The 55,973-nt window shown below is 64.6% G+C and carries 51 protein-coding genes and 1 pseudogene; 34 read left to right on the top strand and 18 right to left on the bottom strand.

Translation table 11 applies throughout. From position 1 onward, the window contains the following. Window positions 1-30: 30 nt before the first annotated feature. Entirely contained in the window at window positions 31-519 is a 489-nt protein-coding gene (locus GGD62_RS25585) for a VOC family protein (RefSeq protein ID WP_018323241.1), read from the top strand. 115 nt (window positions 520-634) lie between these two features. Here GGD62_RS25585 and GGD62_RS25580 read toward each other — a convergent pair whose 3' ends face one another. Then, on the bottom strand, window positions 635-1,789 hold the full coding sequence (locus GGD62_RS25580) for a hypothetical protein (RefSeq protein WP_183710850.1): 1,155 nt from the start codon (window positions 1,787-1,789) through the stop codon (window positions 635-637). A gap of 2 nt (window positions 1,790-1,791) precedes the next feature. Then, window positions 1,792-2,493 carry a FecR domain-containing protein gene (locus GGD62_RS25575; protein WP_183237612.1) on the bottom strand — a complete coding sequence of 234 codons (702 nt, stop codon included), beginning with the start codon at window positions 2,491-2,493 and terminating at the stop codon, window positions 1,792-1,794. Between the two features lie 51 nt (window positions 2,494-2,544). On the opposite strand from GGD62_RS25575, the gene GGD62_RS25570 reads away from it, so the two are divergent. Beyond that, the gene (locus tag GGD62_RS25570; RefSeq protein WP_183710848.1) at window positions 2,545-3,975 is read left to right on the top strand and encodes a phospholipid carrier-dependent glycosyltransferase; all 1,431 of its coding nucleotides are present in this window, start codon (window positions 2,545-2,547) and stop codon (window positions 3,973-3,975) included. Window positions 3,976-4,022: 47 nt separating this feature from the next. Here GGD62_RS25570 and GGD62_RS25565 read toward each other — a convergent pair whose 3' ends face one another. Continuing rightward, complete coding sequence (locus GGD62_RS25565) at window positions 4,023-4,664, bottom strand: OmpA family protein (protein ID WP_092261581.1); 642 nt, start codon at window positions 4,662-4,664, stop codon at window positions 4,023-4,025. A 552-nt stretch (window positions 4,665-5,216) separates the two neighbouring features. Here GGD62_RS25565 and GGD62_RS25560 point away from each other — a divergent pair. The 3 genes from GGD62_RS25560 to GGD62_RS25550 all read left to right on the top strand — a co-directional run bounded on the left by GGD62_RS25560 (window position 5,217) and on the right by GGD62_RS25550 (window position 7,131). Beyond that, window positions 5,217-5,462 (top strand): hypothetical protein, encoded by a 246-nt coding sequence (locus GGD62_RS25560; RefSeq protein ID WP_183710845.1) that lies wholly within the window; start codon window positions 5,217-5,219, stop codon window positions 5,460-5,462. 120 nt (window positions 5,463-5,582) lie between these two features. Next, window positions 5,583-5,837 (top strand): hypothetical protein, encoded by a 255-nt coding sequence (locus GGD62_RS25555; RefSeq protein WP_026202897.1) that lies wholly within the window; start codon window positions 5,583-5,585, stop codon window positions 5,835-5,837. A 127-nt stretch (window positions 5,838-5,964) separates the two neighbouring features. Then, window positions 5,965-7,131: a winged helix-turn-helix domain-containing protein gene (locus GGD62_RS25550; protein ID WP_183710843.1), complete on the top strand. Its 1,167-nt coding sequence runs from the start codon at window positions 5,965-5,967 to the stop codon at window positions 7,129-7,131. 90 nt (window positions 7,132-7,221) lie between these two features. Here GGD62_RS25550 and GGD62_RS25545 read toward each other — a convergent pair whose 3' ends face one another. Continuing rightward, complete coding sequence (locus tag GGD62_RS25545; protein WP_183710841.1) at window positions 7,222-7,668, bottom strand: DUF2809 domain-containing protein; 447 nt, start codon at window positions 7,666-7,668, stop codon at window positions 7,222-7,224. A 78-nt stretch (window positions 7,669-7,746) separates the two neighbouring features. Between GGD62_RS25545 and GGD62_RS25540 the strand changes: the two genes are divergently transcribed. From GGD62_RS25540 to GGD62_RS25490, 11 genes and pseudogenes are all read left to right on the top strand, one after another. Continuing rightward, window positions 7,747-9,090, top strand: a complete 1,344-nt coding sequence (locus GGD62_RS25540) for an MFS transporter (protein ID WP_179737125.1) — start codon at window positions 7,747-7,749, stop codon at window positions 9,088-9,090. A 312-nt stretch (window positions 9,091-9,402) separates the two neighbouring features. Continuing rightward, window positions 9,403-10,509, top strand: coding sequence for an efflux RND transporter periplasmic adaptor subunit (locus tag GGD62_RS25535; protein WP_183710839.1), 1,107 nt, complete (start codon window positions 9,403-9,405; stop codon window positions 10,507-10,509). A 224-nt stretch (window positions 10,510-10,733) separates the two neighbouring features. Next, window positions 10,734-13,871, top strand: coding sequence for an efflux RND transporter permease subunit (locus tag GGD62_RS25530; RefSeq protein WP_092261575.1), 3,138 nt, complete (start codon window positions 10,734-10,736; stop codon window positions 13,869-13,871). A 33-nt stretch (window positions 13,872-13,904) separates the two neighbouring features. Then, window positions 13,905-14,504, top strand: coding sequence for a TetR/AcrR family transcriptional regulator (locus GGD62_RS25525; protein WP_183710837.1), 600 nt, complete (start codon window positions 13,905-13,907; stop codon window positions 14,502-14,504). 181 nt (window positions 14,505-14,685) lie between these two features. After that, window positions 14,686-15,309, top strand: coding sequence for a flavin reductase family protein (locus GGD62_RS25520; protein WP_183710835.1), 624 nt, complete (start codon window positions 14,686-14,688; stop codon window positions 15,307-15,309). A 256-nt stretch (window positions 15,310-15,565) separates the two neighbouring features. After that, on the top strand, window positions 15,566-17,833 hold the full coding sequence (locus GGD62_RS25515; protein WP_183710833.1) for an acyl-CoA dehydrogenase: 2,268 nt from the start codon (window positions 15,566-15,568) through the stop codon (window positions 17,831-17,833). Continuing rightward, window positions 17,833-19,116 carry an acetyl-CoA C-acetyltransferase gene (locus GGD62_RS25510; protein WP_018323255.1) on the top strand — a complete coding sequence of 428 codons (1,284 nt, stop codon included), beginning with the start codon at window positions 17,833-17,835 and terminating at the stop codon, window positions 19,114-19,116. Before GGD62_RS25515 ends, GGD62_RS25510 begins: the two co-directional genes overlap by 1 nt. Before the next feature lie 2 nt (window positions 19,117-19,118). Next, entirely contained in the window at window positions 19,119-21,215 is a 2,097-nt protein-coding gene (locus GGD62_RS25505) for a 3-hydroxyacyl-CoA dehydrogenase NAD-binding domain-containing protein (protein WP_183710831.1), read from the top strand. Between the two features lie 58 nt (window positions 21,216-21,273). Beyond that, window positions 21,274-21,897 (top strand): annotated as a pseudogene (locus GGD62_RS25500) (fatty acid desaturase CarF family protein); the annotation flags it as partial. Between the two features lie 208 nt (window positions 21,898-22,105). After that, window positions 22,106-22,537: an acyl-CoA thioesterase gene (locus GGD62_RS25495; protein WP_179737137.1), complete on the top strand. Its 432-nt coding sequence runs from the start codon at window positions 22,106-22,108 to the stop codon at window positions 22,535-22,537. A gap of 225 nt (window positions 22,538-22,762) precedes the next feature. Next, window positions 22,763-22,954, top strand: a complete 192-nt coding sequence (locus GGD62_RS25490; RefSeq protein WP_018323258.1) for a hypothetical protein — start codon at window positions 22,763-22,765, stop codon at window positions 22,952-22,954. Between the two features lie 234 nt (window positions 22,955-23,188). On the opposite strand, the gene GGD62_RS25485 is transcribed toward GGD62_RS25490, so the two are convergent. Beyond that, a complete protein-coding gene (locus GGD62_RS25485; RefSeq protein WP_026202902.1) occupies window positions 23,189-23,641 on the bottom strand; it encodes a nuclear transport factor 2 family protein in 453 nt (150 codons plus the stop codon). A gap of 154 nt (window positions 23,642-23,795) precedes the next feature. On the opposite strand from GGD62_RS25485, the gene GGD62_RS25480 reads away from it, so the two are divergent. Both GGD62_RS25480 and GGD62_RS25475 read left to right on the top strand, forming a co-directional pair. Continuing rightward, the gene (locus tag GGD62_RS25480; RefSeq protein ID WP_092261570.1) at window positions 23,796-24,482 is read left to right on the top strand and encodes an HAD family phosphatase; all 687 of its coding nucleotides are present in this window, start codon (window positions 23,796-23,798) and stop codon (window positions 24,480-24,482) included. Window positions 24,483-24,574: 92 nt separating this feature from the next. Next, on the top strand, window positions 24,575-25,420 hold the full coding sequence (locus tag GGD62_RS25475) for a DeoR/GlpR family DNA-binding transcription regulator (RefSeq protein ID WP_183710827.1): 846 nt from the start codon (window positions 24,575-24,577) through the stop codon (window positions 25,418-25,420). 4 nt (window positions 25,421-25,424) lie between these two features. On the opposite strand, the gene GGD62_RS25470 is transcribed toward GGD62_RS25475, so the two are convergent. Next, window positions 25,425-25,841 carry a type II toxin-antitoxin system VapC family toxin gene (locus GGD62_RS25470; RefSeq protein WP_183710825.1) on the bottom strand — a complete coding sequence of 139 codons (417 nt, stop codon included), beginning with the start codon at window positions 25,839-25,841 and terminating at the stop codon, window positions 25,425-25,427. Then, on the bottom strand, window positions 25,841-26,092 hold the full coding sequence (locus GGD62_RS25465) for a type II toxin-antitoxin system Phd/YefM family antitoxin (protein WP_183710823.1): 252 nt from the start codon (window positions 26,090-26,092) through the stop codon (window positions 25,841-25,843). Before GGD62_RS25465 ends, GGD62_RS25470 begins: the two co-directional genes overlap by 1 nt. A gap of 276 nt (window positions 26,093-26,368) precedes the next feature. On the opposite strand from GGD62_RS25465, the gene glpD reads away from it, so the two are divergent. From glpD to GGD62_RS25430, 7 genes are all read left to right on the top strand, one after another. Further along, on the top strand, window positions 26,369-27,919 hold the full coding sequence (gene glpD / locus GGD62_RS25460) for a glycerol-3-phosphate dehydrogenase (RefSeq protein WP_183710821.1): 1,551 nt from the start codon (window positions 26,369-26,371) through the stop codon (window positions 27,917-27,919). Beyond that, window positions 27,916-28,992, top strand: a complete 1,077-nt coding sequence (locus tag GGD62_RS25455) for an ABC transporter ATP-binding protein (RefSeq protein ID WP_183710819.1) — start codon at window positions 27,916-27,918, stop codon at window positions 28,990-28,992. Before glpD ends, GGD62_RS25455 begins: the two co-directional genes overlap by 4 nt. A gap of 13 nt (window positions 28,993-29,005) precedes the next feature. Then, window positions 29,006-30,091: an ABC transporter ATP-binding protein gene (locus GGD62_RS25450; protein WP_179737149.1), complete on the top strand. Its 1,086-nt coding sequence runs from the start codon at window positions 29,006-29,008 to the stop codon at window positions 30,089-30,091. After that, entirely contained in the window at window positions 30,091-31,065 is a 975-nt protein-coding gene (locus GGD62_RS25445) for a carbohydrate ABC transporter permease (protein WP_183710817.1), read from the top strand. Before GGD62_RS25450 ends, GGD62_RS25445 begins: the two co-directional genes overlap by 1 nt. Continuing rightward, window positions 31,065-31,871: a carbohydrate ABC transporter permease gene (locus tag GGD62_RS25440; protein WP_018323268.1), complete on the top strand. Its 807-nt coding sequence runs from the start codon at window positions 31,065-31,067 to the stop codon at window positions 31,869-31,871. The genes GGD62_RS25445 and GGD62_RS25440 overlap by 1 nt, the downstream gene beginning before the upstream one ends. 69 nt (window positions 31,872-31,940) lie before the next feature. Then, window positions 31,941-32,270: a DUF2160 domain-containing protein gene (locus GGD62_RS25435; protein WP_018323269.1), complete on the top strand. Its 330-nt coding sequence runs from the start codon at window positions 31,941-31,943 to the stop codon at window positions 32,268-32,270. 130 nt (window positions 32,271-32,400) lie between these two features. After that, window positions 32,401-34,143: an ABC transporter substrate-binding protein gene (locus GGD62_RS25430; protein ID WP_026202903.1), complete on the top strand. Its 1,743-nt coding sequence runs from the start codon at window positions 32,401-32,403 to the stop codon at window positions 34,141-34,143. A 208-nt stretch (window positions 34,144-34,351) separates the two neighbouring features. Here the strand turns inward: GGD62_RS25430 and GGD62_RS25425 are convergent, their stop codons facing one another. The 5 genes from GGD62_RS25425 to GGD62_RS25405 form a co-directional block, all read right to left on the bottom strand. Next, entirely contained in the window at window positions 34,352-35,452 is a 1,101-nt protein-coding gene (locus GGD62_RS25425; protein WP_183710815.1) for an alkene reductase, read from the bottom strand. Window positions 35,453-35,631: 179 nt separating this feature from the next. Beyond that, window positions 35,632-36,135, bottom strand: coding sequence for a DUF1993 family protein (locus GGD62_RS25420; protein WP_018323272.1), 504 nt, complete (start codon window positions 36,133-36,135; stop codon window positions 35,632-35,634). Window positions 36,136-36,421: 286 nt separating this feature from the next. Further along, complete coding sequence (locus tag GGD62_RS25415; protein ID WP_183710813.1) at window positions 36,422-37,723, bottom strand: lytic murein transglycosylase; 1,302 nt, start codon at window positions 37,721-37,723, stop codon at window positions 36,422-36,424. Between the two features lie 116 nt (window positions 37,724-37,839). Next, window positions 37,840-39,780, bottom strand: a complete 1,941-nt coding sequence (locus GGD62_RS25410) for a glycosyltransferase (protein ID WP_183710811.1) — start codon at window positions 39,778-39,780, stop codon at window positions 37,840-37,842. Next, entirely contained in the window at window positions 39,777-41,147 is a 1,371-nt protein-coding gene (locus GGD62_RS25405) for an HlyD family secretion protein (protein ID WP_183710809.1), read from the bottom strand. The genes GGD62_RS25410 and GGD62_RS25405 overlap by 4 nt, the downstream gene beginning before the upstream one ends. Window positions 41,148-41,430: 283 nt before the next feature. Between GGD62_RS25405 and htpX the strand changes: the two genes are divergently transcribed. Then, window positions 41,431-42,366 carry a zinc metalloprotease HtpX gene (htpX, locus tag GGD62_RS25400; RefSeq protein ID WP_183710807.1) on the top strand — a complete coding sequence of 312 codons (936 nt, stop codon included), beginning with the start codon at window positions 41,431-41,433 and terminating at the stop codon, window positions 42,364-42,366. A gap of 137 nt (window positions 42,367-42,503) precedes the next feature. Further along, on the top strand, window positions 42,504-43,145 hold the full coding sequence (locus tag GGD62_RS25395) for a tetratricopeptide repeat protein (protein WP_028141730.1): 642 nt from the start codon (window positions 42,504-42,506) through the stop codon (window positions 43,143-43,145). Window positions 43,146-43,290: 145 nt separating this feature from the next. On the opposite strand, the gene GGD62_RS25390 is transcribed toward GGD62_RS25395, so the two are convergent. Both GGD62_RS25390 and GGD62_RS25385 read right to left on the bottom strand, forming a co-directional pair. Next, window positions 43,291-43,647 carry a hypothetical protein gene (locus GGD62_RS25390; protein ID WP_183710805.1) on the bottom strand — a complete coding sequence of 119 codons (357 nt, stop codon included), beginning with the start codon at window positions 43,645-43,647 and terminating at the stop codon, window positions 43,291-43,293. 175 nt (window positions 43,648-43,822) lie between these two features. Continuing rightward, a complete protein-coding gene (locus tag GGD62_RS25385) occupies window positions 43,823-44,623 on the bottom strand; it encodes a hypothetical protein (RefSeq protein WP_026202904.1) in 801 nt (266 codons plus the stop codon). A 231-nt stretch (window positions 44,624-44,854) separates the two neighbouring features. Here GGD62_RS25385 and GGD62_RS25380 point away from each other — a divergent pair, with 231 nt between their 5' ends. Then, window positions 44,855-45,148, top strand: coding sequence for an antibiotic biosynthesis monooxygenase (locus GGD62_RS25380; protein WP_014497428.1), 294 nt, complete (start codon window positions 44,855-44,857; stop codon window positions 45,146-45,148). A gap of 145 nt (window positions 45,149-45,293) precedes the next feature. Here the strand turns inward: GGD62_RS25380 and GGD62_RS25375 are convergent, their stop codons facing one another. Further along, on the bottom strand, window positions 45,294-46,739 hold the full coding sequence (locus tag GGD62_RS25375) for a short-chain fatty acyl-CoA regulator family protein (RefSeq protein WP_018323280.1): 1,446 nt from the start codon (window positions 46,737-46,739) through the stop codon (window positions 45,294-45,296). A gap of 220 nt (window positions 46,740-46,959) precedes the next feature. Between GGD62_RS25375 and GGD62_RS25370 the strand changes: the two genes are divergently transcribed. The 3 genes from GGD62_RS25370 (at window position 46,960) to GGD62_RS25360 (ending at window position 49,585) form a co-directional block, all read left to right on the top strand. Then, window positions 46,960-48,594, top strand: coding sequence for an isocitrate lyase (locus tag GGD62_RS25370; protein ID WP_026202905.1), 1,635 nt, complete (start codon window positions 46,960-46,962; stop codon window positions 48,592-48,594). Between the two features lie 30 nt (window positions 48,595-48,624). Continuing rightward, complete coding sequence (locus tag GGD62_RS25365) at window positions 48,625-48,834, top strand: hypothetical protein (RefSeq protein ID WP_018323282.1); 210 nt, start codon at window positions 48,625-48,627, stop codon at window positions 48,832-48,834. Between the two features lie 196 nt (window positions 48,835-49,030). Continuing rightward, window positions 49,031-49,585 (top strand): hypothetical protein, encoded by a 555-nt coding sequence (locus tag GGD62_RS25360; protein WP_018323283.1) that lies wholly within the window; start codon window positions 49,031-49,033, stop codon window positions 49,583-49,585. Window positions 49,586-49,707: 122 nt separating this feature from the next. Here the strand turns inward: GGD62_RS25360 and GGD62_RS25355 are convergent, their stop codons facing one another. After that, entirely contained in the window at window positions 49,708-50,589 is an 882-nt protein-coding gene (locus tag GGD62_RS25355; RefSeq protein WP_092261623.1) for a metallophosphoesterase, read from the bottom strand. Window positions 50,590-50,696: 107 nt separating this feature from the next. Between GGD62_RS25355 and GGD62_RS25350 the strand changes: the two genes are divergently transcribed. The 3 genes from GGD62_RS25350 (at window position 50,697) to GGD62_RS25340 (ending at window position 52,466) form a co-directional block, all read left to right on the top strand. Beyond that, window positions 50,697-51,188 carry an NUDIX domain-containing protein gene (locus GGD62_RS25350; RefSeq protein ID WP_092261555.1) on the top strand — a complete coding sequence of 164 codons (492 nt, stop codon included), beginning with the start codon at window positions 50,697-50,699 and terminating at the stop codon, window positions 51,186-51,188. A 149-nt stretch (window positions 51,189-51,337) separates the two neighbouring features. Further along, window positions 51,338-51,856 carry a GNAT family N-acetyltransferase gene (locus tag GGD62_RS25345; RefSeq protein ID WP_183710803.1) on the top strand — a complete coding sequence of 173 codons (519 nt, stop codon included), beginning with the start codon at window positions 51,338-51,340 and terminating at the stop codon, window positions 51,854-51,856. Window positions 51,857-51,983: 127 nt separating this feature from the next. Then, window positions 51,984-52,466: a GNAT family N-acetyltransferase gene (locus GGD62_RS25340; protein ID WP_179735116.1), complete on the top strand. Its 483-nt coding sequence runs from the start codon at window positions 51,984-51,986 to the stop codon at window positions 52,464-52,466. A gap of 160 nt (window positions 52,467-52,626) precedes the next feature. Here GGD62_RS25340 and GGD62_RS25335 read toward each other — a convergent pair whose 3' ends face one another. Together GGD62_RS25335 and GGD62_RS25330 are read right to left on the bottom strand one after the other, a co-directional pair. After that, window positions 52,627-54,996, bottom strand: a complete 2,370-nt coding sequence (locus GGD62_RS25335; RefSeq protein ID WP_092261553.1) for a TonB-dependent receptor — start codon at window positions 54,994-54,996, stop codon at window positions 52,627-52,629. A 149-nt stretch (window positions 54,997-55,145) separates the two neighbouring features. Further along, a complete protein-coding gene (locus GGD62_RS25330; RefSeq protein ID WP_183710801.1) occupies window positions 55,146-55,547 on the bottom strand; it encodes a DUF2946 family protein in 402 nt (133 codons plus the stop codon). Between the last annotated feature and the right edge of the window lie 426 nt (window positions 55,548-55,973).

The raw sequence follows: 55,973 nt of genomic DNA, 5'->3' as shown, positions 1-55,973 counted from the left end.
CGAACGCTAAACCAACGAGGAGCATTCACGATGTCCAAGGTCGTACCCTGCATGTGGTTCAACGGCGATGCAGAGGAAGCCGCAAAGTTCTACGTTTCGCTCGTGCCGAATTCGGCGATCACGCACGTTCAGCGCAATGTTTCGGACGGCCCCTCCGGCAAGGAAGGCTCCGTGCTTGTCGTCGAGTTCACGGTCGCCGGTCAGCCGCTGGTCGCGCTCAATGGCGGGATGAAGATGGAATATACCCACGCCATCTCGCTGATGATCCATTGCGACGACCAGGCCCAGGTCGACAGCGTCTGGAATGCGTTCCTCGCCGATGGCGGCAAGGAAGAGCAATGCGGCTGGCTCCGGGATCGTTGGGGCGTGGCCTGGCAGGTCGTGCCGAAGGTGATATTCGAATTCCTGTCGAGCCCGGACAGGGCAGCGGCCGCGCGCGCGATGCAGGCGATGATGAAGATGGTGAAGCTGGATGTCGACGCGCTGCGCCGCGCGTTCGAGGGCAAGTCGGCGGCGTGACGACGACACAGGTGCCGTAGGGTGGGCAAAGGCGCTCTTGCGCCGTGCCCACGATCCGTCTCCAGTTGAGAGAGGTGGTGGGCACGCTTCGCTTTGCCCACCCTACGAAGCTGCCTCAGTAATTGATCCGCAGCCCCACGCCGCCGTGGATGGTGTTGCCGACCGGCTGCGGACCCAGAGTGCCGTTGGCGAAGAGGTCTACGACCCAGCCCTTCTGCACGCGGAAGCCGAGCCGGCCGCCATATTCGAACCAGCCCTGGTTGCCCATGGTCGGCACCACCACGCCGTCGCCCGTCACGGTGGCGACGATTCCGCTGTGGCTCGCAAACGACTGCACCCAGCCGCCATTGATGTTGGTCTCGACGTTGCTGCCGAACAGATGCGTCCACTGGCCGCCGATCTTGACCAGGCTGGTGCGGTCGGTGCCGGTCGCGATGGTGGCGTCGAACGGGTTGAAGGCCACGGCATTGTCGCTATAGCCGGACACGCGCTGCCAGAGCTGCCAGACCTCGATCGAAGCTGCGACCTCGTCGCGCGGCGACACGCGGCTCATCCAGCCGGCGCGGCCGTAGACCGCATAGTTCGAAGCGTTGGTCGAGCTCGTCACGCTCACCGGACCGAGGCTGGTATTGTAGCTGCGGGTGTAGCGCGCCTTCTCCCACGGCGTCAGGATCGTTCCGACGTCGAAGAACGGACGCGACGAGCCCCAATCGGTGAAGTCGTAGCGGAGCGCAAAGGCGCCGATCGGCGCGCTCGTGATCTTGTAGCCGCCCTCGTTGTAGTGCGTGTAGGCGATGCCGGCGAGCAGCGACAGATTGTTGGTGAGCTCCTTGCGGCCGTGGATGCCGGCCGAGAACGAGCCGGCCGAGCCGAACGCGCTGATGCAGTCGCTGCAATTGATCTGCTCGTTGACGCCGAGCAGGACCGTGCCGAGCACCCGGTTGGTGATCATCTGGTTGAAGCGCTGGCCCGCGAGGCCGCCGATCGAATTGCCGCTGGAATCGGCGCCGGTCGGTGTCGGGCTCGGCGACGGATATGGACTCGGCGACGGCGAAGGATAGGGGCTCGGCGAAGGGGAGGGTGAGGGTGAGGGCGAATATGTCGGCGTCGGAGACGGTGAATAGGTCGGGTAGGGCGTCGGCTCGCCGCATCCGATTTCGCAGGTCGCTTGAGCTACGGCGGGACGAATGTCGAGCGCGACAAATGCCAGTGCAGCGGCCGCGGTCAGCAGGCCGGCGAGGGCGAAGAGCCGAAAGTTGAATTCCGCCATCGTCAGCGCCCGCACAGCATGCCGTCGTCCTGGACGGAGGGCGTGATGGTCGGCGAGGCGCCGGCATACTGGTTCACCGCGCATAGCCCGGCACTTGCGGCGCAGTTGGCGGCGAAGGTCCAGGGCGGCGTGTTGGTCCTGGTGATGCTGACCTTGCCGCCGGTCGATGTGATGATTGCGGTGTCGCCCGGCTGGGTGAGCTGCACGCATTGTGAGCTCGTCGTGCAGACGCTGGCCGCGCCGTCCTGAAGCACGACGACAGAGCGTCCCCGCTGCGAGAGGATGTCGAGCGTGGTGCCCCGCACGCCGATGGTCGCAAGCGGCGTCGTGATCTTGTAGGCGGTCTTCTCGGAATGTCCGGTGACGAAACGGAATGCGCCTGTTGTCATGCGGATCGCGACGTCGCGATAGCTGTGCTCGTCGTTGAAGACGGTGCGGTCGAGCTTGAGCGTGGCGCTGGGGCCGAGCGACAAATTGGTGCTGTCGGCCATCACGAAGCGCGCGGCACTGTCGGCCCCGGTGCGCACGGTCTCGTCGCGCAGCATGCTGTCGCCGACAGAGATCGGCGTGGTGGCCGCGGCCACGCGGACCACTTCGTTCTGGATCACGACGGCTTCGCCGACGCGCGTCTGCGCCAGCGCAGCGGGCGCCGCGCACAATGCGGCCGACAACAGGGCGGGAAAAAGCCAGAAACGCAAATTCATTTCACAACCGATCGATGTGCCCCTGATCGTACCGGATCGCGCGCGCTTCTGATGTGGCGAAATTATCACAAGCGGCGCGGGACGTGCGTTATGCTTAGTGACAGCCGCGGCGGAATGCGTTCAATGAAAACCGCGATCCTTATTTTTGTCCGCGGTGACGCAAATTTGCCACGCAAAGCATCCCCACAGCAGCTGCTTGAACGGTCTGCAGTTCCGAGATTGTCGCGAAGCGCAGTGATTGCTGTCGCTATTTTCCTAGCTGCCCATCTCGCGCTGCTGATCGGACTGACGACGCCGGAGAAGTTCGTCTTCGATGAGGTGCACTACGTGCCGGCGGCGCGGCAGATGCTGGCACCGGCGATGTCGCAGCCGATGCTCAATCCGATGCATCCGCCGCTGGCCAAGGAGCTGATCGCGGCCTCGATCGCGGCCTTCGGCGACAACGCGCTCGGCTGGCGCTATCCTGCGACATTGTTCGGCGCACTCGCCATCGTCGCGATTTATCTGTGCGGCCTCGCGCTGTTCTCCGCGCAAGGGCCGGCGATCGCCGCAGCGCTGATCGCGGCCTTCAACCAGATGCTCTACGTGCAGGCGCGCATCGCGATGCTCGACATCTTTGCGCTCGGCTTCGGTCTGCTCGCGACCGTCGCCTTCATGCATGGCTTTCGCAGGGAGCGACCGCATGCACTGTTTGCATTCGCGGGCGCTCTATTCGGTCTTGCCGCAGCCTGCAAATGGAGCGGCCTGTTTCCGCTCGGCGTCTGCATCCTCATCGTCGCGGTGATCCGCCTGATGCAGGGCTGGCGTACGCTGTTCGCCGACGCGAAGCCGGACGACTGGTATCGGCCGGACCTCTGGCCCGGCTTGAGGCTGCACCACGTCGCGCTCTGCTTCGCCGTCTTGCCAGGCGTGGCCTATCTGGCGGCTTTCGTTCCGCTCTACGGCGTATCGTTGCCGGATCTGATCGAGGCGCAGCGCCGGATTTTCGCCGACAACACCACGACCGCGATCGCCGGGCACACCTATATGAGCGCATGGCCATCCTGGCCGCTGCTCGCGCGCCCGGTGTGGTTCCTGTTCGACAAGACGGGGGAGGACAACGTCTCCGCAATCGTCTTGCTCGGCAATCCGCTGGTGTTGTGGCCGGCTCTGCTCGCACTCGCGCTCGTGCTGCGCGATTTCATCGTGCTGCGCCGGTGGGATGCGTTCCTGATCGCGGCGTTCTATTTCGGTCCCTGGCTTGCATGGGCATTGCTGCCGCGTACGCTCGGGTTCATCTACTACTATATGCCGGCCGCCACCGCGGCGTCGCTGGCGCTGGTCTATGTGCTGCGCCGGGACGGCCTGCCGCGCTGGCTGCTGTGGGCCTATGTCGGTGTCGCCGCGATCGGCTTTGCGGTCATGCTGCCGATCTCTGCGGCCTTCATCGGCACGTCGATGCTGAGCTTCGGCCGGCTGATGCTGTTCCAGAGCTGGATATGACATCGCCGCCTGCCGGGGCGGCAGGCGGCGTATGGATCAGTTAGAGATCACTTCGATGCGGTCTTGGTGTCCATGTTCACGACCTGGACGCGGCGGTTGACCGGGTCGGCACCGTTGGCAGTGTCCTTCAGCTTGGTCTCGCCGTAGCCGACGGTGACCAGATCGGTGGCGTTGAGGCCGTAGTTCTGCACCAGGTACTTCTTGATGGTGTCGGCGCGCCGTTCGGAGAGGCCCTGATTGTACTCTTCGCCGCCGGTCGCATCGGTGTGGCCGGCGACCACGAAGGTCGAGCCCTTGAGCGCCGGATCGGACAGGGCTTTGCCGAGCGCCTGCACCGAGGTCATCGAGGTCTTGGCGATATCGGCCGAGTTGTAGTCGAACTGAATCTCCAGGTCGATCTTCGGCTTGGTCGCGGCGAGTTCGGCGATCTGCTCGCGCTCGCCCGTCGAGAGCGACCGGGTCGAGCGGTTGCGTACCGTATTCAGGAATGTCGATTCCTTGGCCTGCACCGCCGGATCGGTCTGCGGACCGGCGGACAGGCCGCGGGTCGCCGGCTTCGGCTTCAGTGCATCCAGGATCTGGCCTGTGGAGACATTGTTGTCACCGGCCAAAGCCAGGCCCGCCGTCATCGACAGCGCGGCGGAGAGAGTTATCGCCTTCAGTCCAAAGAACTTATCAAAACGGGTCATTGTCGTATCCTCGTTGTTACGCCTGATAGCGATTTGATGCTGCGAGCATAGGGCGGGTTCAAAAGCCCTGATGTGATCTTGGTCACTGTGGCGACAGCGCTCTCAGGCTCATTTTCGGGTGTTTCTCCGCGTCCCGGGCGGTGAACCGGCGCGTTTCGCGGCTGCTCCGCGGGTGGGGCCGATGGTCCCAATAGCAGTGGTCGCATCCTCCGCCGCGTGGGTTCAAACGGCGGCAATCCCCCGTGTGATTGAAATCACGCTGCGAGCAGGCTCATTCCTTCCGTGCCGGTGGGGAGGTGCTGGCTAAAGGTTCCGGCGCTGGCGAGGGCCGGCAGGCGTGCGGGAAACCTTTGCACACCGATCGTCGCAAAGCCGTCGCCGCACGGCCCGGCCGCGAACAAGAAATCGGCCAGATGCGCGCCTAGCAGGATTTGCCCCCGACAATTGCCGAATGAAGGAGCCGAGTTCCGTCCAGTGCCGAGGCCAAGTGACTATCAGCGTGACTACTTCAATCGCAGCGGCCCGCCGGATCGAACAGTGTCCCTGAGCTCAATGCCCATCTATATCGGTGCGGCCATGATCGCGGTGGCGATCCTGCTGTCGACCCTGATCACGGGGCTGACCTCCCGCTATGTCGGGCTCGAAGCGCCGACCGAGGAGAACGTGTGGCTGGTCGACCGCCTCACCGGCAGCGTCTATCGCTGCCAGGCGGAGGGGCGCGGCAAGGCCATGTGCGAGCCGGATGTCGCCACCGGAAGCCTCGGGGACCGGCCCAAGACCCCGAAGGATGGCCGCTAGGCCCTCCGCCTTCGCACCGCAGCAAGAAAATTGTCTTCTCCGCGAAACGTCAGCGCGAGAGAATACGTAATTGCGAAGGCCGGCATGACGCCGGTTTTGTTTTACGGAGGAGACTTTTCGATGAAGATCTTGCTCACGTTTGCGGCCTTTGTCGCGTTCACCCTTTCGCTGTCCCCCGCGTCCGCCGCGATGATGGCGTGCACCAAGGACAACATGATGAAGTCCGCAGCCATGATGGGCGGTACGCCCGACACGCCGGCCAAGATGGCGGCGAACAAGGAAATGGCCATGGCCAACACGGACATGAGCAACGGCAAGATGAAGAGCGCCTGCATGCACTACATGAAGTCGCAGAAGGCGATGACGATGAAGTAGGCGCGAGGCGCCCCGCATCCGGCCGCGCTGTCAGCAGATGGCAGCGCGGTTTTTTTGACTGCTGCCTCGAGGTCTTCTTTTTCTTCTTCTTTTTCTTGGCGCGAATCCCGCTACATTCCTCCCCGCAATGTCACGCGCGCCCAAACCGCTCCACCTCACCACGACACGGGCCCGGCAGATCTGGCTGCATGCCCAGCGGCTGGATGAGCGCGCCCCGTTCGGCGAGGGAGCGCGGGCCGTCGCGGACGCGGTCGCTCATCTCGGCTATGTGCAGATCGACACCATCAACGTGATCGAGCGCTGCCATCACCACATCCTGTTCAGCCGTATCCCGTCCTATCGCCGCGCCGATCTGCGCCACGCCCAGAGCGTCGACAGAAGCGTGTTCGAGTATTGGACGCACGCGCTTTCCTACGTACCCGCCGGCGACTTCCGCTTCTTCCTGCCGGCGATGCGTGAGCATCGCCGCGAAGGGCACAAGTGGTTCGCCTCGGTGAAGCCCGCCGACACGCGCAAGGTGATGCGGCTGGTGCGCGCCGGGCCGCTGACGATCCGCGATATCGAGGACGACGTGCTCACCGAGAAGGAGCATCTGTGGCAGAGCCGCAAGCCCTCGAAGCGGGCCTTGCAGCTCGCCTTCTATACCGGCGCCGTGACCATCAGCGAGCGGCAGGGCATGCTCAAGACCTATGAGCTGATGACGCGGCATTTCGGCTGGGACACGCTGCCGAGGCCAGCCTCAGCCAGGGAGATTACGACCTATCTGCTCGATCGCGCGCTGCGGTCGCAGGGCGTGGTGAGTCTGGATTCGATCTGCCATCTCGACGCGCCGCGCAAGAAGGCGGTGGCCGGCCTGATCGCCTCCCGCGTCCGCCGCGGCGAGCTCGTGCCTGTTGCGATCGACGGCGCCGGCAAGCAGGAGCATTGGGCGGCGCCGGCCGCGCTGGAGGTGAACGGCGAGGCGGTCCCGCCTGATCTCGTCCACATCCTCTCGCCGTTTGATCCCCTGATCATCCAGCGCAAACGCACCAGTCTCATCTTCGGCTACAACCACCTGTTCGAGGCCTATGTGCCGAAGGCCAAACGCAAGCTCGGCTATTTTGCGCTACCTGTACTGGTCGGCGACGAGATCATCGCCGCACTTGATCTGAAGACCGACCGGCAGGCGAAGAAGCTGCTGATGCAGAAATGGACCTGGGTCGGGCAGGGCAAGAAGACGGTGGGGCGCAAGGAGCTCAAGCGCGTGATCGAGGAGGAGCTTGATCGCTTCGAGCGGTTTCAATTGGCGGAGTGAAGGCTGATTGCCATGGCGTCGGTCTCGTAGGGTGGGCAAAGCGTAGCGTGCCCACCTCTGCCTATTTGATGAGAAGACGTGGGCACGGCGCTAGGGCGCCTTTGCCCACCCTACGAGAGCGTGCGTCGTGGCGAGCCGATCGATCCAGACGCCGAACGCAATCCCAACCGCATACGCCACCAGATTCCACAGCGAGAAGATGCGCCCGAGCAGCAGTGCGCCGGCCGTGGTCAGCCGGAACGCATCGAGCCACGGCGTATGCACCAGTCGGGAAAATTCGACCACCACCGCGATGACCACGGCGATCGCCGCAATCTGAGTCCGGGTGAGCCGGGGCAGCAAAACCCCGACCAGCAGAAACACCATCGTCGCCCACAACAGCGAGCCGCCATACTTCACGACGAAGGCGGGCAGGCCGAGCGGAAAGCCGTACCAGCGCAGCGACAGCCCGCAGACGATTACCGCGAGCGCGAGGGCGGCGCGGATCAGCGATGTCCGTAACAGCGCAACAGGTTTATCCGGCTGCGTCCCGTGCATTGCTCGCTCCATTGACTCTTCGCCCGCGATGCTGAAAACCGCAACCAGCCCATAAAAGCAACAACCCTGGGGGAAGCCATGAGCCAGACCACGACCTATGCCGGTTCCGCCGGCGGCGCCAAGGATTTCAACAAGTCGGAAATCGAGACCTCGACGATCCGCGCTATCTCCTGGCGCCTGATTCCGTTCCTGGTGCTGGCCTACTTCTTCTCCTATCTCGACCGCGTCAATCTCGGCTTCGCTGCGCTGACCATGAATGCGGAGCTGAAGTTCACGCCGCTGATCTTTTCCTGGGGTGCCGGCATCTTCTTCTTCGGCTATTTCATCTTCGAGGTCCCGAGCAATCTCGCGCTGGAGAAGTTCGGCGCCAGCCGCTGGATCGCCCGCATCATGGTGACCTGGGGCATCATCTCCGCTCTGATGGCGCTCGTCAGCGGCGTCACGAGCTTCTATGTCCTGCGCTTCCTGCTCGGCGTCGCCGAGGCCGGCTTCTTCCCCGGCATCATCCTGTATCTCACCTATTGGTATCCGGCCGAATATCGCGCCCGTTTCCTTGCGGCCTTCGCCATCGCGGTGCCGGTGTCGACCGTGATCGGTGCGCCGATTTCGGGCCTGTTGCTCGGGCTCGACGGTGCGATGGGCCTCAAGGGCTGGCAGTGGCTCTTCATCATCGAGGGCATCCCCTCGGTGCTGCTCGGCATCGTCACCTGGTTCTATCTCACCGACAAGCCGGAGAAAGCGGATTGGCTGTCGACCGAGCAGAAGGCGTGGCTGAAGGCGAAGCTCGATTCGGAAATCGCCGCCAAGCAGGCGGTGAAGCATTTCTCGCTCGGCGAGGCGCTGTCCTCGCCCAAGGTGATCGCGCTCAGCCTGATCTATTTCGGCTTCGTCGGCGCGCTTTATGGCATGCAGTTCTGGCTGCCGCAGATCGTCAAGGCGTTCGGGTTGACCAACGCGCAGACCGGCTTCGTCACCGCGATCCCGTATCTGTTCGGCACCATCGCCATGATCCTGTGGGCGCGTCACTCCGATGCGACGCGCGAGCGCGTGAAGCATGTCGGCGCGCCGCTGCTGCTCACCGCCGTCGCGCTCGCCGTTTCCTCCTATCTCACGGATCCCACCATGACGATGGTATTGCTGACGGTTGCCGCGATCGGCGTGTTCTGCTGCTTCGGTGTGTTCTGGACGCTGCCGACCGCCTGGCTCTCCGGCACCGCGGCCGCCGGCGCCATCGCCCTGATCAACTCGATCGGCAACCTCGCCGGCTTCGGCGGGCCCTATTTGATCGGCTGGGTCAAGGAAGCCACCGGCCAGACCTCGACCGGCCTGCTGGTGCTCGCAGTGCTGCCCCTGATCGCCGGCATCCTGGTGTTCGTCGGTGGCCACGACAGCAAGCATGAGTTCGCCGGGCAGGGGCGGTAAGCCGAGTGACCAGTCTCGTAGGGTGGGCAAAGCGAAAGCGTGCCCACCAAACCGTTATTGTGATCCTCAACTGAGAGATCGTGGGCACGGCGCTGACGCGCCTTTGCCTACCCTACAGAATCTGGGCTGAGGACCGCTCCGCTCCATCGGGCTCAAGTCTGCCGTCTAACCCCACGATTGGTACACCGAACAGCAGTTTCCCGGTTCCTCACCACCCCTTAACGATCACGCATTCCTGATGACTGACGATTATTGACTTTTATCAGTGATTAGTCGACATTCCTCTCATTCGAGATGCAGGAGTGTCCTTCGATGTTCGTCCGGTCGGTTTTGTCGAGCTATTCCAGGCTGTTGGCAGGTTTGTCGTTAGCCCTGATGGCGGCTAGCCTTGCCGGGTGCAATGACACCGTCGCCGAGAAAGCCGAGCCGCCGCGGCCGGTTCTGGTCGCAACCGCCCATTATGATGCCGAGACGCCGGAGCGCAGCTTCGTCGGCACCATCCGGCCCCGGATCGAGAGTGACCTCGGCTTCCGCGTTGCCGGCAAGGTCGCCAAGCGCCTCGTGGAAGTCGGCCAGACCGTTGAAATCGGCCAGCCGCTCGCCACTCTCGATGAGGTCGACCTGAAGCTCCAGGCCGAGCAATCCGTCGCCGAGCAGACCGCCGCGACCGGCGTGCTGGCCCAGGCCGCCGCTGCCGAGCAGCGCGCCAAGGATCTGAAGGCCAAGGGCTGGACCACCGACGCGCAGCTGGATTCGAGCCGGGCATCTGCCGATGAGGCCCGTGCGCGCCTCGATCGTGCGGTCCGCTCGGTCGAGCTGACCAAGAATTCCCTTTCCTACGCGACGCTCGTTGCCGACGCCCGAGGCGTCGTCACTGCAACGCTGATCGAGCCCGGCCAGGTGGTCTCCGCGGGCCAGGCTTCGATCCGTGTCGCCCGCTTTGCCGAAAAGGAAGCGGTCGTCGCGATCCCTGAGACACTGGTCGGACGCGCCAAGTCGGGCGTCGCCAGCGTCACCCTTTGGTCCGAGCCGGACAAGAAGTATACGGCCAAGCTGCGCGAGATCGCGCCGACGGCCGATCCGGCCACGCGCACTTATCTTGCAAAGTTCTCGCTGCCGGAGGCCGACGACAAGGTCGCGCTCGGCATGACCGCGACGCTGACGCTGTCGGACGCCGCCACCGAGCGCGTTGCGCGGCTGCCGCTGTCGGCGCTGTTCAACGAAGGCGGCAAGCCCTCCTTCTACGTCGTCGACGACAACGGTGCGCTCACGCTGAAGCCGGTGGCGGTGAAGTCCTACGAGAGCAACGACGTCGTCATCACCGGCGGTGTGGAAGAGGGCGCCAAGATCGTCGCGCTCGGTGTGCAGAAGCTCGATCCGGCCCAGCGGGTGCGGGTCGTCTCGTCGCTGTCTTTCTAGTTCCTGTCATTCCGGGTTCGCCCTGCGGGCGCCCCGGAATGACAGCAGAAGTCGAGTTACGTCGTGTGAGGTGAGTTTCGGCCTTTGTCCCTAAGCAGAGGCTGAAGCGGCGAAGCGATCCAGAATCTGCCCAGCCCCCTGGATTGCTTCGCTGCCTCGCGACGACGGCTTGAACAGAGTGGCTGTCTTTTTTTGGTAACTGGATCGTCTTTTCGGAGAGAGCGATGAAGCGCTTCAACCTTTCGGCCTGGGCCGTCAGCCATCCGACGCTGGTTCTCTTCCTGATGCTCGTGCTCGGTGTTGCCGGCTTCTTCTCCTATGAGAAGCTCGGCCGCGCCGAGGATCCGTTCTTCACGGTGAAGGTGGTCAACGTCTCCGTGATCTGGCCCGGCGCGACCGCGCAGGAGATGCAGACCCAGGTCGCCGATCCCATCGAGAAGAAGATCCAGGAGCTGCCCTATTTCGAGAAGGTGCAGACTTATTCCAAGCCCGCCTTCACCGCGCTCCAGGTCACCTTCCGCGACTCCACGCCGCCGAAGGACGTGCCTTACCTCTTCTATCTTCTGCGCAAGAAGCTGGTCGACGTGCAGGGCCAGCTGCCCTCCGGCATCCTCGGTCCCGTCGTCAATGACGAGTTCTCCGACGTCGATTCCATCCTCTACATGATGACCGGCGACGGCGCCGACTATGCCCAGCTCAAGAAGGTTTCGGAGGGATTCCGCCAGCGCCTCCTCAAGGTGCCCGGCGTGACCAAGGTCGACGTCTACGGCAACCAGGATGAGCGCATCTTCGTCGAGTTCTCCCACGCCAAGCTCGCCACCCTCGGCATCACCCCGCAGGCGCTGTTCGATTCGCTCGCCAAGCAGAACAACGTGACGCCGGCCGGCACGGTCGAAACCTCCTCGCAGCGCGTGCCGCTGCGCGTCACCGGTGCGCTCGACGGTGCCAAGGCCGTCGCGGAGACGCCGGTCGAGAGCAACGGCCGCGTGTTCCGCCTCGGTGACATCGCCACCGTCACCCATGGCTATGTCGATCCGCCCAGCTTCGTCGTGCGTCAGGAAGGCAAGGCCGCGATCGGCATCGGCGTCGTCACCGCCAAGGGTGCCAACATCCTCGAGCTCGGCAAGGAGGTCGAGAAGGCGACGGCCGAGTTCATGAAGGCGGTGCCGCAGGGCGTCGACGTCAAGCTGATTGCCGACCAGCCCAAGGTGGTCGAGCACGCCGTCGGCGAGTTCGTGCACTCCTTCATGGAAGCCCTCGTCATCGTGCTGTTCGTCTCGTTCCTGGCGCTCGGCTGGCGCACCGGCATCGTGGTCGCGCTGTCGGTGCCGCTGGTGCTCGGCATCGTCTTCGTCGTCATGAACATGATGTCGCTCGACCTGCACCGCATCACGCTGGGTGCGCTGATCATCGCGCTCGGCCTGCTCGTCGACGACGCCATCATCGCGGTCGAGATGATGGTGGTGAAGATGGAGCAGGGCTGGGACCGCATGCGCGCGGCGTCTTTTGCCTGGGAATCTACCGCGTTTCCGATGCTCACGGGAACGCTGGTCACGGCCGCTGGCTTCCTCCCCATCGGCTTTGCCAATTCCGCCGTCGGCGAATATGCCGGCAGCATCTTCTGGATCGTGGCGATCGCGCTGGTCGCCTCCTGGTTCGTGGCGGTGATCTTCACGCCCTATATCGGCGTCAAGCTGCTGCCGGAGATGAAGGCGCATCACAACCACGATCCGCACGCGGTCTACGAGACCCGCATGTACCGGGGCCTGCGCGCCATCGTGCAATGGTGCGTCAATCACCGCATCACCGTGGTGGTCGCGACCGTCGGCGTCTTCATCGCCTCGGTCGTCGGCTTCGGCCATGTCCAGCAGCAGTTCTTCCCGCTGTCGGAGCGGCCCGAGCTGTTCTTCCAGCTGCGCCTGCCTGAGGGCACCGCCTTCAACGTCACCGAAAAGGCGGTGAAGAAGGCCGAGACGCTGCTCAAGGACGACAAGGATATCGAGACCTATACGTCCTATGTCGGCCAGGGCTCGCCGCGCTTCTGGCTCGGCCTCAATCCGCAGCTGCCGAACGAGGCCTTTGCCGAGATCGTCATCGTTGCCAAGGGCGTTGAGGGGCGCGAGCGCGTCAAGGCCAAGATCGAGAACGCAGTTGCGGACGGCATGCTGTCCGAGGCGCGCGTCCGCGTCGATCGCTTCAACTTCGGCCCGCCGGTCGGCTTCCCCGTGCAGTTCCGCGTGATCGGCCCCGACGCCAACAAGGTGCGCGAGATCGCCTACCAGGTCCGCGACGTCATGCGGCAGAACAAGAGCGTCAAGGACGTCCAGCTCGACTGGAACGAGCAGTCGCCCTACCTCAAGCTCGTCGTCGACCAGGACCGCGCCCGCGCCATGGGCCTGACCCCGCAGGACGTGTCCCAGGCGCTCGCGATGCTGATCTCGGGCTCGCAGGTCACGACCGTGCGCGACGGCATCGAGAAGGTCGGCGTGGTCGCCCGTGCGATTCCGTCCGAGCGCCTCGACCTCGGCGGCGTCGGTGATCTCACCATCACCTCGCGCAACGGCGTTGCCGTGCCGCTGCAGCAGATTGCCAAGATCGAGTATGCCCATGAGGAGCCGATCATGTGGCGGCGCAACCGCGACATGGCCATCACCGTGCGCTCCGACGTCGTCGACGGCGTGCAGGCGCCCGACGTCACGAGCCAGATCACGCCGAAGCTGAAGGCGATCAAGGACCACCTCGAGCCGGCCTACCGCATCGAGCCGGGCGGCGCATTCGAGGAATCCGCCAAGGGCAACGCCTCGATCTTCGTCCTCTTCCCGCTGATGGTCATGGTGATGCTGACGCTGCTGATGATCCAGCTGCAGAGCTTCTCGCGCCTGATCCTGGTGTTCCTGACCGCGCCGCTCGGCATCGTCGGCGCCTCCTTCGGGCTCAACGTCGCCAACGCCCCGTTCGGCTTCGTGGCGCTGCTCGGCCTGATCGCGCTCGCCGGCATGATCATGCGCAACACGGTCATCCTGGTCGACCAGATCGAGACCGACGTCTCGCATGGCCTGACCCGGCGCGAGGCGATCGTGGAGGCAACCGTCCGCCGCGCCCGTCCGGTGGTGCTGACGGCGCTTGCGGCCATCCTCGCCATGATCCCGCTGTCGCGCTCGGCCTTCTGGGGCCCGATGGCGATCACGATCATGGGCGGTCTGTTCGTCGCGACCTTCCTGACGCTGCTGTACCTGCCGGGCCTCTACGCGCTGTGGTTCAGGAAGAGCCTGGACGAGGCGGGTACCCCCGAGCAACCTGCCGCGCCGCAGCATGGGAGCGATGACCAGCGCGCAATTCCGCTTGCCGAAGCGGCTGAATAGATGAGAAGACTGCTGACCAACGAGTCCTGACTGATGGCCCTTATTTCGGAACATATCGAAGTCGACACCCGGGATCGTATCCTCGAGGTGGCCGAGCGGCTGTTCCGCCAGATCGGCTACCAGAAGACGACGGTCGGGGACATCGCCAAGGAGCTCAGGATGAGCCCCGCCAATGTCTATCGTTTCTTCGAATCGAAGAAGGCGATCCATCAGGCGGTGGCGCAGGGCCTGATGGGCGAGGTCGAGCTCGAAGCGCAGCGGATCGTGGCGAGGCCCGGTCCGGTCAAGGAGCGATTCCGGGAACTGCTCACCACCATCCATCGCATGAACACCGAGCGCTATGTCGGCGACAACAAGCTGCACGAGATGGTCGCGATCGCGATGGAGGAGGACTGGGACGTCTGCGTCGCCCATATGGAGTGCATTGCCGGGGTGATCGGCCAGATGATCGCGCAAGGCGTTTCCTCCGGCGAGTTCGAGGCGCCGGACCTGCAGCTGGCCTCGCTGTGCGCCTGCACCGCGATGATACGCTTCTTCCACCCCCAGATGATCGCCCAGTGCGCCACCAAGCCGGGCCCGACCATCGACCAGATGATCGATTTCGTCATCGCGGGTCTGTCTCCGCGCCACTGACGGGGCGGCGGGTTTCCTCCTATAAGCTGCCTCTCTCATTCCGGGGCGCCTCGAAGAGGCGAACTATGGTGCGCAATTGCGCACCTGAGAATCTCGAGAATCCGGGTTCGGTCCTCCGGGCCGCGCTTGCGCGGTCCCGTCCGGACCGCCCCGGAATGACGGAAAACGGAGAAGCAAGCGCGTGACCGACAAAGACCTGTACTTCTACGAGCCCTCCAAGGGCCACGGCCTCAAGCACGACCCCTTCAACGCCATCATCGCGCCGCGGCCGATCGGCTGGATTTCCTCGCGCGACACCAAGGGCCACGTCAATCTCGCGCCCTACAGCTTCTTCAATGCGTTCTGTTACGTGCCGCCGATCATCGGCTTCTCCTCCACCAACTGGAAGGACACGGTCGAGAACATCCAGCAGACCGGCGAGTTCGTATGGAATTTCGCCACCATGGACCTCGCCAAACACATGAACGCGACCGCCGCGCATGTCGCCCCTGAGGTCGACGAGTTCGAGATCGCGGGCCTCACCGCCGTGCCCGGCAAGCTCGTCAACGTGCCGCGCGTGGCTGAGAGCCCCGTCGCCTTCGAGTGCAAGGTGTCCGACATCGTCCGCCTCAAGGGCGCCGACGGCAAGGAGGCCGACGCCTGGCTGACGCTGGGCGAGGTCGTCGCCGTCCACATCGACAAGGCCATGATCAAGGACGGCGTTTACCAAACCGCCGCCGCCCGCCCGATCGTCCGCGCCGGCCGCCGCGGCGATTATTTCGAGATCAAGCCGGAAAACATGTTCGAGATGGTGCGGCCGGATTGATCGGTCGCGCCCGTAGCCCGGATGGAGCGCAGCGTAATCCGGGATTCTCCCCGCGCGGATAGGCCTACCCGGATTGCGCTTCGCTCCATCCGGGCTACGATCCATCGCCATTATTCCCCTCCCGGAACCGCCGTCGCACCCTGGCCGTTATGGTCCGGGGGCGCTTGGCCGCGTCAATGTCGCAGGCGAAGTCTTCACCGCCGCCGGCCGCTTTCCGCTAAAATGCCCGACACCGCGCCGATGCATGAGGTCAGCCATGAGCTTCCGCCGCGACAAAATCACAAAGCCGATCTTCTCCTGGGCCCGCGGCGTGCTGCCGGCGATGTCCGATACCGAACGCGAGGCGCTGGAGGCGGGCGATGTCTGGTGGGATGCCGATCTCTTCACCGGCAACCCGGATTGGTCGAAGCTGCTGAAGGTCCCGCAGGCCAGGCTGACCGAGGAGGAGCGGGCGTTCCTCAACGGACCCGTCGACGAGCTCTGCGCCATGCTCGATGAGTGGAAGATCTTCTGGGAATGGCGCGACCTGCCGCCGGATGTCTGGCACTTCGTCAAGCACGAAAAATTCTTCGGCATGATCATTCCGAAGGAGTTTGGCGGCCTCGGCTTCTCGCCCTATGCCCATTCGGAAGTGGTGCGCAAGATCTCGACCCGCTCGATCGCTGCTGCCGTCACAGTCATGGTGCCGAACTCGCTCGGGCCGGGCGAACTCCTGATGCGCTTCGGCACTCCGGAACAGCAGGCGCGCTGGCTGCCGCGCCTCGCCGATGGACGCGATATTCCCTGCTTCGGCCTCACCAGCCCGGAAGCCGGCTCCGACGCAGCTTCGATGGTCGACACCGGCATCATCTGCAAGGGCACCTTCGAGGACCGTGAGGTCGTCGGCCTCAGGCTCAACTGGCACAAGCGCTACATCACGCTCGGACCTGTCGCGACGCTGCTCGGCCTCGCCTTCAAGGCCTATGATCCCGACCACCTCGTGGGCGACCAGGAGGAACTCGGCATTACCGTGGCATTGATCCCGACCCATCTGCCCGGCGTCGAGATCGGCCATCGCCATCTGCCCTCGATGCAGGTGTTTCAGAACGGCCCGAACCGGGGCCGCGACGTCTTCATCCCGCTCGACTACGTCATCGGCGGCAAGGAGCGGCTGGGGCAAGGCTGGAAGATGTTGATGACCGCGCTTGCCGCCGGCCGCGGCATCTCGCTGCCGTCCCTCTCGGCTGCGGGCGCTGCCTACGCCGCACGCACCACCGGCGCCTATGCCCGCATCCGCGAGCAGTTCGGCATCTCCATCTCGAAATTCGAGGGCGTCGAGGAGCCGCTCGCGCGCATCGTCGCGACCGCCTACCAGCTGGACGCGGCGCGGCGGCTGACCTGCGTGGCACTGAATGCCGGCGTTCATCCCGCCGTCATCTCCGGCATCATGAAGCTGCACGCCACTGAGCGGATGCGCACCGCGATCGACGACGCCATGGACATCCATGGCGGCAAGGCCGTGATCGACGGTCCGCAGAACTATCTCGGCAATCTGCACCGCGCCGTGCCGGTCGGGATCACGGTCGAGGGCGCCAACATCCTGACCCGCAATCTCATCGTGTTCGGGCAGGGCGCCATCCGCGCGCATCCCTACCTGCTCGACGAGATGAATGCGCTGGCCGATACCGATCGCGAGCGCGGGCTGACCGCGTTCGACAAGGCGTTCTGGAAACATGTCGGCCATAGCCTCCGCACCTTGTTCCGTGCCTTCGGCCGCAGCTGGACCTTCGGCGCCTTTGCGATGGCGCCGGATGCGGGCGATGCCACACCGTTCTATCGCCAGCTCTCGCGCTACTCCGCTGCGTTCGCGCTCTGCGCTGACATGGCATTGCTGACGCTGGGCGGCGCGCTCAAGCGCAAGGAGATGCTGTCGGCGCGTTTCGGCGACATTCTCTCCGAGCTTTATCTGCTGTCGGCCGCGCTAAAACGCTGGCAGGACGAGGGGCGTCAGAAGGAGGACTTTGCCGTGCTGGAATGGTGCATGGCGACCGGCTTCAAGACGATCGAGAACCGGCTGGCCGAAATCCTCGCCAATCTGCCCAACCGCTTTGTTGCCGGCTTCCTCAAGCTCGTGGTCCAGCCGTTCGGCGCCCGCGTGCTCGGCCCCTCCGACCGCGTCGTGCACCCATGCGCGGCCATCGTGCTGGAGCCGTCGGCGGCGCGCGAGCGCCTCACGCCGGATCTCGCCCATGTCGATGACGACAGCGGCTTTGCCCGGCTGGAGCGCGCGTTCCTGCTGGTCGCAAGTACGGATGCCATCGCCAAGCGCATGCGCGCCGCGCATATCCGAGACTGGAAGGATGCCGTCGCCAAGGGCGTGATCACGCAGGCCGAGGGCGAGCAACTGGCCGCGGCTCATGAAGCCGTCACAAAAGTAATCGAGGTCGACGATTTTGCGCCGGAGGCGCTGTCGCCGATTTACAAGAAAACCGTCAATGTGCATCAGTTCTTCCAGGAACTCGGTGAACAGAGGGCGGCGAGCTGATGGCACGACCGGTTTTCATCGTCGACGGCAGCCGAACGCCGTTCCTGAAGGCGCGCTCGGGGCCGGGGCCCTTCACGCCGGTCGATCTCGCCGTGCAATGCGGACGGCCGCTCTTGGCGCGCCAGCCGTTTTCGCCCGATAGCTTCGACCAGGTCATCCTCGGCTGCGTCAACGTGATTGCGGACGAGATGAATCCGGCCCGCGTTGCCGCGCTCCGGCTCGGCATGGGCGAGGACATGGTCGCCTTCACCGTGCAGATCAATTGCGGCTCCGGCATGCAGTCAATCGACACCGCCTACCGCTATATCCGCGAAGGTCATGCCGACATGATTTTGGCGGGAGGTACCGAGGCACTGAGTCACGCGCCGCTGGTTTGGCCTAACTCCGGCGTGCGCTGGTTCGCCGGCCTTGCCACCGCCAAGGGCGTCGCCGCCAAGCTCGCGGCTGCCTTCAAGTTGCGCCCGCGCGATCTGAAGCCGATCATCGGGCTCGAGCGCGGGCTGACCGATCCCGTCACCGATCTGAACATGGGCCAGACCGCCGAGGTCGTCGGCCATCTCTTCGGCATTACGCGCGCGCAATCCGATGCCTATGCCGCCGAGAGCCACCGCCGGCTCGCCCAGGCGCAAAGTGCGGGCTTTCTCAAGGGTGAGGTTGAGACCGCGTTCTCCCGCGACGGCAAGTTCTTCGACCATGACGACGGCGTGCGGCCGGACTCCACGGCGGAGACGCTGGCAAAGCTCCGGCCGGTATTTGAGCGCCCCTGGGGCCAGGTCACCGCCGGCAATTCCTCGCAGATCACCGACGGCGCCTCCTGGGTGATCCTCGCCTCCGACGCCGCGGTCGCAAAGCACAGGCTCACGCCGAAAGCCGCGATCGTCGACAGCCACTGGGCCGCGCTCGATCCCAGCATCATGGGCCTCGGTCCCGTGATGTCGGCGACGCCGCTGCTCCAACGCAACGGCCTCACCATCAAGGACGTCGAGACCTGGGAGCTCAACGAAGCCTTCGCGACCCAGGTGCTCGGCTGCTTGGCTGCCTGGAATGACGACAAGTTCTGCCGCGAGATTCTCAGGCTCGACGGCGCGGCCGGTGAGATCGACCGTGACAAGCTCAACGTCGATGGCGGCGCCATCTCGCTCGGCCATCCCGTCGGCACCTCCGGCAACCGCATCGTGCTGCATTTGGTCAACGCGATGAAGCGGCTCGGCACGCGGCGCGGAATTGCGACCGAATGCATCGGCGGCGGGCTCGGCGGCGCCATGCTGATCGAGGCGGTGTGACCATGGATTCCAAGATCATGACCGCGCTCGGCGACCGCGTGCTCGAACTCGGGCCCAAGCCCGCGACGGACAGTCCGTACAGGCACTTCAAGCTGACGCGCAATGAAGACGGCGTCGCCTGGCTGCTGTTCGACCGCGCTGATGCAAGCGCCAATACGCTGTCCTCGGAGGTGATGGAGGAGTTCGACGCCGTGCTCGCGGCGATCGAGACCGAACGCCCGGCCGGCCTAGTGATCCGCTCGGCAAAACCGTCCGGCTTTATCGCCGGCGCCGACGTCAACGAATTCCGCGGCGCTGATGATCCCGAGATGGTGGAGACGCGAATCCGCGCCGCGCACGCGGTGGTCGATCATCTGGAAGCCTTGAAGCTACCAACGGTCGCGGTCATCCACGGCTTCTGCCTCGGCGGCGGGCTCGAGGTTGCGCTGGCCTGCCAGTCGCGCATCGCCATCGACGGCGCACGCTTCGGCTTTCCGGAGGTGATGCTGGGCCTGCATCCCGGCCTCGGCGGCACCGCGCGGTTCACCGCGCTGGTCAATCCCACCCAGTCGATGGCGCTGATGCTGACCGGCCGCACCATCGACGCGCGCCGCGCCAGATCGCTCGGCCTCGTCGATACCGTGACTCAAGAGCGGCATGTTCGGGGCGCGGTGAAAGATGCGCTGTTCGGCCGGTTGAAGCGGGCCAAGCCCGGCCTGCTCGGGCGTGCAGCCAATTTTGGCTTCGTGCGCGGTCTCCTGGCCAGGCGTATGCGCTCGGAGGCGGCGAAGGCCGCGTCCCGCGAGCACTATCCGGCGCCTTACGCGCTGATCGATCTCTGGGAGACCCATGGCGGCAACAAGGCCGCGATGCTGAAGGCGGAGCAGGCTTCGTTCGCCAAGCTGATGGTGACGCCGACCGCCCAGAACCTGATCCGCGTCTTCTTCCTGCGCGAGCAGATGAAGAAGGCGGCCGGCAGCGGCAACACCATCAAGCACGTCCACGTCATCGGCGCCGGCGCCATGGGCGGCGACATCGCGGCTTGGGTAGCCGGGCAGGGACTGCGCGTCTCGCTCGCCGACATGAAGGCGGCGCCGATTGCGGGCGCGGTGAAGCGCGCCGCCGAACTCTACGGCAAGATCATCCGCAAGCCGACCGAAGTGCGCGACGCGCTCGATCGTCTCATCCCTGACATGGACGGCGAGGGCCTCCGCAACGCCGATCTGATCATCGAGGCAGTCCCGGAAAAGCTCGAGCTCAAGCAGAAGGTCTATGCCGGGCTCGAGCCGCGCATGAAGCCGGGCGCGATTCTCGCCACCAACACCTCGAGCATTCCGCTTCAGGATCTGCGCACCACGTTGGCGCGGCCGGAGCGGTTGGTCGGCCTGCATTTCTTCAATCCGGTGTCGCGACTGCAGCTGGTCGAAGTCGTCAGCCATGACGGCAACGACCCGCGGGTGCTGAAAGACGCGCTCGCTTTCGTCGGTGCGATCGATCGCTTGCCATTGCCTGTGAAGAGCTCGCCGGGCTTTCTCGTCAACCGCGCGCTGACGCCCTACATGCTCGAAGCCATGGTGATGCTGGACGAGAAGATCGACCAGCGTCTGATCGACGCCGCGGCCGAGCAGTTCGGCATGCCGATGGGCCCGATCGAGCTGGCCGATCAGGTCGGGCTCGACATCTGCCTCGACGTCGGCGACATGCTGCGCACCAAGTTCGGCGATCTCCTGCCGCCGACGCCGGCCTGGCTGCGCGACAAGGTCGCCAAGGGCGAGCTCGGCCGCAAGACCGGCAAGGGCTTCTATACCTGGAAGGACGGCAAGGCCGAGAAGGCACCGCTCCCCGAGACCGGTCCGCGCGTCACCGACCAGATGATCGACCGCCTGATGCTGCCGATGTCCAATGTCTGCGTTGCTGCCCTTCGCGAGGGCATCGTCGACGATGCCGATGCGGTCGACGGCGCCATGATCTTCGGTACCGGCTATGCACCGTTCCGCGGCGGCCCGCTGAACTATGCGCGCACGCGCGGCGTGGAGAATGTCGTGTCCACGTTGCGTGGGCTCGCCGAGCGATTCGGCGGACGTTTCGCGCCGGATGCGGGCTGGGACAGTTTGCAATAGGGAGCCGTCGGTAAAAAGATGCTATCATGGGTGGTAGAGCCCGTGGGGAGTATCGCCGGTGCCGACGATCCCGTTCTTCAAGCAAGCGACCCTGCGCGAGATCATCATCACGCGGCTGTGCTGCGGGGCCGATATCGTCGTGATCCTTTGTTGCGCAGGCTATCTCGTCGGGCGTTATCCCGCGGTGGAATTGCGCTGGCCGTGGTTGATCGTGGCGCTCCTGGCCGGATATTTCCTCGCTGACCTGTTTTCAGGGCTGGTGCATTGGGTGGTCGACACCTGGCTCGACGAGGGGATGCTCGGCCGCGGCATCGCGATCACGCGGGAGCATCACACCCACCCCGGCCACGTTTTGCTCTACGGATTCCTCGACCAGGCGTCTCTCGGTGCGGCGCCGAGCGCGGCGGTGGTCGGAGTCGCGGCCACCGTCACGGCGTCGTTTCCGGTTTCCGCGCTCACCTATGCGCTGATGATCGTCTGGTTCGTGATCGCGACCTGCATGCTGTTTGGCATGAGCTTTCACAATCTCGCGCACCGCCCGGTCCGCCCGCTGCTCCTGCGAACGGCGCAACGGCTGCATCTGGTCTGCTCACCCGAGCATCATTGGTGTCATCACCGTGACCACACCATCCGCTATTGTGTCATCAATGGATGGGCCAATTATCCGTGCGACCGTCTCCGGCTATGGAGCAGGCTGGAACGGTTGGTAACGGCGACGACCGGACGCGCGCCGCGGGCTGACGATGCGGAGTGGCAACGCAAACTGAACGATACCGGAATCCTCGTCGGGTCGCCGCGGCCGATTGGATAGCGCAAGCTTGCCTCGTGTCGATGTTGCGCAAGGCGCCGCGGCTTTGTATCCAGAGCCCAGAGCCGCGGGAGACCAACATATGACCGATACGCATGCCCACGCCCCTATCAGCTCCGCCCCCGGGCCTAACGGCGATCTCTGCATCCGTACGCTGGCGATGCCCGCCGACACCAACGCGAATGGCGACATCTTCGGCGGCTGGCTGCTGAGCCAGATGGACGTCGGCGGCGGCGTGTTTGCCTCGAAGGTCGCGAAATCGCGGACCGTGACGGTTGCGATCGAGGCGATGAACTTTCGCAAGGCGGTCTATGTCGGCGATCTCGTGTCGGTCTACGCCAATCTCGTGCGCGTAGGCCGCACCTCGCTCACCGTGCATCTGGAAGCGTGGGCGCTGCGCCGCGGGGAGGAGCATCCGTTCCTCGTCACCGACGGCAACTTCACTTACGTCTCGATCGACGAACATGGTCGCCCGCAAGCGGTTCGCTCGACCGACACTGTCATCGCGACGTAATCGCGCGCGACGCTCTGCCTCATCTCACAAATGTGTGGCAAGCGCCGTCAAACGCGGCACCAGTGAGTCACGTTCGTCGCCGCTTCGCCAAGAACCAGTCATAAAACGGATGAGGTCTCGGCGTACTCAATTGCGTGTCGATTCGGGGTGGAAACGGCCTCAAAATGCCTGGGAACCTTTGGGCATGAGTGCCGTTATTTGCCCGCACTGAGGAATCCACGGACCATGCCGGACAGCTACATCATCGAAGTCAATTCGCAGACCGCAGGTATCGTCGTTCGTTCTTCGGGAGGCTATTGCTTCTTTGCCTCGTCCCACCGATTCAACCGTCTCGAAGGCCAGCTCTTCCGCAACGCCCGCGAAGCCGAACGCGCCGCGCGCAAGCTGGTGAACGGTGATGTGAAGGAAGCGGCGTAAGCGCCTGCTGGTGATTCCGGGCTCGCGGAGCGAGGTCGGAATTTTTTGCCGCCCTTGATACTGCTGTTTTCTTCCTTCTCCCCTTGTGGGAGAAGGTGGCGCGAAGCGCCGGATAAGGGGTATATTTCGGCGTTCTCGAGATTCAGAGAGAGGGGTTCGCTGAGGCAACCCCTCACCTGGCTCGTCGCTACGCGACGAGCCACCCTCTCCCACAGGGGGAGAGGGTAAGAGTCGTCACAACTTCGTTGCTGCCCGCGACAGGAGCTTCCACTCGTCGCCCTGCTTCTGCCAGTTCATCAGGATGTGAAGGTTGGTCGATACTTTCTTCCCGTCGGCTGCCATCTCCTGTTCGCCCAGCCAGTGGAAGCGCACGATCGCTGCAGGACCGACGACCTTGATGGTGGGGTCCTTGTAGTCGATCGACAGGAATTTCGACTTGCCGTCGGTGGCGTTGGCGATGAACGTCGCCTTGTCCTCGACCTTGCCGCTGGAATGGCTGTAGCTGAGGTCGTCCCAGCACAGTGCGCCGAGCGCCTTCGGATCGGCCGCGATCTGGGCGAGGCGGAAGGCCTCGACCTTCTTCGCCACGGCGTCCTCGTCCGCCGAAGCGGCGAGCGCCGGTGTCGTGAGCGCAAGCGCGGAGACGGCAAGAGTCGAGAGAGCCAGATCGCGTCGGTTGATCGTCATCGTTTCCTCCTTTTTGATCTTGCGGCGAGTGTTGCAGCCGCGCGCGACTTTGTCGAGTGTCACGTCGTCGTCATCAGCATGCGTCATTGCGCGGGCGAAGCCATATTGATACGTCTCGCGCATCAATATGCCGTGGATTTGGGAAAGTACGGAAATGATCGAGGCCAAAACGGAAGCGATGGGCAGGGCTTTGCTGTTCGACATCGACGGCACGCTGGCCGACACCGACCCGCTGCACTTGAAGGCGTTCAACCAGGTGCTCGGCCCTCGCGGCCACGTCTTCGATCACGCGCGGTTCTCTAGAGAGCTGCAAGGTTTCGCCAATGTCGCGATCGGCGAGCGCTTTCTGCCCGACGAGGCGCCGGAGCGGCGCGCCTTGATCCTCGATGAGAAGGAGGAGGTCTTCCGCGCGCTCGTGGCCGGGCAGATCGAGCCGCTGCCGGGCCTGATGGCGCTGCTCGACCGGGCGGACGCAGCCGGCGTTCCCATGGTGGCCGTGACCAATGCGCCGCGTCTCAATGCCGAGCTGCTGCTCTCCGGCCTCGGCATCTCGCATCGTTTCAAGGCGCTCGTGATCGGCGCCGAGCTGCCGCACGGCAAGCCGCATCCGCTGCCCTATCAGGAAGGGCTGCGTTTCGTCGGTGCGAGCGCAGAGGCTTCGATCGCATTCGAGGACTCCCGTACCGGCGTGCAATCGGCCACGGCGGCCGGCATTCCGACCATCGGCGTCCGGACCAGCCTCAGCCATGCTGACCTGGTTGCAGCCGGCGCAGTCGCGTCCGCCAGTGCCTTCGACGATCCGCAGCTGCTCGCGCGTCTCGCGAGCACCATGGCGTGGTGATGGGCCGCATAAGTTAACCGTGATCGGCGCGCGCATTGACCGAAGGCGCGAACCGCCGCACCATGCATTCTTCCTGATTTGAGGCCTTTGCCGTGACCGGACTGACCCATCGCCAAGCCGAAATCCTCAACATCGCGCGGGCCTCGGGCCGCGTCATGGTCGAGGAGCTCGCGCGCCGATTCGAAGTCTCGGCGCAGACCATCCGCAAGGATCTCAACGACCTCTGCGAGCGGAGATCGCTGACCCGCATCCATGGCGGCGCCATCATCGCTTCCGGCGTCGAAAACCTCGCTTACGAGGCAAGGCGCTTCGTCGCCGCCGACGAAAAGAAGGCGATCGGAGCTGCGGCCGCCTCGCTGATCCCGAACGGCTGCTCGCTCTTCATCAATATCGGCACCACGACCGAGGAGGTCGCGAGCGCGCTGACTTCGCACGAGGATCTCCTCGTTATCACCAACAATCTCAACGTCGCGATGCTGCTCTACCGTCATCCCCGCATCGAGGTGGTGGTCGCCGGCGGCACGGTCCGGCGTGCCGACGGCGCCGTGGTCGGCTCCACCGCGACGCAGCTGATCGGCCAGTTCAAGGTCGACTACGCCATCATTGGTGCGTCCGCGATCGACGAGGAGGGCGCCTTGCTCGATTTCGACTATCGCGAGGTGCAGGTGGCGCAGGCCATCATTGCCAATGCCCGCAGCGTCATGCTGGTCGCCGATTCCACCAAGCTGCGCCGCAGCGCCCCGGTGCGCATCGCGCACATCACCCAGATCCAGACCTTCGTCACCGACCAGGAGCTTCCGGAGCGCCTCGCCACCATCTGCCACAGCAAGGGCATCGAAGTGGTGGAAGCGCTGCCGAAGGGCGCGGACATCGACGATGCGCCGGCAGATAGCCAGGATGCGGCACCGGAAGCCGCGCCGGTGGTGCGGCTGAGATAGAGGCTTATGTACTGCTCCACGGATTGAGCAGTGGCACGCCCGTAGGTTCAAAATCCCCCACATTGCGCGTAACGACGGTCAGGCCGTGGACAAGCGCGGTGGCTGCAATAAGGGCGTCGCGTTCGGCCCGCGGATTGGGAACGTGAAGTTGGGCACAACGCTGCGCCACGGCCGTATCGATAGCCAGGATCCGCCTTTCGAAGCGGGCCAGAATGTGATCGTCGATCCAGGCGCGCAGGACAGCACCTTGCACCGCGTTTTTGCGCTCGATCAGGCGCGCGCCAAGTTCAATTTCGAGCATCGAGATGACAGACATGAAGAAATTCGCCGCGGGCGCTGTATTGGCCCAAGCAAGCATGTTGCGATCAGCCTTATCCGGCCGCCTCAGTTCGGAAATGACGTTGGTGTCCAGCAGAAACATCAGTCGAGATCGGCTGGCCTGGAGATTCCGCCGGTGATGCGAGGCGGATCGAAATCGAAGTCCGCGTTCGCCTGTGCCACAGCTTCGGCAAGGCTCATGTGTCCACCGCTCAGGCGCAGATAATCTTCGATGCTCAGCAGGACATGGGCCGGACGGCCGCGGTCGGTGATGAAGACGGGCCCCTTTGATGCTGCCTTCTTGGCGCCGCTCGTATCCTGATTGAACTCTCGGCTGGTCAGGGTGGTGACCATCGGTTCGCGCCTCCTCGCCTGCGTGGGGGCAAATTATATGTAGGCATGTTGCTACATTCAAGTCAGCTGAAGCGGTGCGGTGGGGCCCCTGAGCCGATCAGCCGAGCCGTCTGCCTCAAAACTGTCCGTTCTCCTGCTGATTTCTCCCCCGTATTGGCGTTGAAAAAAGTTTCGCTTTCACTTCCTTCCTCCTCTCTTTCGTCTTGCTTTCGTTTTTCGGTGTGATCTAATCAAAAACGAAAGTAGCCGCTCGACGGAACGAGCGGTCGCCGGGGGATGCGTCTGTTGGAGCGTATTTTCGACCTCGCCATCATTGGAGGCGGTGTTAATGGCTGCGGCATCGCGCGCGACGCGGTGGGCCGCGGCAACACGGTTTTCCTGTGCGAAATGAACGATTTGGCGAGCGGGACGTCGTCCTGGTCGACCAAGCTGGTGCATGGCGGCCTGCGCTATCTCGAATATTACGAGTTTCGCCTCGTTCGCGAGGCGCTGATCGAGCGCGAGATCCTCTGGGGCATCGGGCCCCACATCATCCGCCCGTTGCGTTTCGTATTGCCGCACCACGCCGGTCTGCGCCCCGCCTGGCTGCTGCGGCTCGGCCTCTTCCTTTATGATCACATCGGCGGCCGTCATCTGTTGCCGGCGACCCGCTCGGTCGATCTGCGGCGTGACGAGGTCGGCAAGCCGCTGATCCCGAATCGCTACTCTCGCGCCTTTGAATATTCCGACTGTTTCGTCGATGACGCCCGCCTCGTCGTGCTCAATGCACGCGATGCCGCCGACAAGGGCGCCGAGATCCGCACCCGCACCCGCGCAACGGATATCAAGCAATCCGACGGCCTCTGGACCGTGAGCATGGTCAACACGCTGACCGGTGAGCGCTCGCAGGTCCAGGCAAAGGCTCTGGTCAACGCCGGCGGCCCCTGGGTCGAGGACGTGCTCGGCCGCGGCGCCGGCGTCAACGCGAAAGCCAAGGTGCGCCTGGTGCAGGGCTCACACATCGTGGTCAGGAAGCTCTACGACCACGACCGCGCCTACATGTTCCAGAACGCGGACGGCCGCATCATCTTCGTGATCCCGTACCAGGACGATTTCACGCTGATCGGCACCACGGATCGCGACTATGACGGTGATCCCGCCAAGGTGAAGGCGACGGCGGAGGAGATCCAGTATCTCTGCACCGCGGCGAGCGAATATCTGGCGAAGCCCGTGACGCCGGACGACGTGGTCTGGACCTATTCCGGCGTGCGCCCGCTCTATGACGATGGCGCCAGCGAAGCCAAGGCCGCGACGCGCGACTACGTGTTCGAGCTCGACACGCCCGGCGGCGTGCCGCTGCTGTCGATCTATGGCGGCAAGATCACCACCTATCGCCGCCTCGCCGAGGAGGCGCTGGAGCGGCTCGCGCCCTATCTTCGCAGCGCAAAAGCGCGGGAGGGGTGGACCGGCAAATGGCCGCTGCCCGGCGGCGACATGAATGTGTCCGACATCGACGGCCTGATCGCCGAGCTGCAGCGCGGCTATCCCTTCATCAGTCATGAGCACGCCAGGCGGCTCGCGCGCGCCTATGGCACCAAGGCCATCAAGCTGCTCGGCGACGCCAAATCATCGGCCGATCTCGGCCAGGCCTTTGGCGCGACGCTGACCGAGCGCGAGGTCCGCTACCTCATGGCCAATGAATGGGCCGTGACCGCCGAGGACGTCGTCTGGCGCCGTTCCAAGCTCGGCCTGCGACTATCTGCCGACGAGATTGCTGCGCTTGACGACTGGATCAGGACCCACGCCGTGCCGCAAAGTCCTCTGCTGGAAGCGGGAGGACGCTCATGACCGTGACGCTCGATCACGTGACCCGAACCGTCGAGGGGGTCCAGCATATCCGCGACGTCTCGCTGACGCTTGAGAGCGGCACGCTGAACGTGCTGCTCGGGCCGACGCTGTCGGGCAAAACCTCGATCATGCGGCTGCTCGCCGGCCTCGACAAGCCGACCTCGGGCAAGGTGCTGGTCAACGGCAAGGACGTTACCGGCGCCGACGTGCGCCAGCGTTCGGTTGCGATGGTCTATCAGCAGTTCATCAACTACCCCTCGCTGACGGTCTACGAGAACATCGCCTCGCCCCTGCGCGTGCAGGGCAAGCCGCGCGACGAGATCGAGACGCGGGTGGCGGAAGCCGCAAAGCTGCTGCGGCTCGAGCCGTTTCTGAAGCGCACGCCGCTCCAGCTCTCCGGCGGCCAGCAGCAGCGCACCGCGATCGCGCGCGCGCTGGTCAAGGGCGCCGATCTCGTGCTGCTCGACGAGCCGCTCGCCAATCTCGATTACAAGCTGCGCGAGGAGCTGCGCGCCGAGCTGCCGCGCATCTTCGAGGCCTCGGGCGCGATCTTCGTCTATGCCACGACCGAGCCGACCGAGGCGTTGCTGCTCGGCGGCAACACTGTATGCATGTGGGAAGGCCAGGCGCTCCAGATCGGCGAGACTGCCAATGTCTACCGCCGGCCGCAGACCCTGCGTGTCGCGCAGGTCTTCTCCGATCCGCCGCTCAACCTCGTCGGTATCGAGAAGAAGAACGGCTCCGTTCAATATGCCGGCGGCACCGCCTCGCCGGCCTCTGGCCTCTATTCGTCGCTGGCCGACGGCGCCTATCGCGTCGGTTTTCGCGCGCATCAGCTCGCGCTCGCCAATGGCGAGGCCGATCGCCATGCCTTCCATGCCACTGTCACGGTGACCGAGATCACCGGTTCGGAGAGTTTCGTGCATCTGACCCGCGAAGGATCGAACTGGGTGGCGGTGCTGCACGGCGTGCACGAGTTCGAGCCCGGCCAGACGCTCGACGCCGTGCTCGATCCCAACGACGTTTTTGTGTTCGATGCTGCCGACCGGCTGGTCGCAGCACCTGGATCGTAAGAGGGGATGCGCCATGGCCCGCATTGACCTCGTCGATCTCGCCCATTCCTACGGCGGCAATGATGCGCCGCAGGACAGCTTTGCACTGAAGCCGGTGACCATGACTTGGCGGCAGGGCGGCGCGTATGCGCTGCTCGGCCCGTCCGGCTGCGGCAAGACCACGCTGCTCAACGTCATCTCCGGCATCATCACGCCGTCGCGGGGGCAAATCCTGTTCGACGGCAAGGACATCACACCTCTGTCAACCCAGAAGCGCAATATCGCGCAGGTGTTCCAGTTTCCGGTGATCTACGACACCATGACGGTCGGACAGAATTTGGCGTTTCCGCTGAAAAACCGCGGCGTGCCGAAGGCCGAAATCGACAAGCGCGTCGCCGAGATCGGCCGCCTGCTCGATCTCGAACCCTATCTGAACCGCAAGGCGACGCGGCTCACGGCCGATGCCAAGCAGAAGATCTCGCTCGGCCGCGGTCTCGTCCGTTCCGACGTCGCCGCCGTGCTGTTCGACGAACCGCTGACGGTGATCGATCCTGAGCTGAAATGGCAGCTCCGCTCCAAGCTGAAGGCGCTGCATCGCGAGCTCGATCTCACGATGATCTACGTGACCCACGACCAGACCGAGGCGCTGACCTTCGCCGACACCGTGGTCGTCATGCATGACGGCCGCGTGGTGCAGAGCGGCACCCCGGCCGAGCTGTTTGACAAGCCGGCACACACCTTCGTCGGCTATTTCATCGGCTCGCCCGGCATGAACATCCTGCCGGCCGAGGTGAGGGGACGCGAGGCGCGCATTGGTGGTCACGTCATCGCGCTGAACCGCGCCTACGACAATCTGCCTGCCGGCGCAAAGATCGAGATCGGCGTCCGTCCCGAATTCGTCGAGGTCGTGGCACCTGCGCCCGGCCTGCTCACGGCGAAGATCGAGCGCCTCGACGATCTCGGCCGCATCCGTTTTGCGCGGGCACGCCTTGGTGACGCCAAGCTCGCGGCGCGCGCGCCGGCGGGCTTCACGAGCGCGGACGGAATGGCCGGACTGAAATTCGATCCGTCCCACGTCCACGTCTATGCCGATAGCCTTCTGGTGGAGGGAGCCGCCTGATGGACAAGACCGTCAACCAAAAAGCCTGGTTCCTGGTGCTGCCGGTGTTCCTGGTCGTCGCCTTCTCGGCGGTGCTGCCGCTGATGACGGTGGTGAACTATTCGATGCAGGACACCTTCGGCAACAACCAGTTCTTCTGGAACGGCGTCGGCTGGTTCAAGGAATTGCTCGATCCCTCGACCGATCTCGGTGGCCGCTTCCTTGCCTCGCTGGGCCGCAATCTGTTCTTCTCGCTGGTGATCCTCGCGATCGAGGTGCCGCTCGGCATCGTCGTCGCGTTGTCGATGCCGCGCGAGGGCTGGACCGTGGCGGCCTGCCTCGTGATCCTCGCGCTGCCGCTGCTAATTCCGTGGAACGTGGTCGGCACGATCTGGCAGATCTTCGGGCGTCCCGACATCGGGCTGCTCGGCTACGTCCTCAACGCCGCGGGCATCGACTACAATTACGTCTCCAACGACATCGACGCCTGGGTCACCGTCATCGTGATGGACGTCTGGCACTGGACCAGCCTCGTCGCGCTGCTCTGCTATGCCGGCCTGAAGTCGATTCCCGAAGCCTATTACCAGGCCGCCCAGATCGACGGCGCCTCGCGCTGGGCCGTGTTCAAGGCAATCCAGCTGCCGAAAATGAACCGCGTCTTGCTGATCGCGGTGCTGCTGCGCTTCATGGACAGTTTCATGATCTACACCGAGCCGTTCGTCGTCACCGGCGGCGGACCCGGCAACTCCACCACCTTCGTGTCGATCGAGCTGGTCAAGATCGCGCTGGGTCAGTTCGACCTCGGCAAGGCCGCGGCGCTGTCGCTGGTCTACAACCTCATCATCCTGATCGTCTGCTGGATCTTCTACACCGTCATGACCAACGCCGGTGTCGAGCGCAAAGTCCAGGCGGAGAGCGAGCCGGCGGCCGAACCGAAGCCTTCGGCGGTGCTCAAGCCCGTGCCGGTGCTCAAGCCAAAGGAAGGAGTGGCGTGATGCATTCGATTCCCGGCCGCCGCCTCATCATGGGGCTATTTCTGATCTTCCTGCTGCTGCCGATCTACTGGCTCGTCAACATGAGCTTCAAGACCAACAGCGAGATCGTCTCGACGATGACGCTATGGCCGCATACCCCGACGCTGCAGCACTACAAGCGCATCTTCACCGACGAGAGCTGGTATTCCGGTTACATCAACTCGCTGGAATATGTCGTTCTCAACACCATCATCTCGATCTCGGTGGCGCTGCCGGCGGCCTATGCGTTCTCGCGCTACCGCTTCCTCGGCGACAAGCATCTGTTCTTCTGGCTGTTGTCGAACCGCATGGCGCCGGCCGCGGTCTACGCACTGCCCTTCTTCAATCTCTATTCGGCGATCGGCCTGTTCGATACGCCCTGGGCGGTCGCGCTCGCGCACTGCATTTTCAACGTGCCGCTGGCGGTGTGGATCCTCGAAGGCTTCGTTTCCGGCGTGCCGCGCGAGATCGACGAGACTGCCTTCCTCGACGGCTATTCCTTCCCGCGCTTCTTCATCAAGATCCTGGTGCCGTTGATCGCGAGCGGCATCGGCGTCGCCGCCTTCTTCTGCTTCATGTTCTCCTGGGTCGAGCTCCTGCTCGCGCGCACGCTGACCTCGGTGTCGGCCAAGCCGATCGCGGCGATCATGACGCGCACGGTGTCGGCATCGGGCATGGATTGGGGCCTCTTGGCGGCCGCCGGCGTGCTCACCATCATCCCGGGCGCGCTCGTGATCTGGTTCGTCCGTAACTACATCGCGAGCGGTTTCGCGCTCGGTCGCGTGTAAGGAGAGCGCGCATGATCCCGAAAAGTGGAAACCGGTTTTCGGACCAGATCATGCGCAAGGAGTAAGAGCATGGAATCCATCGCATGGATGGCCTGGACGCTGCCGACGGCGATCTTCTTCGCAGCGCTCGCCTGCACGCTCGCCGTGATGACGTGGCTTGCGGCGGTCTATCCCGAAGCCGAGCGGGTCGGTGTGCTCCGAATTCCGACCACGCGCGGCGACCGCCTGTTCATCTCGCTGATATCGGCGGCGGTCATCCACCTTCTCTGGATCGGCTTCTTCGGCACCGATGCGATCGCAACGCTGCCGATCGGCGAGGAGGGCGTTGAAATCTCGCGCCTGTGGCTCGCAAGTGGAATTTCGCTGGTCACGGCCGTGCTCATTTTTCGCACGGTCTGAAGCTCGCGAAGGGACGGCCAGATCCGGGGGCAATCCGGGTCTGTATAAAAGTTTGTCGCTGCAACGGAGGAACAACATGCGACAGTTTAGGAGAAGGAAAGGTCCATTGGCCAAGAATAGTTTTCTGACCATGTCCAGCGCCGCCGCCATCATTGCGGTGTCGTTCGCCGTCTCGGCGCCGGTCCGCGCCGCCGACGACGCCGTGATCCAGAAGTGGATCGCGGAATTCACGCCCTCGACGCTGTCGAAGGAAGACCAGAAGAAGGAGCTGGAGTGGTTCGCCAAGGCCGCCGAGCCCTTCAAGGGCATGGAGATCAACGTCGTCTCCGAGACCATCACGACCCACGAGTATGAGTCGCAGACGCTGGCCAAGGCGTTCTCCGAGCTCACCGGCATCAAGCTGAAGCACGACCTCATCCAGGAAGGTGACGTCGTCGAGAAGCTGCAGACCCAGATGCAGTCTGGCAAGAACGTCTATGACGGCTGGATCAACGATTCCGACCTGATCGGCACGCATTTCCGCTACGGCCAGACCGTCGTGCTGTCGGACTACATGACCGGCGAGGGCAAGGACGTCACCGATCCCATGCTCGACGTCAACGACTTCATCGGCAAGTCGTTCACCACGGGGCCGGACGGCAAGCTCTATCAGCTGCCCGACCAGCAGTTCGCCAACCTCTATTGGTTCCGCTACGACTGGTTCACCAACGCCGACTACAAGGCCAAGTTCAAGGCCAAGTATGGCTACGAGCTCGGCGTGCCCGTGAACTGGTCCGCCTATGAGGACATCGCCGAGTTCTTCACCAACGACATCAAGGAGATCAACGGCGTCAAGGTCTACGGCCATATGGACTATGGCAAGAAGGACCCCTCGCTCGGATGGCGTTTCACCGACGCCTGGCTGTCGATGGCCGGCAACGGTGACAAGGGCATTCCGAACGGCCTGCCGGTCGACGAATGGGGCATCCGGATGGAAGGCTGCCGTCCGGTGGGCTCCTCGGTGGAGCGTGGTGGCGACACCAACGGTCCGGCCGCGGTCTACTCGATCACCAAGTACCTCGAGTGGCTGAAGAAGTACGCGCCGCCGCAGGCGCAGGGCATGACGTTCTCCGAAGCAGGCCCGGTGCCGGCGCAGGGTAACATCGCCCAGCAGATGTTCTGGTACACCGCCTTCACCGCCGACATGGTGAAGCCGGGCATTGCCGTGATGAACGCGGACGGTACGCCGAAATGGCGTATGGCTCCCTCGCCGCACGGTTCGTACTGGAAGGAAGGCATGAAGCTCGGCTACCAGGACGCCGGCTCCGTGACGCTGCTGAAGTCGACCCCGGCGGATCGCCGCAAGGCGGCCTGGCTCTATCTCCAGTTCATCATCTCGAAGTCGGTGAGCTTGAAGAAGAGCCATGTCGGTCTCACCTTCATCCGTGAATCCGACATCTGGGACAAGTCGTTCACCGAGCGTGCGCCGAAGCTCGGCGGCCTGATCGAGTTCTACCGCTCGCCCGCGCGCGTGCAGTGGACCCCGACCGGCAACAACGTGCCCGACTATCCGAAGCTCGCGCAGCTGTGGTGGCAGAACATCGGCGATGCGTCGTCCGGTGCGAAGACCCCGCAGCAGGCGATGGACGCGCTGGCCGCCGCTCAGGACTCCGTCATGGAGCGCCTGGAGAAGTCCGGCGTGCAGGGCGCCTGCGGTCCCAAGCTGCACAAGAAGGAGACGGCCGAATACTGGTTCGCCAAGGCCCAGAAGGACGGCACGATTGCTCCGCAGCGCAAGCTCGCCAACGAGAAGCCGAAGGGCGAGACCGTCGACTACGACACCCTGATCAAGTCGTGGCCGGCAACCCCGCCCAAGCGCGCGGAAGCGAAGTAAGGCAAGGTCTCACAACGACGAAAGGCCGGGAGCAATCCCGGCCTTTTTGTTTTGCGCTTGTGGCACCAGCGCGTCTTACACACTGGGTGTCATTGCCCGCCAAGGCTGGCAATCCAGTATTCCGAGACGGTCGCGATTGAACCGAGAGGCCGCGGCGTACTGGATGCCCCGCTTTCGCGGGGCATGACAGCTTTCGTGTGGTTGGTCGTTACTCCGCCGGCTCGGCCGCGAGCGTCGGATAGTCCGTATAACCCTTCGCACCGCCGCCGTAGAACGTGGTCTTGTCCCAGTCGTTCAGCGTTGCGCCCTGCTTCAGCCGCTCGACGAGGTCGGGGTTGGAGATGAACGGCTTGCCGAAGGCGATGAGGTCGGCCGCGTTGGTGTCCAGCACCTTGGTGGCGAGATCGAAATCGTAGCCGTTATTGGCGACATAGGCGCCGGCAAAGCGCTTGCGCAAGGATGCATAGTCGAACGGCGCGATGTCGCGCGGGCCGCCGGTGGCGCCTTCAACGACGTGGAGATAGACCAGCTTCAGCGCGCTGAGGCCGTCGACGATATGGTCGTACAGGGCCTGCGGGTTGGAATCCGAGATATCGTTGGCCGGCGTCACCGGCGAGATGCGGATGCCGGTACGGTCGGAGCCGGCCTCGGCCACGACGGCCCTGGACACCTCCAGCATCAGCCGCGCGCGGTTCTCGATCGAGCCACCATAGGCATCGGTGCGCGTGTTGGCGCCGTCCTTGGCGAACTGCTCAAGCAAATAGCCGTTGGCGCCGTGAATCTCGACGCCGTCGAAGCCGGCCTCCAGCGCGTTCTTCGTGGCGCGCTTGAAATCGTCGATAATCCCGGGGATTTCGGAGAGCTGGAGCGCGCGGGGCTCGGAGACGTCGGCGAAGCCGCCGTTCACGAAGGTTTTGCCCTTGGCGCGGATCGCGCTCGGCGCCACCGGGGCTGCGCCACTCGCTTGCAGGTCGACATGCGAGATGCGGCCGACATGCCAGAGCTGGATGAAGATCTTGCCGCCGCGCTCATGCACCTTGTCGGTGACCTTGCGCCAGCCGGCGACCTGGTCCTTGCTGTAGATGCCGGGCGTGTCCTGGTAGCCTTGGCCCTGCTGCGAGACCTGGCTCGCTTCGGTGATCAGGAGCCCTGCGGAGGCGCGCTGGCCATAATAATCGGCGGCGAGCGCACCGGGCACAAATGTGCCGGGCACGGCCCGGTTGCGCGTCAACGGCGCCATGACCAGGCGGTTGGCCAGCGTGATCGGGCCGAGCTTGTAGGTCTCAAACAGTTTGGTCGAACGGCTCATGGGGAATGCTTCCAGGGGTGTGAGGTCCCGAACACTTGTGCATCGCGACATCGGGCGCAAGGGAGAAGCCATACGGAAAGTGCAGGCGAGCTACGCAACGGGGCCCGCGTAGCATAATTCATGTGCGATTTTGGCCGTGACAGTGGATTACGACTGCCACGGCCGTGCGATTTCGCAAATCAGTTCGCGCCCATAAAATCCCGCTTGCCGATCTCGACGCCATTGTGGCGCAAAATGCCGTGGGCGGTCGTGGCGTGGAAATAGAAGTTCGGCAGCGAGAACGCGCTCAGGAATTGCTGGCCCTTCATGGTGATGGATTTGTCGGGGCCGGCGGGGAAGGTGACGTCCTTGGTCTCGGCACCTTCGAACTGCTCGGGCTTGAACGACTTCACATAGTCGATGGTCTTGGCCAGCCGCTGCTTCAGCTCTGCGAAGGTCGTCTCGGTATCAGGCGTGGAGGGCACCTCGCTATGAGTCAGCCGAGCACAGCCCTTGGCGGCGAAATCGCTGACGAGCTGGACCTGCTTCGACAGCGGCAGCATGTCCGGGAAGAGGCGGGAGCCGAGCAGCACGCTCGGGTCGATCTTCTTGGCCGCGCAATGCGCCTCGGCTTTGGTGAGCAGGCCGGTCACGCTGTTCAGCATTTGCAAATAGGCGGGGACGACGGCGTCGTAGAAGGACATGTGATGCTCGCTTGTGAATGAGAAATCTCAGGAGAAAACCTGAGCTACTCACATGGGAGGCTCACGGAAAAATACAATCGCGGGAAGCTACTTGTGCAGTGCGAAAATTCTACCGCGCCACTCCCCCGCGGTCGTTGCTACACCCTCCGCTCTCATAGCCAATCCTCGGCTGTCATCGCCCGGCTTGACCGGGCGATCCAGTACTCCGAGACGGCGGTGATTGAACCGAGAAGCTGCGGCGTACTGGATTCCCCGCCTTCGCGGGGAATGACTACGGATAGATCAGTTAACGCAACGTCCCCACCGGCTGGGCCTGCGCCGTGGCGCCGCGCATGCGCGCCAGCAGCTCGGCGGTCGGCCAGGAATCGGCCGGCAGGCCGTGCTTGATCTGCATCGCCTTGACGGCCGCGCGGCTCTGCTGGCCCAGCACGCCGTCGACCTTGCCGACATTGAAGCCCGCACGCACGAGCAGTTGCTGCAGTTCCTTGAGCTCGTTGAACGGCAGCTGCGCCACCGGCGCCGACGGCTTGCGCATCGGTGCGGCACCTGCAATGCGCGAGGCGAGATAGCCCGCGGTGGTCGAATAGATCAACGAGTTGTTCCACTCGGTGTAGGCCGCGAAATTCGGGTACGCCATGAAGGCCGGACCATTGCGTCCCATCGGCAGCAGCACAGAGGCTGCGAGATTGTCATTCGGCAGCGGCCGGCCGTCGGGATAGGTGACGCCAAGCTGCGCCCATGTCGAGCGCGGCTCTCGCACCGTGAGATCGGTCTTATCCCATGGCAGGTTTTGCGGCACCTTGATCTCTTCCAGCCACGGCTCGCCGCGCCGCCACTTCAGGCCGTTGGCAATGTAGTTCGCGGTCGAGCCGATCACGTCGGCTGGCGACCGCAACAGGTCGCGCCGTCCGTCGCCGTCATAGTCGACGGCGTAGTTGACGTAATGCACAGGCAGGAACTGGGTCTGCCCGAGCTCGCCGGCCCAGGAGCCGATCATCTCGTCGGGATGCAGATCGCCACGGTCGATGATCTTCAGCGCGGCGATGGTCTCGCCCACGAACATCTCCGAGCGACGGCAGTCATAGGCGAGCGACACCAGCGATTTCAGCGTCGGCAGATTTCCCATGTTGGCGCCGAAGTCGCTCTCCAGCCCCCAGAACGCGGCGATCACCGCCGGCGGCACGCCATATTCCTTTTCCGCACGCGCGAATGCGGCAGCGTATTGCTTGATGTGCTGCTGGCCGTTCTGCATGCGATAGGGCGCCGCCATGCGGCCGGCGAATTCGATGAAGAGCTGGCCGAACACGCGCTGGCCGCGGTCGCGGTTGACGATGCCCTGGTCGTAGACGAGGTAGGGCGAAGCCTCCGCGATCGTCCGCTGCGATACGCCGGCGGCCACAGCCTGTTGCTTCACGTCAGCGAGGAAGCGATCGAAGCTCGCACCGTTATGGCAGGACGCCGCACGCGGCGAGGCTGCGGTGGTCCTGGGTGCCACGGGCTTGGCGGGCGGCGGCGCGAACTGGGCGGAGGCAGTGGCGGAGCATGCGAGGAGCGCGACGGCCGCGATCAGAAATCGGGTCTGGACCATAGGGGTTCCGGCGGGGAAGGGGCAGGCGTGGATTCGCCCGAAGTTTAGGTGAAGTGATGGCCTCAGGCCATCCCTTCCGTGCCATGCCAGCATATGGGATGCGAGTGGATGCCGGTCTAGCCGAACAGCCGCATCAGCAGCGCTTTCCCGACCGGGAGCGCCCTGACGCCCTGATAGGCGCGAACATACTCGCCGGCATAGAACGCCCTGATCGCATGCACGCGTGTATCCATGCCTTCCTCGAAACGCACCGCGAATCCATCCGCGGTCTGCCGCACCACGACCGCGGCGATCGGGCGGCCATAAATCCGGCATTCGATCGCGCTGCCCGGGTGCGGCGGATCGGGATCGATCAGGCGGGCGCCGGTGATCGAGATGTCGGCGAGCCGCGCGAGATGCGACTTGCCGTGCTGGCGCAGCAGCACCGTCTCGTTGCGATCAAAACGCTCCGCCTTGCGCTTGCGCGGTTGCTCGATGCAGACGAAGCAGACCACGGTGAGGATGAACGCGTTGTAGAGGCTCCAGGCCAGGGCCAGCCCGCCGTAGGCGATGTTCTCGCCGCGCAGGTGCAGGATGAAGGCATAGGCGATGGCCGCGAGCGTAACGAGAAGCGCGGTGCCATAGAGCCGCAGCAGCGGCCATTCGACAAACCTCCTGTCCCGGTCCCCGCCTTTCGCCGTGACCTTGAACTTGTGTCCTTTCGGCTTCAGCAGACCGGTTGCCACCGCCTTCAGCACTGCGGGCGCGGCGATGAGTTGCGACACGTCCGTCATCATGGCCAGCGAACGGCCGTGCGACAGCCAGGCCATGCTGAGGCTGTGCCAGACATAGAACGGCAGAAAGAACCGCAGCAGCTCGCTCAGGTCGGCACGGACCGCCTTGATACCGAAGAGCAGGAACAGCCAGGGCACCACGAGGCCCGCCACCTTCGACGTGTAGACCGCGGACCAGCTCATGAAAGCATCGACCAGCGAGAGCCGGTCGATGAAGGAAAGCTTCGACTCGCGCGAGAGCGGTCCGCTGCGGCCGCGCACGATTTGCATCAAGCCGAGGCACCAGCGGGCGCGCTGGGTGATGTATTCCTTCAACCCTTCCGGCGCGAGCCCGATCGTCAGCCGCTCGTTGAGATAGATCGTGTTGAGACCGTGCTCCTTCAGGCGAAGCGTGACGAGGTAGTCTTCTGTGACGGAATCGGTTGGAAACCCGCCGATCCGCACCAGTCCGTCGTAGCGAATGAGCGATGAGGTGCCGCAGCAGAATGCGACGCCCCAGGCGTCCTTGGCCGGCAGCAGGATGTCGAAGAAGAAGCGTTGCTCGTCCGGCCAAACGTCGGTTGCAGCAAGGTTGCTCTGGATCGGGTCGGGATTGATGAAGTGCTGCGGCGTCTGAACCACCCCGACCGAAGCATCGTCCATGAGCGAGATGGTCCGCGCCAGGAAGTCGGGCCGCGGCACGAAGTCCGCATCGAGGATGGCGACGAAGTGCGGCGGCTTCGGCATCGCACCGACATGCCGGAGCGCATGATTGATATTGCCGGCCTTGGCGTGATGGTTGTCGGGACGCGTGAGATAATGGCAGCCGAGTTCACCCGAAAGGCGCCGCAGCCAGGGCCGTCGGCCGTCGTCGAGCACCCAGACGCGGTAATTGCCGTACGCCATGCCGGTCGCGCCGATGATCGTGCGCTCGAGGATCGATCGTTCCTCGTTGTAGGTGCAGATGAAGACGTCGATCAGCGGCGCGCCGGGATCGAAGGCGCGGCTGTCGATCCTGGCTGATCTGGAACGATCGATTGTTCGGCTCAGGAACAGCAGAGACAAACTGACCGCGACGAGCGAGGCCGCTTCCAGCAGCATGAAGGGATAGCCGACCGCGGCATCCGCGGTCAGATGCGGCGGCGGGAGAGTCGCTGTGACGCGCCAATGGAGATAGCGGAGCAGGAAAACGAGTGACACGATGGCCAGGAACGAGCGTGCCATCGTGCTGTCGCGCCTGAGCAGCGGCACGATCGCCATGAAGGCGCCGAGCGCAATCAGGCCGGGCGTCAGCGCCGTCGTCACGGCGCGGTCTCTTGCCTTGCAAACACCACGCGGCCGGTGCGTCCCACCGTGCAGGCGTGGGCAGCGCCATCACCGAGCGCAACGGTCACGCGATAGGGCTCCTTGCTCAGCGCGTCGGGATTGATGGCGAGATTGGCGGGCGCGCCGGCGGCGCCGGTCAGGTTGACCACGGTGCCGGAGATCGGCGCACCACCGTCGTTCGGCTCGAAGGTCGCGTGGTCGCCGAGCTGCAAACGGTTGTAGACGTTCTCGGTGACGTTCGCGGTGATGACGGCGCTGCTGCAATCGAGCACCTTGAGCAGCGGTTGGCCGGCTTGCACGTCCTCGCCCGGCGAGGTCATCATCTCCCAGACGCGCCCTGCGACGGGCGTCGTGATGTTGGCTTCGGACAGATCGGCGAAGCGAACCTCTTCGGTGATGATCTCGCTGGCGAGCCAGGCGATCTCGGTGTCGATGCGTGCGAGGTCGGCGTCGAGGTCGCCGGCACGCTGGCGCATCTCTTCCTCGCGCTGCACGGAGCTTGGCCGGTCGTTGTAGCTGTCGCCGAGGAAGGAGCCGTTCCGTGCCGCGGCAAGCTCGACCATGGCCGCGTCCAGCCGCTTGCGCGCACCGAGCTCGATCTGCTGCGACACGGAGAGCTCGCGCGTCAGCCGTGCCAGCTCGACGGTCGAGACGTTGCCGGATTTCGCCAGCGAGGAAGCCCGGTCGACCGCGGCACTGGCTTCCTCCCGCCGCGCTGCCGCGGCCTCGATCGAGGTCTGGATCTCGGCGATCCGGGCCTCGAGCTGGAGCACGCGCCCGTCGCGGAATTGCGTCGCCTGTCGCGCCAGGTCTTTTTGCGCGGCCTGGGCCGAGGCAAGCTTGGCGGCAAGGCTCGGCCGCTCGTTCTCCAGGCGCGATTTCTGCCGCCGGAGATCGTCGAGCCGGGTGCGATCGCCGCGCGGGTTGACCACGCGCAGGACCACGGTCCCGGCGTCGAGCCTGGCCTGGTCGGTCAAGCGCTGCGCGGCTGCCACACGGCCGCCGATCGGCGTGCGCAGGGTGACGAGGCGGGAATTCAATACGGCCTCGACGCTGGAATACTCCCAGACCGCGCGCAGCGGCAGCCAGCCGAAAATGGCGATGAGGGCAAGTCCGATCGCAATCTTCGCGCCGCGCCTCAGATGTGGCCAGCGTCGCTGCGATGCCGGCTCTGTCTTCGCATCGGGCGCGGGGCCGGGTTCGTCATTGGCGAACATCTGCTCGTACAGCGCCTCCTGCAATCCCTTCGCGTCAGTCCTCGCGTCGATCTTGGCGTCGATCTTGGCGTCGTGAGGGGAGGGAGCAGATGCGGGATCGACGGAAGCGGCGCTCGAGCGGTCCATCATGACGGTCACCTTGCTGACGGGGTGCCAACGGAACCGGTCAATGCGCCGCGACCGCGCGGCGTGCCCGGTTACCGCGAATTAAGCCGCGATTGCGCTTTCCAGGTTGCTAAACGTCCGCGGGTGTTTTTGCGCAAATCCCGCTCAAGCTTTAGCGGCGCGGGAAAGGCTGACGCCGCGATGGAATGTGCGGCCCGGCGACGCACGAACCTTGCGGTCGCAGGCAGCCTTCATACCTCCGAGGTGCCGGCCAGAGGTTCGCCCGCGGCCGCCTTGGGAGACGGCCATGAACTATTTTCGTACCGCAATGCTGCTCGCAGGCCTCACCGCCCTGTTCATGGGCGTCGGCTATCTGATCGGCGGCGCCTCCGGCGCCATGATCGCGCTCGTTATTGCCGCCGCGACCAATCTCTTCACCTACTGGAACTCCGACCGCATGGTGCTCTCGATGTACGGCGCCCATGAGGTCGATCGTTCGACCGCACCGGAGCTGGTCGGGCTGGTCGCGGAACTTGCGGGCCGGGCAGGCTTGCCGATGCCGCGCGTGTTCCTGATGGATGAGGTGCAGCCCAACGCGTTCGCGACCGGGCGCAATCCGGAAAACGCCGCCGTCGCCGTCACCACCGGCCTGATGGGCCAGCTCAGCCGCGAGGAGCTCGCCGGCGTGATCGCGCACGAGCTCGCCCATATCAAGAACCACGACACGCTGCTGATGACGATCACTGCGACCATCGCCGGCGCGATCTCCATGCTGGCGCAGTTCGGCATGTTCTTCGGCGGCAACCGCGAGAACAACAATGGTCTCGGCATCGTCGGCTCGATCCTGATGATGATCCTCGCCCCGCTCGGCGCCATGCTGGTGCAGATGGCGATCAGCCGCACTCGCGAATATGCCGCGGACAATCTCGGTGCGCGCATCGCGGGGCAGCCGATGTGGCTGGCCTCCGCGCTGGTGAAGATCGAGGGCGCCGCGCATCAGGTGCCGAACTATGAGGCCGAGCGAAACCCCGCGACCGCGCACATGTTCATCATCAATCCGCTGTCGGGCCATGGCGTGGACAATCTGTTCGCCACCCATCCCTCGACGCAGAACCGCATTGCGGCGCTTCAGCAACTCGCGGCCGAGCTCGGCACGCGGCCGGCGCCGTCGGTCGGCGCCAACGAGAACTATCCGCCGCGCGGCCCATGGGGGCGCTCGTCCTCGCGTGGTCCCTGGGGCTGAGATGGAACCTGCGGCAATTTGCGGTCGGCTTTGTGACCTGGCGCACACAGGATGGTTCGAGCCGGTGCTAAGACCCCGGCGAGACACTTCCTTCGAAAGGGGATGCGTGACCGGCCCGCTGCCGGCCACCGTCGAAGATGACCAGAGCTGCCGTACCATTGCTGATCGTCCTGTGCGTGCTCGTCGGCCTGTCCACGCACATGGTCGTCAATTGCGGCGACGAGGACGATCCCGACATCTGCTCCGCCGTGATCGGCTTCTCGCCGCTGCGCGGATCGCTGATCGCCTTTGCCTATGAGGGGCGCGGACGGATCGCGCTGCGCCACGGCGACTTCAGGCGGGCGGTCGCCGATTTCGACGAGGCCATTCACCTCAATCCCAACCGCGCCTCGCTCTATCGCGACCGCGCGCTCGCGCGCCGTCAGAACGGCGACCTCGAACTCGCCATCGCCGACTATGACGAGGCGATCGCGCATGATCCCAAGCGCGCCGCGCCCTATCACCAGCGCGGTCTCGCGCTCGCCGCCACCGGCGATCTCGACCGCGCGATTCTGAGCTACAACACGGCGGTTCGCCTCGACCCCTCGGATGCGCAGGCCCGCCTCGACCGTGGCCTGGCATTCCTCGCCCGCGGCCAGGCCGACGATGCGCGCGCCGATTTCGAGGCGGCGCTGGCGCTGCCGGCCGGCAAGGACGGTCGCACCCGCGAAGCCGCGCGCGCCAGGCTCGCTGAGCTCGCCAGCGCCGAGCCGACGCAGGTGTCAGTGCCGAGGCGGTGAGGGGGCTCTATCCACCGAATCCTGGAATCGCAGGGTGGGCAAAGGCGCCCTTGCGCCGTGCCCACGATCTCTACAATACGGCAACAGACGCGTGGGCTTGCCCACCCTACGGCGCTGATTGTGCGGAGAGATACTTCTCGTCCGCCTACTTCGCCTTCTTGGCTTTGGCCTTCTTCGCCTTCGCGGCCTTCTTCGCCGGCTTCTCTTCCTTCGCCTTCTTCTCGACCTTCGCCGCCACCGGGGTACTGGCGGCAAGCCGCATTGACCGCGCGTAGCTGTCGGCGACGTTGTCGGCGGACATCTGCAGGCGCTTGGCGGCGGCGGTGGCCTGCTCCATGGTGGCCTTGGCCATCATCTTGAAGCGGTCGCCGGTCTCCTTGCCCTTGGCCTTGGCCGCCAGGCCGTTGAAGCGATCCCGCCGCTCCTTGGCGCGGGTCATCAGGCCCGTCTGCAGCTGTCTGGCCAATTGCCGGATCACGACATCCAGGTCGGCGTCCGCCATGTTGTTCTATCCTCTTCGAAAATGGGTCTCGATGCGGGCGGGACTATGCAGATCGGGCCCCGCCTTGGCAATTCCCGCCTGGGCGTCATCCGCAGCTTCCCGCCTGCAAAACAAAAAAGCCGCGCATTTCGCGCGGCTCTTTGGTTGATCTGGCTGAGGCAGCTCGACGTTCGCCTCACTTCAGCGAGGCGACCGGGCCGTTTGCCGCCGCCGGCTCCGGGTCGAAGCCGAACACGCCGACCAGATATTTGTAATAGTCCGGCATCTTCTCCTTGAGCGTCTCGCGCGACTTCGGATCGTGGAATTCGCTCTTTCCGGCCAGGAAGATGCTGGCGGTCACGGCAAAGAACTCCATGGGGTTCTTCAACGCATAGGACTCCTTGGGCAGCAAGTCCTTGGACTTGGCAAGGGCGAAATAGGCGATCACGCCCTTGTTGGCGTAGCCGTCCGGCAACAGCCGCGCGTGATAGGCGTGCAGGAGCTCGTGCAGCAGCACGGCTTCCTTTTCGTAGCGCATCATGTCCGGCCGCAGCATGATCACGCCGAGGCCCGAATCGACCGCGAGGTCGACGGCGTTCGGATTGGTCCAGCGCTGCTTGTCGTGGTCCCAGACCGTCAGCGTCCGCGGCACGCGGCGTTCGACGTTGGGAGCGACGCGGCCGTAGCAGGCGGTGGCGGCACCTTCGTCGAGGCAGGCGAGCTCGCTGGCGATGATCGGCACGGTGCGGAAGAAGCGCAGCACGCGCGGCGACAGGCCGGCCGCCTCGACCGCGTCGATCTGGCTCTTCAGATTGTCGGTGAGCTTGTCGACATCCTTGCGGTCGGAATTCTCCGACAGGTCGAACATGTAGCCGCGATAGCTCTGGAAGCCCGGCGGCAGCGACTGCGCTGCATCGGCATCGAGCGATCCGGCTTGGGATGGATTGGCGAAGAGCGCGCCGACAATGGTTGCGGTCAGCAGCAACGCAATGCGCATGATGAACCCCCTGATGTCACTTCGCCCGGCAGAATAGGCCACCGTTGTTTGCGAAAGGTGAGTGGGGCAAGACTAAGGCGGCGATGTTGAGGCGTGCTTAACCGTTGGTTGCAGATCGCTGCGGCAGATTAGTGCGGGGTTAACCAAGCGTGGATTGGCGGCGAGCTTCGGCGTAACATCGGCTCCGGGCACAGAGCCCAAAAGTCCAGACAGCCGGAAGGGGAGGATGCCATGTATGCCGCCATCCGTCAGGCCAAGGCGAAAAGCGGGAGCGCGGAAGAGCTGGCGCGCCGCATCAAGGACGGCGCCGTTCCGATCATCAGCGACGTCGACGGTTTCCGTGCCTATTACGTCGTCTATGCCGGCGACGATACCGTGACCGCGATCTCGATCTTCGACAAGTTCGAGCAGGCGGAGGAGGCGAACCGGCGGGCGATCGCCTGGATCGAGAAGGATCTCGGGCCGTTGCTTGCGGGCCATGCGAGCGCGGCTGCGGGGCCGGTGATCGTGCATACGCTGGCGTAGGGCCCTGTTTGCGATAGTGGCGAGCAGCGGCCGCATGTTCGGTCGTCATGCCCGGGCTTGTCCCGGGCATCCACGTCTTTCCTCGCACGCTGTAGCGCGTGGATGGCCGGGTCAAGCCCGGCCATGACGAAGGAGAGAGTGCCCGTCACAACTCCCGCGCATTCGAGAACGCGAAGCTCGATACCCGCCGCGTCGTCTCGTCCAAAATCAGCGTGCGCGTGATCGGCGGTTCGGCGCGCTGGGCGCAGTTTTCGCGCTCGCAGAGGCGGCAGTTGACGCCGATCGGGGTGCCCTCGGTCTTCTCCAGGTCGATGCCGGCGGCGTAGGTCAGGCGCGCGGCGTGACGGATTTCGCAGCCGAGGCCGATGGCGAAGCGCGGTTGCGGTAGCGGGTGCGGCGCGACGGGGCGGCGCACCATCTGCGCGATCGAGAAATAGCGCGTGCCGTCGGACAGCTCGATCACCTGCTTGAGCAGGCGATCGGGCGTGTCGAAGGTCGAGTGCACGTTCCACAGCGGACAGGTGCCGCCGAATTTCGAGAACGGGAAAGTGCCGGACGAGAAGCGCTTGGAGACGTTGCCGGCATTGTCGACGCGCAAGAGGAAGAACGGAATGCCGCGCGCGTTCGGCCGCTGCAGGGTGGTGAGCCGGTGGCAGACCTGCTCGAAGCCGGAATTGAAGCGCTGCGCCAGCACGTGGATGTCGTAATTCAGGGCTTCGGCCGCGGCGAGGAACGCGGGGTAGGGCATCATCACGGCCGCTGCAAAGTAGTTGCCGAGCGTGATGCGGAACAGCCGGCGCGGCGCGTCGTCGAGCGGTCCGGCACGGCCGATGATGCTCTCCAGGGCTTGCGCGCATTCGCCGAGGCCAAGCTGGAAGGCGAGCTGGAAGGCGCGGCCGGGCGGATCGACCAGCTCGGAGATCAGCAACTGGCGACGATGGCGATCGAAACGCCGCAGCGTCTCGCGCATCACGTCGACCGGCATGACGCGGGTCTGGATCGAATGCTTCTCACGCAGCCGCGCCGCGAGCGCTGCATAGAGTCCCTCGGCCGGCACGTTCAGCTCATCGCGAAGGGCCTCCGCGGCCTGCTCGAGCTCCGGAAAATAGTTGCGGTTGGCCTCGATCAGCTCGCGGACACGCTCGACCGGATTGGCCTCAAAGCGCGTGCCGACGTCGCGGTCGGCCATCTGCGCCGCCGCCAGCGTCTCGCCCTGGCGCGCCTCGGTATAGGCGGCGTAGAGCCGTTGCAGCGCATGGGTGACGCCGGGGCAGAGCTCGGCGAGGTCGCGCAGCTCCTGCTTGGGAACGTCGATCTGGCGGAACAGCGGATCGGAGAAGATCTCGTTGAGTTCGGCGAAGAAACGGTCCTCGTCGGCGGTGGCGAGGTCGCGCAAATCGAGGTCATAGGTCTCGGCCAGCCGGAGCAGGATCTGCGCCGTCACCGGGCGCTGGTTGCGCTCGATCAGGTTGACATAGCTCGGCGAGATCCCGAGCCCCTCGGCAATCTGGGTCTGCGAAAGCCCCAGTTGCTGCCGGATCCTGCGGAACCGCGGGCCGACGAAGAGTTTCTTGCCGGAATTGGCGGGCATTTCTCAGGACTCCGTGCACATTAAGGACAGATTAGCTGACCTATAATTTTTACAAGATTTACAAAATAACATCTATTACATGTTCTGATGTTACATGACATCACCAATAAAAAACAAGCCATCTATCCGAAGTTTCTGTTTTCGCGTTTAGCTCCTGACACGCATCTCGCAATGCACTGTCAAGAATGTCGATGGCATCGTCAGCGAAAGGATCAGGCACATGAACTACCAGCCGCGCGGCATCAGCACCCTTCAGGGCCCGGGTTCGTATCAGAACGAGGTCGAGGCGGCCCAGGCGCTCCTCAAGACCCAGCCGACCTGGAACGGGGTGACGGCCGAGGCCGTCGCACGCATGCGCCTGCAGAACCGCTTCAGGACCGGTCTCGACGTCGCCCGCTACACCGCCGCCTTGATGCGGGCCGACATGGCCGCCTATGACAACGACCCCACCAAGTACACCCAGTCGCTCGGCTGCTGGCACGGCTTCATCGCCCAGCAGAAGCTGATCTCGGTCAAGAAGCACTTCGGCGGCAAGACCGATCGCACCTACCTCTATCTCTCGGGTTGGATGATCGCGGCGCTGCGCTCCGAGTTCGGCCCGCTGCCCGACCAGTCGATGCACGAGAAGACTTCGGTGCCGGCGCTGATCGAGGAGCTCTACACCTTCCTGCGCCAGGCCGACTCGCGCGAGCTCAACGACATCTTCCGTCTGCTCGACAAGGCGCGCAAGGAAGGCGACAAGACCCGCGAGAAGGAGCTGATCGAGAAGATCGACAACTTCCAGACCCATGTCGTCCCCGTCATCGCCGACATCGACGCCGGCTTCGGTAACGCCGAGGCGACCTATCTGCTCGCCAAGAAGATGATCGAAGCGGGCGCCTGCGCGCTGCAGATCGAGAACCAGGTCTCGGACGAGAAGCAGTGCGGCCACCAGGACGGCAAGGTCACCGTGCCGCACGAAGTGTTCATCGCGAAGATCCGCGCCTGCCGCCACGCCTTCCTCGAGCTCGGCGTCGAAGACGGCGTCATCGTGACCCGCACCGACTCGCTCGGCGCCGGCCTGACGCAGCAGATCGCCGTCAGCCACAAGCCCGGTGACATCGGCGACCAGTACAACAGCTTCCTGGATTGCGAGGAAATCACCGCGGAGAACGCCCGCAACGGCGACGTCATCATCAACCGCAACGGCAAGATGATGCGTCCGAAGCGGCTGCCCTCGAACCTCTACCAGTTCCGCCCGGGTACCGGCGAAGACCGCTGCGTGCTCGACAGCATCACTTCGCTGCAGAACGGCGCGGACCTGCTCTGGATCGAGACCGAGAAGCCGCATATCGAGCAGATCGCCAAGATGGTCGATCGCATCCGCAAGGTGGTCCCGAACGCGAAGCTCGCCTACAACAACTCGCCGTCCTTCAACTGGACGCTGAACTTCCGTTGGCAGGTCTACGACGCGATGAAGGAAGCCGGCAAGGACGTCAGCAAGTACAACCGTGCCGAGCTGATGAAGCCGGAATACGACGATACGCCGCTGGCGCAGGAAGCCGACGAGCGCATCCGCACCTTCCAGGCGGATTCGGCCAAGCGTGCCGGCATCTTCCATCACCTGATCACGTTGCCGACCTATCACACGGCGGCGCTCTCGACCGACAATCTGGCGAAGGAATATTTCGGCGACCAGGGCATGCTCGGCTACGTCAAGAACGTCCAGCGCGCCGAGATCCGTCAGGGCATCGCCTGCGCCAAGCACCAGAACATGGCCGGCTCCGACATCGGCGACGACCACAAGGAATATTTCGCCGGCGAGGCTGCCCTGAAGGCGGGCGGCGTCCACAACACCATGAACCAGTTCGGCTAACACAGCACGCTATTGGACAGGAGACTGACAATGACCAAAGGCAGCAATTTCTGGGTGATCGGCGGTGAGTTCGGTTCGATGAACTTCCACAAGCTCGTGGAAGGCTCGGCCCAGGTGCAGGGTCCGTTCAAGACCCGCAAGGAGGCCGAGGATGCCTGGCGCACGGTCTCGGAAGAGAACCGCCACAAGGCCGGCGTCCGCTTCTCCATCGTGGAAGAGCCGTCGCGCGTCTCGGCCTAAAGGGCCTGGTGTCGACCTGAATTAAGAAGACGTCCAAGGACGGATGGTCCCATCTAGGCTCTGCCTGGGTGGGATCGTCTGTTTTTGGCACAGGTCAATCGCCTGTGGGTGCCGTAAGTATCTGGAATTATGGACCCTTTGCGGGCCTCAAGGTTGCTGATAGGTTAATGGAGGAAAGTCGAGGACGAGGCCGACAATGTCAGAGCCCGAAACCAGCGGGACCCATCCCGGCCAGCCACGCCCGGTGCGGCTGCGCGATGCGCTGCTGCGCGCGCGGATCGAGGCGGCCGATCGGACCGGCGTCGTCGTCGATCTCAGGGACGCCGAGGTGGCGCGGCTCGAGATCCTCAACGACGCGCTCGATCCCCTGTTCGCGCAGGTGCCCGATAGGATCGATCTGTTTGACCGCGGCATCAGCCAGGGCGATACGCCCAGACTCTGGATCGATGTCGTTGCCCACATCGTGATGGGCCGTGACAAGCGGATGTACCGCTTCGTCCAGGATACCCGCTTTGGCCGCATCGTGCTCGCCGAATCGCACGACACCGCCGTCATCGTCGAGGCCGTCACCGATTATGTCGCGCGCCGCATGGTCGAGCGCGAGCACGCGATGGTGGTCCCGCCCGAACCAAAGCCCGCAGTCGCGCCGCCGCCGCGCCGCTCGCGCCTGTGGCCGTTCGTGTTCGGCTTCGTGCTCGGCGCCGCCGCCTTGTTCGGCCTCGCCCTGTTGGCGGCCCTGCGGAGCTGGTGAGGTATTCTCCGCCGTCATTCCGGGGCGCGCCAAAGGCGCGAGTCCGGAATCCATTCATCCACCAATTCTGCGGCCCGATGGATTCCGGGCTCGCGCATCGCGCGCCCCGCAATGACATCGAACTAGATCAGCCTCACATGCTTGATCTGCCCCATCTGAAATCCCGCCCCGAGGCTCCGCACCGTCTGCTCGCAGCGCCAGCCGGCATTGTCCTTCTCGATTCTGAAAAGGTTGTAGGCCGCGGCCGGGTAGCGCCCGTGCGCGAGCGCGGAGGCGGAGGGCACGCCGAGCGCGGGAATGTTGCCGTTGGGACCCTCGAACCACATCGTCGAATGAATGTGGTCGTGCCCGTGCAGGATCAGCTCGACGCCGTGGCGCTTGAGCAGCGTCAGCAGCGCAGCCGAATCGGTCATCCGCTTCTGCCGCGCATCGGACTTCAGAGGATGATGCACCAGCAGCACGCGAAAGACGTCCTCGGCCGCGAGCCGTTCGAGCATTGCTGCAAGCGAGTCGAGCTGATCGCGGCCGAGCGTGCCCGTCGCCATCAGCGGCAGGGTCGGCACCGCCGTGGACAGGCTGATCAGCGCGAGCGGCCCGCGCCGGCGCACGGATGGAAAGCCGATGCCGCCGTCGTCGCCGGCGAGATAGGGCGCAAACGTCTCGCCGAAGCGATGCGAGGTGGCGCGGACATAGGCGTCGTGATTGCCGGGAATCGTGGTGACGCGGTCGGGCGGGCCGACGCCTTCGAGCCAGGCGCGGGCAGGGGCGAACTCGGCTTCCAGCGCGAGGTTGACGAGATCGCCCGTCACCGCGATGTGGTCGGGCGCCTGCGCCTTCATGTCGGCGACCAGCGCATCGAGCACCTCGCGGCGCTGGTACTTGTGGCGGTTACGCGTCCAGTTGACGTAGCCGAGCACGCGCTTGCCGGCGAGCTCGATCAGCCGCGGTTTCGGCAACGGCGCTAGATGAGGATCGGACAGATGGGCGAGCGTGAAGGGGGCCAGCGTGTTGGGAGTCATGGCGTGCGATTGCCTCGCTATTGCTCCGTTGTAATGGCAAGGTCGCGGGGACTGTGCAAGCGGCGCCGGGACAGCGGCCTCAAGGAAGCCTGATGGGAGATCGTCTGGACCGCATTCGACGAAAATTCGAGCCGCTGCTGCGGCGAGTCTTCCACGCCTATTTCCTCATCGTCCGCGGCATGACGCTCGGCGTCCGCGCCGTGGTGCTGGATGCCGAGAATCGGGTGTTTCTGGTCAGGCACAGCTATGTCAGCGGCTGGTACCTGCCCGGCGGCGGCGTCGATCACGGCGAGAGCATGGAGCAGGCGATGCGGCGCGAGCTCAAGGAGGAGGGCGATATCGACCTCACCGGCGAGGCCGTGCTGCACGGCATCTTCCTCAACAGCCATGTTTCCCGCCGCGACCACGTCGCGGTCTACGTCGTCAGGCAGTTCAGGCAGGACCGCCAGCCCGAGCCCAACCGCGAGATCGTCGAGTGCGGGTTCTTCGCGCTCACGGCGCTGCCCGACGGCACCACCCGAGGGACGCGGCTGCGGATCGCGGAAGTGCTGGACGGCCGGCCAATGATTGCGACGTGGCGCTGAGGTCGGCCTGTGCTGATGCATCAGGAGATGTCGTTGAACGAATGCAAGCCGAGGGTTTCGGAACACCTCCCCTCGACCTCGAAAAGGAGCTGAGCGCGGTCCCTGCCCGATGGACCGCGCTGCGTTCAGGTGCTATCCCGCGAATTGACATGACCGATCTCTCACTGACCATCCTCCCTGAAGCCGCCGGCGATGCCCAGTCGATCGAGCGGCTGCACGAACGTACCTTCGGTCCCGGCCGCTTCGTGCTCAGCGCCTACCGGATCCGCGAGCACGTCGACCATCTGCTCGAATTGTCCTTCACCGCGCGCATCGGCACGCTGCTGGTCGGCTCGGTCAGGCAATTGCCGGTGCTGGTCGGCGATACGCCGGCGCTGTTGCTCGGCCCGCTGACGGTCGAGCCGCCGTTCCGCGGCCGCGGTGTCGGCCGTCTGCTGATGGAGCGCGCGCTAAAGGACGCGAAGGCGAAAGGTCACCGCCTGGTGCTGCTGGTCGGCGACGAGCCCTATTACAGCCGTGTCGGCTTCAAGCCGGTCCCGAAGGGCCGCGTTACCATGCCGGGTCCCGTCGACGCCGCCCGCATCCTGGTGTTCGAGCTCGTCGATGGCGCCTTCGAAGGCGTGTCGGGCCCGGTCGGCCCGGACTGGAGCAAGGCGCGGGCAGGGTAGGCGTCAGGTTCGTAGCCTGTAGCGCGGATGAGCGAAGCGATATCCGGGAAACCTGTCGATGCAGATGCACCGCCCCCGGATGTCGCTTCGCTCATCCGGGCTACGAGGCTCATACGGAGTATCGCCAATGCAGGTGCGTCCAGCTGATTCCACGGAGATCGACCACCTCGCGCAGCTGTGGCACGATGCCTGGCACGGGTCGCATGCGCATCTTGCGCCGCCCGAACTGGTCCGCCTCCGCACGCTGGCGAGCTTTCGCGATCGCCTCGCGGTCATGCTTGTCGATATCTGCGTCGTCGGCCCCTCCGGTGCGCCGCTCGGCTTGTGCGCCCTCAAGAGCGACGAACTGTACCAGCTCTTCGTGTCGCCAACCGCCCACGGGACAGGCGTGGCTGCGGCGCTGATCGCCGATGCGGAAGCACGGCTCGCCGCGCGTGGTGTGGAGCTGGCGTGGCTCGCCTGCGCGGTCGGCAACATGCGGGCCGCCCGGTTCTACGAGAAGAGCGGCTGGCGCAACGCCGGCACCTTCGTGATGATGTCGGAAACCTCGAAGGGGCCTTTCCCTGTGGATCAGTGGCGCTTCGAGAAACGGCTGACGCGTAGTTCGTAGCCCGGATGGAACGCAGCGCAATCCGGGAAACCTCTCGCTACAGATGCACCGCCCCGGATTTCGCTGCGCTCCATCCGGGCTACGATGCTGTCAATGACGCGCGCGGCCGCGCCTGACACTCCGTCGTTGCCGGGGCCCGCGGGCCCCGGCTTGATCACCGTCAGAACTTGAAGTTCGCGAACGCACGCACGCCGATGCCGGGCATCAACACCTCGTCCTTGGTGTAGGATACGGAGTTGCGGATGTTCTCGTTGAGGAGATTGTTGCCGACGATGCCGGCCATCATCTCGCGCGCGCCGAACCAGTTGCGGTCGAGCTTGGTCTTGTAGCTGACCTCGGCCTTCAACAGATTGTAGCCCGCCGTCGGCGTCTCGGCGATCACGGCGATGTTGTTCTGCGCGAAGGCGTGCAAGAGGTTGACGCGCATCAGCCAGTTGTCGTCGCGCCAGAACACGCCGCCGCCCATCCGCACCGGCGGAATGCGCGGCACGTTGGTGCCGTCGCTGAAGGTGGCGCGGACCACGTCGAGCTGGTTCTCGATGCCCCAGATGCCGCCCTGGAACGCGCCGACGTCGAGCTGCGACTGGAATTCACCGCCGCGGAAATTGGCATTGCGCTGCGAATACACCGCCTGGTTCAGCTCGGCGCCCGGCGTGCCGCAGGAGGCAAAGTCGTCATCGCAGGACACGCCGGTGAGGCGGCGATAGATGAAATTGTCGAAATGCGTGTAGTAGACGGTCGCTTCGAAGCGGAACGGCCCCGTCGCCTTGCGCACGCCGAGTTCGACCGATTTGGCGGTCTCGATGGTGAGGTTGGGATTGCCGATGTCGAAGGTCGCAGTCGCGTCATGGCCGCCGCGTGAAAACAGCTCGGCCGCCTTCGGCGCGCGCTCGACATATTGCGCGGTGATGCTGCCGACCATGCCGCCCGGCAGATCCTGCAGCAGGCCGATGCTGCCGCTCTTGGGCGTGAAGGACGGATTGCGCGCGATCGCCGCCTGCGGCGTGCCGTCGGGCAAATAGTCGGCCGGGAAGTCCGGCGTCGTGCCGTGCAGCTCGACATGCTCGATGCGGCCGGCGATCTGCGCCCGCGTCGCCTCCGTGAACTTGAACTCGTTGAAGGCGTAACCGGCAACGCGCGTGCTGTTGTTGGGGTCCCACAGCCCGTTGAACAGCGTGCCGGGATTGTCCGGGCTCGGCGCGCTCAATTCCTGATGCCCGACCTGGAAGCCCAGCGCCGTCGTCACTTCGGCGAAGCGCGCGTTGAACGGCATCAGCTGCACCTCGGTGCGGATTTCCTGCTCCTTGTTGGTGAAGGTCTGCCTGATGCCGTCGCTGTTGAGGTCGGCGGGATCGGCAAGGCCGATCTCGTTGTGGCGGTAATCGGTCGCGCCGGCCCAGAAGCGGACGGCGTCGATCGCGGCGGCGTCGGGATGATACTCGCCCTTGACGTTGATCTTGGTCTGGTGGCCGTCGATCCGCGTGCGGTGGTCGGCGCCGTCGATGCCGGGGATGTGGTAGAGCGAGTCGTTCTGCGTGATCGATGCGCCGATATAGCCGCCCTGGAAGAAATAGGACCCGCCGATCGAGGCGCCGTCCGAGCGCGTCGCCGAGTTCGGCTGGCGGCCGTTCACGGGGCGCGACTGATCGTTCAGATAGGGGTAGCTCGGGATGGAATAGTCCGAGGTCGTGCGGCCATAGGCGTCGGCGTGGAACGCGAAATTGCCGCCGCCGGTGTCGAGCAGCACGCCGCTTTCGACGCCGCGATCGACCGAAGAGAACGCGGTGCGGGTCTCGGCTGTGACGCAAGGCGAGGTCGCGGCGGTCGCGAGCGGCGCCTTGGTCGGCAGGCCGTAAGCCTGGAATGACGGCGCGCAGTTCGGCACCGCATCCGGAATCCGGTTGTTGGTGGCACTGACGACGCCGCCGATCGAGGTCGAGCCGTAGCGCAGCGCGGCGGGCCCGCGCACCACTTCGATCTGGTTGGTCGCAAGCGGATCGATCGGGACGAAATGATCCTCGCCGAGATCGGACGCGCCGCTCGAATTGGTGCCGTTCTCGACGATGCCGACGCGGTTGACGTCGAGACCCCGGATGATCGGCCGGCTGGATGCGCCGGGCGCGAAGCTCGAGCCGGTGATGCCCGGCTTGGAGAACAGGAGATCGCCGAGCTGGCCGCCGCCCTCGCGGCGGATCTCCTCGTTCGGCACCACCGTGACCGTCGCGAACTGGTTGGTCACAATAGGCAGCACACCCTGCTGAGGCGCGGCGGGCACGGCGGCCGCCGGCTCTGCTTCCGCCGCTTGTTGGCGGCTGCGCACTCGCGCAGTCCGCGTGCCGCGGCCCGGATTGCGCGACGGCACCACCGCTCTGCGCACGATGGGGCTCGGCGCCGTCACGGTGACGGCGGGGATCTCGGTCGACGATTTGTCTTGCGCAGGCGTTTGGGCGAAAGCAGGCGTGGCGGCAGCGCCGAGCAGGAGCAGGCTTGCTCCGCCAAGACGCTGCGCGCGTCGCAATTTGAATGACATGGTCCTGATTCCATTCAGGCGCCGTCCGCGTGATGATCTTTTGATCGGGAGGCGGCCTGCCGTCGCGGCGCGACGGAATTCGACTTCAACTTCTCCCGGGTATTTGCCGATGCGCGGCGAGCCCGGGCGTGATCAAGCGATGTTGAGAGTCAGGACGCGGGAGGGGCGCGCGGCTGGAACGCCGTGCCGGCCGATTTCAGATGGAGAAATTCGGCATCAGTGGTGCGGTGGAGCAGCTCGATCGCCTGCGGCAGCAGCAGCACGGGCGGCGTTGCCGATATGACGGTGCCCGCCATCGCGACGACGGCGCAGATCGCGCAATTGTCCTCGCCCTGATGCTCGCGGTCGGGAGCGGCGGGCGATTGCTTCTGGACCGCGGCGCGGTCGATCGCGGCACCTTTGGCGCTGTCGGTCTGCTGGAGCGAGGCCTGGGCAAGCGGCGCGGCCTGCGCGAACCAGTGGCTGTGCCCGAACGTCAGCGCGAACTGCACCAGTATCGCGAACAACGCGAGCCGGGCGCCGTGCCTGATATTCGACCGGAACCACTTCATCTGGAAAAGCCACCCCACGTCGCGGCACATCAATTCCCTGACGTCGCGACGTTACAATGTAACATCGCGCGACAGGTCGGCGGATGTCAACGGCGCCTCAGGCCTGTCTGTGCAGGCAGCCGGCCCGATGTGTCGTTCGGGCAACTAGACACGATGGATTCAAGTCCAGTTCAGCGGACAGCGTTGCTCTCTCCGTTCCCTCCCCCCTTGTGGGGGAGGGGCAGGGAGGGGGGTGCCACACGGGGACTCTTACCGTCGCGCACAGGCCCGATGCATCGTCAACAACCGGCCCCTTTTCCTGGGCTACCCACCTCCCTAGCCCTCCCCCACAAGGGCAGGGCTATCGCATATGGCTGAGGGTGGCCAAGAGGAATGCGTTGTCCCAGCCAGCGCGCTTGATTTTACGCCGGAGGGAAGCGCGATCCG

Origin of the sequence: Bradyrhizobium sp. ERR14, assembly GCF_014198235.1 — a bacterium.
Lineage (GTDB): Bacteria > Pseudomonadota > Alphaproteobacteria > Rhizobiales > Xanthobacteraceae > Bradyrhizobium.
The sequence above is the reverse complement of the archived record's forward strand: the minus strand, read 5'-3'. Positions and strand labels throughout refer to the sequence as shown.

Bases quoted from the DNA above. Each gene is read 5' to 3' on its own strand.
- GGD62_RS25585 (WP_018323241.1), top strand. From the start codon at position 31: ATGTCCAAGGTCGTACCCTGCATGTGGTTCAACGGCGATGCAGAGGAA.
- GGD62_RS25580 (WP_183710850.1), bottom strand. From the start codon at position 1,789: ATGGCGGAATTCAACTTTCGGCTCTTCGCCCTCGCCGGCCTGCTGACC.
- GGD62_RS25575 (WP_183237612.1), bottom strand. From the start codon at position 2,493: ATGAATTTGCGTTTCTGGCTTTTTCCCGCCCTGTTGTCGGCCGCATTG.
- GGD62_RS25570 (WP_183710848.1), top strand. From the start codon at position 2,545: ATGTGGCGAAATTATCACAAGCGGCGCGGGACGTGCGTTATGCTTAGT.
- GGD62_RS25565 (WP_092261581.1), bottom strand. From the start codon at position 4,664: ATGACCCGTTTTGATAAGTTCTTTGGACTGAAGGCGATAACTCTCTCC.
- GGD62_RS25560 (WP_183710845.1), top strand. From the start codon at position 5,217: ATGCCCATCTATATCGGTGCGGCCATGATCGCGGTGGCGATCCTGCTG.
- GGD62_RS25555 (WP_026202897.1), top strand. From the start codon at position 5,583: ATGAAGATCTTGCTCACGTTTGCGGCCTTTGTCGCGTTCACCCTTTCG.
- GGD62_RS25550 (WP_183710843.1), top strand. From the start codon at position 5,965: ATGTCACGCGCGCCCAAACCGCTCCACCTCACCACGACACGGGCCCGG.
- GGD62_RS25545 (WP_183710841.1), bottom strand. From the start codon at position 7,668: ATGCACGGGACGCAGCCGGATAAACCTGTTGCGCTGTTACGGACATCG.
- GGD62_RS25540 (WP_179737125.1), top strand. From the start codon at position 7,747: ATGAGCCAGACCACGACCTATGCCGGTTCCGCCGGCGGCGCCAAGGAT.
- GGD62_RS25535 (WP_183710839.1), top strand. From the start codon at position 9,403: ATGTTCGTCCGGTCGGTTTTGTCGAGCTATTCCAGGCTGTTGGCAGGT.
- GGD62_RS25530 (WP_092261575.1), top strand. From the start codon at position 10,734: ATGAAGCGCTTCAACCTTTCGGCCTGGGCCGTCAGCCATCCGACGCTG.
- GGD62_RS25525 (WP_183710837.1), top strand. From the start codon at position 13,905: ATGGCCCTTATTTCGGAACATATCGAAGTCGACACCCGGGATCGTATC.
- GGD62_RS25515 (WP_183710833.1), top strand. From the start codon at position 15,566: ATGAGCTTCCGCCGCGACAAAATCACAAAGCCGATCTTCTCCTGGGCC.
- GGD62_RS25510 (WP_018323255.1), top strand. From the start codon at position 17,833: ATGGCACGACCGGTTTTCATCGTCGACGGCAGCCGAACGCCGTTCCTG.
- GGD62_RS25505 (WP_183710831.1), top strand. From the start codon at position 19,119: ATGGATTCCAAGATCATGACCGCGCTCGGCGACCGCGTGCTCGAACTC.
- GGD62_RS25495 (WP_179737137.1), top strand. From the start codon at position 22,106: ATGACCGATACGCATGCCCACGCCCCTATCAGCTCCGCCCCCGGGCCT.
- GGD62_RS25490 (WP_018323258.1), top strand. From the start codon at position 22,763: ATGCCGGACAGCTACATCATCGAAGTCAATTCGCAGACCGCAGGTATC.
- GGD62_RS25485 (WP_026202902.1), bottom strand. From the start codon at position 23,641: ATGACGATCAACCGACGCGATCTGGCTCTCTCGACTCTTGCCGTCTCC.
- GGD62_RS25480 (WP_092261570.1), top strand. From the start codon at position 23,796: ATGATCGAGGCCAAAACGGAAGCGATGGGCAGGGCTTTGCTGTTCGAC.
- GGD62_RS25470 (WP_183710825.1), bottom strand. From the start codon at position 25,841: ATGTTTCTGCTGGACACCAACGTCATTTCCGAACTGAGGCGGCCGGAT.
- GGD62_RS25465 (WP_183710823.1), bottom strand. From the start codon at position 26,092: ATGGTCACCACCCTGACCAGCCGAGAGTTCAATCAGGATACGAGCGGC.
- glpD (WP_183710821.1), top strand. From the start codon at position 26,369: ATGCGTCTGTTGGAGCGTATTTTCGACCTCGCCATCATTGGAGGCGGT.
- GGD62_RS25455 (WP_183710819.1), top strand. From the start codon at position 27,916: ATGACCGTGACGCTCGATCACGTGACCCGAACCGTCGAGGGGGTCCAG.
- GGD62_RS25450 (WP_179737149.1), top strand. From the start codon at position 29,006: ATGGCCCGCATTGACCTCGTCGATCTCGCCCATTCCTACGGCGGCAAT.
- GGD62_RS25445 (WP_183710817.1), top strand. From the start codon at position 30,091: ATGGACAAGACCGTCAACCAAAAAGCCTGGTTCCTGGTGCTGCCGGTG.
- GGD62_RS25440 (WP_018323268.1), top strand. From the start codon at position 31,065: ATGCATTCGATTCCCGGCCGCCGCCTCATCATGGGGCTATTTCTGATC.
- GGD62_RS25435 (WP_018323269.1), top strand. From the start codon at position 31,941: ATGGAATCCATCGCATGGATGGCCTGGACGCTGCCGACGGCGATCTTC.
- GGD62_RS25430 (WP_026202903.1), top strand. From the start codon at position 32,401: ATGTCCAGCGCCGCCGCCATCATTGCGGTGTCGTTCGCCGTCTCGGCG.
- GGD62_RS25425 (WP_183710815.1), bottom strand. From the start codon at position 35,452: ATGAGCCGTTCGACCAAACTGTTTGAGACCTACAAGCTCGGCCCGATC.
- GGD62_RS25420 (WP_018323272.1), bottom strand. From the start codon at position 36,135: ATGTCCTTCTACGACGCCGTCGTCCCCGCCTATTTGCAAATGCTGAAC.
- GGD62_RS25415 (WP_183710813.1), bottom strand. From the start codon at position 37,723: ATGGTCCAGACCCGATTTCTGATCGCGGCCGTCGCGCTCCTCGCATGC.
- GGD62_RS25405 (WP_183710809.1), bottom strand. From the start codon at position 41,147: ATGATGGACCGCTCGAGCGCCGCTTCCGTCGATCCCGCATCTGCTCCC.
- htpX (WP_183710807.1), top strand. From the start codon at position 41,431: ATGAACTATTTTCGTACCGCAATGCTGCTCGCAGGCCTCACCGCCCTG.
- GGD62_RS25395 (WP_028141730.1), top strand. From the start codon at position 42,504: ATGACCAGAGCTGCCGTACCATTGCTGATCGTCCTGTGCGTGCTCGTC.
- GGD62_RS25390 (WP_183710805.1), bottom strand. From the start codon at position 43,647: ATGGCGGACGCCGACCTGGATGTCGTGATCCGGCAATTGGCCAGACAG.
- GGD62_RS25385 (WP_026202904.1), bottom strand. From the start codon at position 44,623: ATGCGCATTGCGTTGCTGCTGACCGCAACCATTGTCGGCGCGCTCTTC.
- GGD62_RS25380 (WP_014497428.1), top strand. From the start codon at position 44,855: ATGTATGCCGCCATCCGTCAGGCCAAGGCGAAAAGCGGGAGCGCGGAA.
- GGD62_RS25375 (WP_018323280.1), bottom strand. From the start codon at position 46,739: ATGCCCGCCAATTCCGGCAAGAAACTCTTCGTCGGCCCGCGGTTCCGC.
- GGD62_RS25370 (WP_026202905.1), top strand. From the start codon at position 46,960: ATGAACTACCAGCCGCGCGGCATCAGCACCCTTCAGGGCCCGGGTTCG.
- GGD62_RS25365 (WP_018323282.1), top strand. From the start codon at position 48,625: ATGACCAAAGGCAGCAATTTCTGGGTGATCGGCGGTGAGTTCGGTTCG.
- GGD62_RS25360 (WP_018323283.1), top strand. From the start codon at position 49,031: ATGTCAGAGCCCGAAACCAGCGGGACCCATCCCGGCCAGCCACGCCCG.
- GGD62_RS25350 (WP_092261555.1), top strand. From the start codon at position 50,697: ATGGGAGATCGTCTGGACCGCATTCGACGAAAATTCGAGCCGCTGCTG.
- GGD62_RS25345 (WP_183710803.1), top strand. From the start codon at position 51,338: ATGACCGATCTCTCACTGACCATCCTCCCTGAAGCCGCCGGCGATGCC.
- GGD62_RS25340 (WP_179735116.1), top strand. From the start codon at position 51,984: ATGCAGGTGCGTCCAGCTGATTCCACGGAGATCGACCACCTCGCGCAG.
- GGD62_RS25335 (WP_092261553.1), bottom strand. From the start codon at position 54,996: ATGTCATTCAAATTGCGACGCGCGCAGCGTCTTGGCGGAGCAAGCCTG.
- GGD62_RS25330 (WP_183710801.1), bottom strand. From the start codon at position 55,547: ATGAAGTGGTTCCGGTCGAATATCAGGCACGGCGCCCGGCTCGCGTTG.